Genomic DNA, 57,200 nt, shown 5'->3' on the forward strand with positions numbered 1-57,200 from the left:
TGCAATCAGCCCGTAACGCAGGTGCCAAATAAGCAAATGTTTTGCCTGTTCCCGTTCCTGCCTCTACCACTAATTGCTGTTTGGCATCAATAGATTCACTGATGGCCGCCGCCATCTGGCGCTGGGATTCGCGAGGATTAAAACCTGTAATGGCCTGTGCTAGTGCGCCGTCTGTTGCAAAATCGTCTGTCACGCTTTCTCTTCCGAGTGAAATCAGCGGTGATTATGCCAAGCCTGACGGCCCGCGACCACACATTCTCATCACAAGCTATGCTACTCTAGCAATGAAACTGACATTGACATTCACACAAGGGAGTGAAAATGAGTATTGAGCGAATTAATCCGGAAAAACGTTGGTCAGACGCAGTCGTATTTAACAACACAATCTACTACACCAGTGTGCCCGAAAATCTGGATGCCGGCGCCACAGCGCAAACAGCCAACGCACTTGCTGCTATCGATATGATGTTGAATCAACTCGGCTCCGATAAAAGTCGTATTCTGGATGCCACGATATTTCTAGCCGATAAGGCTGACTTCGCCGAAATGAATGCCGCTTGGGATGCTTGGGTTGTCGATGGTAGCGCCCCGGTGCGCTGCACAGTCGAGGCCAAATTGATGAATCCAGACTATAAAGTCGAAATCAAAATCATTGCCGCATTGTAATAGTTTGTGGCCATAAATGATAAGGGTAGCCATTGGGCTACCCTTAATTTGATGTGCTGAATACTGTTTATACCTACGTCACTGGTGTTGTACCAAAGACGAAGGGCATCAGGACAGTTTGATCATCACCATCCCCGCCAGTAACAAGATCAGACCAATCCAGCCTTTATAATTCAGCCGTTGGTTGAATAAAATCCAACCGGCTGCCACAGTAGCGGCAATACCAAACCCACCCCATAGGGCATAGGCTACGGATAACTCAATGCCTTTGACTGCTTGTGCTAAAGCGCTGAATGCCCCTAATACTGACAGCAACGACAAAATACCCAGCCATACGCGGCGAAAACCGTCTGACATCTTCAGCAAAATATTAGCGATAATTTCTAGAACGACGGCCAATATCAAAAAGGCAATATGATAGAACTCAAGCTGTTGCATGATGCTCACCTGACTTTCCGGTCATCTTGCCACTGCCCGGCTTCTTCGGCTTACGAGTACCTGATTTCACCAACATGATGCCGCCGACCAAAGTCACTAAACCGGCAATTTTCAGCGGTGATAGACTTTCATCAAACCACAGCACACTGAAAACAGTAATAATCAGGATCCCAATCCCTTCCCACAATGCATACGCAACCCCCAAAGCGACTTTTTTAACAGCTAGAGCAAGCAAAATGTATGAACCGGTTATCATAACGTACATCACGATATGCCCGGCCATTTCCCCGCTGACGCTCGCGTATTTCATTGATAAGGTGCCAATAATTTCAGCAATGATCGCTAAACCTAAAAATATCCAATAAATCATGATTCTACTCCTAACATCCCTATACCCGATGGCTTTTAAGGTGTAGGAAGGTGATGCCGATGAGCTTATACAAGTCAGTCATTCGGGTGAACCACCGTAGCTAACACACCTACAATTTAAAAGATGACGGGTAAAACGCACGCTAAGGTCTATTTGTTACGGTTTCTAATTCACTTGATATATACCGTTGCAGGTAAGCAGCAAGCGAACTTATCTCGATGAGCTGACTCTGGTAAGTGATTCGGATAAGTGAACGTAGCGAACACCCCTGTGATGTCGAAGACAAAGGGCACGCACAGACCGTAAGAAATAGAAACTCACTTGGCGTATAAACTCTTACCTTAAATATTTCGAGTAACAGCAAGGCGGCAAGGAAGACAATCCCGATGAACTTACATGAGTAAGTCGTCCGGTTATTGAACGCAGCCAACGCATATGCAGCTTGAAATATGACAGGTATGCTTAAAACGGGAGAAGAAAGGCGCTATAGCTCGCTGCACCAGTGATGCTCACTGGCCAGAATGGCTGACAGGAAGAGTAGGCATGTAGAGTGAGTGACAGTAATTCCATTAATTTTAATCATAATATCTCTCTTTTTTTTAGCCACACCTGTTTTAGCCACATACATGTTTGCTAAACCTAGTGTGATACGCCTAAAATCCTCATAAAGTTAGAATAATTAACTGCTGTATTTTTACCACAGTCAATTTTAGAAAGCAAATCATCTATTTGACAAATAGTTTAGAAAAAGAGATTAAAAAATAATAAGTTAGTCATTCTCTAAAAACAAAACCCCTGCATTGCAGAGGTTTTATATTACGAACAAATTTGCGAATCTCCCATCAGTTCAGGGAGTTGGCACTGCTTATGCTGTGGCACCCGCGACAGCTTGTTTCGCTAATTCAGTAATGCGAGCGTAGTCACCTTTTTCCAGCGCATCAGCAGGAACCAACCAAGAGCCGCCGATACATAAAACGCTTTTCAGCGCGAGGTAATCACGGTAGTTACTAGGCGTAATACCCCCTGTTGGGCAGAAGCGCACTTGTGAGAATGGACCACCAATAGCTTGTAACGCTTTCACACCGCCATTAGCCTCTGCAGGGAAGAATTTAAACTCACGCAGGCCATAGCTCATGCCAAGCATCAGTTCTGAAACGGTACTGATCCCTGGGATCAACGGGATAGAGCCTTCGGTTGCGGCTTTTAGCAACTCATCAGTCAATCCTGGGCTAATGGCAAATTGTGCACCAGCTTCAACAACCTCAGCCAATTGCTGTGGATTAAGCACGGTGCCAGCACCAATAATCGCCTCAGGCACTTCTTTAGCGATAGCGCGGATAGCCTCAACAGCACAAGGGGTGCGCAACGTCACTTCCAGCACCCGAACACCACCAGCCACTAAGGCCTTTGCCAGCGGTACCGCTTGCTCGAGCTTGTTAATCACAATCACCGGGACAACAGGGCCTGCGGTCATGATCTGTTCTGCGCTCGTTTTCCAGCTTTTCATCAGTTGTATCTCCACTTATGCCGATCGGCATGTACTCACCCGAAGGTGTCAGTTGAAATATGTCCAGTGGGGCTTTCCACCAGCCATAAAGAATTAGAATCGAGCCAGCCAACGGCTCTTTTTATTATTTGCGTAAAATAGATGGGGCCTCCTGCCCTTGGCTACGCGCCAATTTCCCTGGCGAAGATACGCCACCAGAATATTTCTGATGGCGTTGACAACATTATCTATTCGAACTCGTTCCAAGAACGGCCATCACGGGTGATCATGGCAACGGATGCCACCGGCCCCCATGTCCCTGCTTGATAAGGTTTTGGCGCTTCATTATCAGCAGCCCATGCATTCATAATGGAGTCAACCCACTTCCAGGCCTCTTCAACCTCATCACGACGTACAAACAGTGCCTGAATACCTCGCATGGTTTCCAGTAGCAGACGCTCATAGGCATCAGCAATATGCTGCTCGTTAAAGGTTTCGGAGAAACTCAAATCAAGCTTCGTGGTTTGTAAACGGTGCTTGTGCTCCAGACCAGGGACTTTATTCAGCACTTCAATTTCGATGCCTTCATCTGGTTGCAGACGGATGGTCAACTTGTTTTGCGGCAGTTGCTGATAGGATTCACGGAACAGATTCAGTGCTGGATTTTTAAAATACACCACCACTTCAGAGCATTTGCTTGGCAGACGTTTACCAGTTCTCAGATAGAACGGCACTCCAGCCCAACGCCAGTCATCAATATCTACGCGGATAGAAACGAAGGTCTCGGTGTTGCTGCTTTTGTTCGCTCCTTCCTCTTCCAGATAGCCAGGGACTTTGTTGCCTTGAACAAATCCGGCAGTGTACTGACCACGCACCGTGGTTTCGCGCACATTGGTGTGATCGATACGACGCAGCGAGCGCAACACTTTCACTTTCTCATCACGGATGCGGTCGGTGCTCAAATCGGCTGGCGGTGACATTGCAATCATGGTCAGGATTTGCAGCAAATGGTTTTGGATCATATCCCGCATTTGGCCGGCCTGATCAAAATACCCCCAGCGCCCTTCAATTCCCACTTCTTCAGCCACCGTGATCTGTACATGATCAATGGTGCGATTGTCCCAATTGGAAGCAAACAGTGAGTTAGCGAAACGCAGTGCCAACAGGTTCAATACCGTCTCTTTACCCAAATAGTGGTCGATACGATAAACCTGACACTCATTAAAATATTCAGCGACTTGATCGTTAATCACCCGTGAAGACGCCAAATCTTTCCCCAGCGGCTTTTCCATCACGACGCGGCTTGGTTCTTTATTCAAGCCGGCCTCACCCAACCCTTTGCAAATAGCCCCAAAGGTATCCGGCGGCATAGCGAAGTAGTTAATAGTGGTGCGATTTTTTTGATCCAACATCTTGCCCAACTTGGCAAAATGCTTGCTGTCATTGACATCTAAATTACAGAAGTCGAGACGAGAACTGAGCTTTTGCCACAGTTCGTCATCCAGCTTCTCTTTCATAAAGGTATCGAGGGCTTCCTTTACCACGGCTGTGTACGCGTCTTTATCCCAATCGGCACGGCCTACGCCGATAATCCGAGTATCAGGGTGGATGTGACCCGCTTTCTCTAATTGGTAAAGGGAAGGCAGCAGTTTACGGCGAGCCAAGTCTCCCTTAGCGCCGAAAATCACCAGATCACACGCCTGGGCTGCCTGGGCTGTATTAGTTACCGCCATGTTATTCTCCTCGTTGCAGGATATTTGTAATTTTCTTACATTACTAATGTACTCTCTTTGACTATAGCCAGTAAACCCGGATAAAAGTGGACCAAAAAAGGCGAAATAACACTCAATAGAACCGCAGGCCGCGTCAAATCAGGCCGCGCAACTTTGAAATGTAATTTTATGACGTTTTTGACAACTATTTACCATTATGAAAATTAGACACAGGTCATATTCTGGTGAAAAAATGTGACTTCCAACCAGATGCCACTGCCAACGGGTCCCAGCACGTAGTATATTTTCATTAAACCGGCATAGATTTCTCCTTTAAATGAAATCGGTAAAACCCATGGGTGACTCTCGTTATATGAATACGCTGGAAAATATCCAAAATAATCTGGACCTCCTGAGCAAATCGGAAAGGAAAGTCGCCGAGGTGATCCTCGCCTCCCCACAAACTGCCATTCACTCCAGTATCGCTACACTCGCTAAAATGGCGAATGTCAGCGAACCCACGGTAAACCGTTTTTGCCGTCGATTAGACACCAAAGGTTTCCCCGATTTTAAACTTCATTTGGCACAAAGTCTGGCTAATGGCACACCTTATGTGAACCGAAATGTTGAAGAGGATGATAGTGTAGGCGCTTACACGGGGAAAATTTTTGAATCGACCATGGCAAGTCTAGATATGGTGAAGAACAATTTAGATATTGCCGCAATTAATCGTGCTGTGGATTTGTTGACTCAAGCAAAGAAAATTTCATTCTTTGGTTTAGGTGCCTCAGCTGCCGTTGCTCATGATGCAATGAATAAATTCTTCCGTTTCAATATCCCGGTGATTTATTTCGATGACATCGTTATGCAACGAATGAGCTGTATGAATTCTAGTGAAGGTGATGTCGTGGTATTGATATCCCACACTGGTCGGACGAAAAGTTTGGTCGAGCTGGCCCATCTGGCCCGTGAAAACGATGCCACAGTGATTGCCATCACCTCACGCGATACGCCACTGGCCGATGAAGCAACATTATCTCTGTTGTTGGATGTGCCAGAAGACACCGATGTGTATATGCCGATGGTGTCGCGCATTGCGCAATTAACATTGGTTGATGTCTTGGCAACCGGCTTTACCCTTCGTCGAGGGGCAAAATTTAGGGACAACCTGAAGCGAGTCAAAGACGCACTGAAAGAATCTCGTTTCGATAAGAGCTCACCACAGGTCAACAGTGGCGAATAGTGCTAGACAACGAATTGTATCAAAAAGTAAATGCAATCAGTGCCAGAAGTCGCTTTGTTTTGTGTTAGCGCATCTTCTGTCATGAAAATTTGACGTACTATTGAAAAATAACGTTCTTAATGGCTCGAATACCCTTTGAGTCGATAAGTGGTAAATAGCTCGCTTTTGTAATGTTGTCATTAATGGATAAGCGGTCTTCGAACAGGGCCATTTGATTCATTAATCGTTTTACATCCGCAAGCGGATAACATGCTAGATACTGTTTTTGATGAGGATATCTTTTGATAATGCAGGATTTTATTAAAGGGATGTTTTTGACAAAACCCAGTGGCATGAGCATGTCGTCGTAAAATTTGTAGCTTAATTACATTTTACTATCGGATTTATTATCCGCTGTTTTAACAACACCATGCTTCATCAGTCAACGGAGTAAGAGATGTCCAGACGGCTCAGAAGGACCAAGATTGTTACTACACTGGGGCCGGCTACTGACCGCGACAATAATCTGGAAAAGATTATTGCTGCGGGCGCTAACGTAGTCCGCCTGAATTTTTCCCATGGTAGCGCTGAAGATCATAAGTTGCGGGCCGAAAAAGTCCGTGTCATTGCTGCCAAATTGGGGCGCCACGTAGCTATTCTTGGCGATTTGCAGGGTCCGAAGATCCGGGTATCTACTTTTAAGGAAGGCAAGGTTTTCCTTAACATACATGATAAATTCCTGCTTGATGCCAACATGGCAAAAGGTGAAGGCGATAAAGACAAAGTTGGCATCGATTACAAAGGCCTGCCAGCAGATGTGGTGCCCGGCGATATCTTGTTACTGGACGATGGTCGCGTACAACTAAAAGTGATCGAAGTTCAGGGTATGAAAGTGTTCACCGAAGTTACTGTCGGTGGCCCGCTCTCCAATAATAAAGGCATTAACAAATTGGGTGGTGGCCTGTCAGCCGAAGCTTTGACGGAAAAAGACAAAGCCGACATCATTACCGCCGCTGAAATCGGTGTGGATTTCTTGGCCGTCTCTTTCCCACGGACTGGTGAAGATTTGCATTACGCGCGTCGTTTGGCCCGTGATGCAGGCTGCAATGCTCAAATTGTGGCAAAAGTTGAACGCGCTGAAGCGGTCGCAACCGATGAAGCCATGGATGACATCATTCTGGCCTCGGATGTCGTGATGGTAGCGCGTGGTGATCTGGGTGTTGAGATTGGTGATCCTGAGTTAGTCGGTATTCAGAAAAAACTGATTCGCCGCGCTCGTCAGCTTAACCGTGCCGTTATCACTGCGACCCAGATGATGGAATCGATGATAACCAACCCGATGCCAACTCGTGCAGAAGTCATGGACGTAGCTAACGCCGTGCTAGATGGTACTGACGCCGTGATGTTGTCGGCAGAGACCGCTGCTGGGCAGTATCCGGCAGAAACGGTGGCAGCCATGGCCCGGGTTTGTCTGGGTGCTGAAAAAATCCCAAGCATCAATGTGTCAAAACACCGTCTTGATGTGCAATTCGATAATGTCGAAGAAGCCATTGCCATGTCGACGATGTATGCGGCCAACCACCTCAAAGGTATCACGGCAATTATCGCGATGACGGAATCAGGCCGCACTGCGCTGATGATGTCCCGTATCAGTTCTGGCTTGCCAATTTTTGCGATGTCACGCCACGACCATACGCTAAACCTGACGGCTATTTATCGCGGTGTGACCCCGGTTTATTGTGATACTCATACTGATGGCGTACTGGCTGCTAATGAAGCAGTCAATCGCCTGAAAGATAAAGGCTTCTTGGTGTCTGGTGACTTGGTTATCGTGACTCAAGGCGACGTAATGGGAACTATTGGTACAACAAATACCAGCCGTATCGTCCGTGTCGACTAATCTGTTTTAAGCCACTATTGGCTTTGATTAACCGTTAATCAACCAGAAGTAAAAAGCCCGCTAATTAACAGCGGGCTTTTTTATATTCAATTATAAATTAGAGGTCTTTACGAACATAAGGCTCTAATTCACCCTCTTTGCGCGTTTTTAGAAGTTTAAGAATCCATGTATATTGCTCTGGATTAGGTTTTACCAGTATCTCAACTTCTTCATTCATACGACGGGCAATATAAGCATCATCGGCATCAGCTAAATCATCCATTGGCGGACGAATATAAATATCGAGGCGATGCTCGCGATAATTATAAACCGGGAACATAGGTACGATAGCCGCGCGACAGACTTTCATTAACCGCCCCACGGCCGGCAATGTTGCCTTGTAGGTAGCAAAGAAATCAACAAACTCACTTTGCTCAGGGCCATAGTCCTCATCGGGTAAATAATAGCCCCAGAACCCCTGACGCACTGAACTGATAAAGGGCTTAATACCGCTGTCGCGTGCGTGGATACGCCCACCAAATCGCAACCGCGCACTGTTCCATAAATAATCGACCAATGGATTACGCTGATGATGGAACATCCCTGCCACAGGCTTACCTTGCTCGGCTAATAACATGGCCGGAATATCTATCGACCAGGCATGTGGCACTAACAAAATAACATTACGCTCTTGCTGTTGGAGCTGGTCCAGAATATCTAGCCCATGCCAATGAACGCGAGTTAACACTTTCTTCGGATCACGAAAACACAGTTCCGCCATCATCATTAAAGGTTGCGCCGCAGTGGCAAACATTTGATCGATAATATGCTCGCGCTCTGCCTCTGGTAGTTCTGGCATACAATAGAGAAGATTAATCCGGGCACGACGACGGGCACTTTTGGCAAATTTCCCAGCAAAACGACCAATTCCAGCTAATAACGGGTCACGGAATTTGGGGGGAACATAAGCCATGGCTGCCATTGCTCCGGTTCCTAGCCATACGCCCCAAAACCGTGGGTGTAGGAAAGATTTTTTGAATACCGGAATAAAGCCAGCAGCGTCGTTTTTCTCTTTTTGCATGGGGAAACTCTTAGAATTGGCAGTGGGCTAATAATAATTGCAGATGACATTTTTTGCAGACAATCTTAGAGAAAAATAATCAGTTAGAAAAACGATTATTTGAAATTCAAGCCCGCAAAGATATATAGCCTATCTGACTGAAACTGAACCGCCAGTGTTTAACGACTGGCGGTTCCGAGATACTTAATCCGGTAGAAATGGCGACCGGGTAATAGTTAATCCAACTGCAACTGAGGAATGACCTGCTTGGCGATAGCCAGATATTCGCTGCGATCTTTGCCGGTTAACCCTTCCGAACGCGGCAATTTGGCCGTCAGTGGATTGACTGCTTGTTGGTTCATCCAGAATTCATAGTGCAGATGCGGGCCAGTAGAACGCCCCGTGTTGCCAGACAATGCAATACGATCGCCACGTTTAACTTTTTGCCCTGGCTTGACCAGTAGCTTTTTCAAATGCATATAACGTGTGGTGTATTGACGACCATGACGGATAGCAACATAGTTACCAGCGGCCCCACTGCGCTTGGCGATAACAACTTCTCCATCACCGACAGCCAACACTGGCGTCCCTACAGGCATAGAGAAATCGACACCTTTGTGTGGGGCAATACGCCCTGTGACCGGGTTAAGACGACGGGGGTTGAAGTTAGACGAGACACGGAACTGTTTTATCGTTGGGAAACGTAAGAAGCCACGCGCCAAACCAGAACCTTGACGATCATAAAACTTACCGTCATCAGCACGGATAGCATAGTAATCTTTGCCGCCAGATCGCATACGAACACCAACCAGTTGGCTTTGTTCACTGCGCCCGTCCAATATCTCACGCGACATCAACACCGAGAACTGATCACCTTTGCGCAATTTGGAAAAATCTAACTGCCATTGTAATGCTTTGGTCACTGCGCGAATTTCAGAATTGGTTAAGCCCGCTTTTTTAGCGCTGCTTACAAAGCTGCCATCAAGCCGGCCGGTTAGAACCGAATTACTCCACTCACCTTTTTGCAGCTCTTTTGTTTCTTTGAAACTATTACCAACGCGATCATAAGTGCGGGTTTCGCGACGAGAAACTTCCCATGTTAAGCGCTGCAAATCGCCGGTGTCATTGACGGTCCATGAGATTTGTTGCCCAATTTTCAGATTACGCAAATCACGGTTTTGATTCGCTAATAAAGATACATCCGAGATGTCGATACCATATTGAGTCAGGATGCTGCTCAGGGTATCCCCAGTTGAGACAACATATTCATGGACACCAGGTTCACTGACATCTTTGGCATCTAATTCATCTTGCGGAATTTCATCATCAGGAGTTGGCTGATCAATTGGTTCACTGGCTTCAGGTAATAAAATACGGGATTGGCTGTTATCTAATACTACGCTTTTGGCGACAGGTTCATGCTCTGGATGATAAACAAAAGGCCGCCAAACAGCGACGGCCAGAGTCATTACAGTCAACGACCCCAACATGATGCGGTGGGGTCGAGGGAGATTGTTATACGCCAATGTGATAGTTCGGACTATCTGCTGCACTTATGAGTATCCTTTTAATCTTACTTCAGGCAGCTCACGTATTGGTTAGACAACTGAGACATAAAGTTCACATAGCTGTCCTTGCCTAATACTATGCCACTCCCCAAGGGATCCAAGGTGCCTGAACGCACGTCGGTTCCTTTGGCGACAGCACTAATGACGGCCGGCCTGAATTGTGGCTCAGCAAAAACGCATACCGCTTTGTGCTCAACCAACTGTGTTCGAATTTGATGTAAACGCTGCGCACCAGGCTGAATTTCGGGATTGACTGTAAAATGCCCCAGCGGACTTAAGCCAAAATGTTTCTCAAAGTAGCCATAGGCATCATGAAAAACGAAATATCCCTTACCTTGGGCAGGCCTTAGCATAGTAGCAATATTTTTTTCATTTTGCGCTAGTTGATCCTCGAATCGGCGCAGGTTTGCATCTAGTTTGTCCTTATTTTGTGGCATAAGTTCCAATAATCTATCGTGAATAGCGATTGCAGATTGTTTGGCTATGGTTGGGGACAACCAAATATGCATATTATATTCGCCATGATGGTGCTCATCACTGTGATTATCTTTAGCATGATCATGGTCATGCCCTGCTTCTTCCCCCTCATCTTCTTCATGTTCATCACCTTTCATCAATAAAGGCGTAACAGAAGGAAGCTGTGCTAATGCTATCTTTTTATTATCAGCAACTTGTGTTAATGGCTTTGATAAAAATGCTTCCATTTCAGGGCCGACCCAAATAACCAGTTCAGCACTGCGTAACCGCTGGACATCTGATGGACGTAGCGCATAATCGTGCGGAGATGCACCATCGGGCAGTAAAACTTCAGTTGGCAGCACCCCATCAGCGATAGCTGAAGCAATAAAACCCAACGGACGCACTGAAGTAACGACCGCCGCAGAGGCAATATTAAATGGGTTAGCGACCAAAATTGCGCTGACCAACATTGCCCGCTTTAGCCATTTATTTTTATGTAACATAATACGAATTCTCGACGTTTTGATGGGTAAAGCGTAATATTATAACATTCACTCGGTTCTGCAAACGTAATCATCATGTCCACATTGGTCTCTTTAAATAAGATATCCGTCACTTTTGGTAGTCGACGGGTACTAAATGATATTTCCCTTTCTCTGCGTCCGGGAAGAATTCTCACTCTGCTTGGGCCAAATGGTGCAGGTAAATCAACATTGGTTCGCGTGGTGCTCGGGCTTATCGCCCCCACCAGTGGCACGCTGATTCGAGAACCTGGCCTACGCATTGGCTATGTCCCGCAAAAACTTCATTTGGATGCTACTTTGCCACTGACCGTAAGCCGTTTTATGCGGTTGAAACCTGGCGTCAAAAAAGCGGATATTCTGCCAGCGCTAAAGCGGGTGCATGCTGCTCATTTATTGGACCAGCCCATGCAGAAATTGTCTGGTGGCGAAAACCAACGAGTATTGCTGGCCCGTGCCTTACTTAATCGCCCGCAATTATTAGTATTGGATGAACCAACGCAAGGTGTTGATGTTAATGGGCAATTAGCGCTATATGACTTAATTGAACAATTGCGTAAAGAGTTGGGATGCGCTGTTTTGATGGTCTCCCATGACTTGCATTTGGTGATGGCAAAAACGGATGAAGTATTGTGCCTTAACCAACATATTTGCTGTTCCGGCGCACCAGAAGTGGTTTCAACCCACCCTGAATTTATCGCCATGTTTGGCAATCGCGGAGCTGAACAGTTAGCTGTTTATCGTCATCACCATAATCATCGTCATGATTTACACGGGAAGATTATTTTGAAGAACAGCGGGAGTCGTGACGCATGATTGAATTATTACTGCCAGGCTGGCTAGCAGGAGTGTTGTTAGCAACGGCGGCTGGCCCATTGGGGTCTTTTGTCGTCTGGCGTCGGATGTCCTATTTTGGCGATACTTTGGCGCACGCTTCTTTACTAGGCGTTGCGTTTGGTTTACTGCTCAATATCAATCCATTCTATGCCGTGATTGTGATGACCATGGTATTGGCGCTGATTTTGGTGTGGTTGGAGCGTCGGCCACAACTGGCTGTCGATACGTTATTGGGAATTATGGCTCACAGTGCATTATCACTGGGTTTGGTGGTCGTTAGCCTGATGCACAATGTGCGGGTTGATTTAATGGCCTATCTGTTTGGCGACCTGCTTTCCGTAACACTGAGTGACATCTGGCTGATTGCCGCAGGCGTAGTTGTAGTTCTTGGGGTGTTGTGTTGGCAATGGCGAGCACTGCTATCAATGACGATTAGCCCGGAACTGGCCCACGTGGATGGGGTTAATCTGGAGCGAGTCAGAATGCTGTTGATGCTGGTAACCGCATTAACAATTGGATTATCGATGAAATTTGTTGGTGCACTCATTATTACTTCATTGTTGATAATCCCTGCCGCAGCCGCGCGCCGTTTTGCCCGGACACCTGAGCAAATGGCAGGTATCGCCATCGGTATTGGCATTATTGCCGTGACAGGAGGGCTAACCTTCTCCGCTTTGTATGATACTCCTGCTGGGCCTTCGGTGGTGCTTTGTGCTGCCGCCATGTTTGTACTTAGCCTGTCACAGAAAGCGCGCGGATAATTTATTCATCGATGGGGTTTATATTGATAAACCCCAGTTCTCCTCTCTCCCCATTAGTATTCTTCACACCATATTATTTACTCTCGCCAATAAGCATCAATTCTGATTTTTATATTTTAATTAGTGTGATCAAATACAATGCATATGCAGTGTAATACCCTGCATAACACTCAATACCATGAGCATTATAATGATTATGCAGATACATCTACGTCTCTGCATAGGCCTTGTACGCTCCTCATTTTCGTAGAATAACTATTGTGCAGAGGCGACCAATCATGGATAGAACCACCCCAACGGGTTTACTTCAGCAGCCCAAACCGTTCTTTATGATCTTTTTTGTCGAGTTGTGGGAGAGATTCGGTTATTACGGTGTTCAAGGTATTCTTGCTGTTTTCTTCGTCAAGCAATTAGGTTTCTCACAGGAACAGGCATTCGTTACTTTTGGCGCTTTTGCCGCGCTAGTTTACGGTTTGATCTCCATTGGTGGGTACGTGGGTGACCATCTCTTGGGGACCAAACGCACCATGGTGCTAGGTGCTGTGGTGTTGGCTATTGGGTATTTCGCCACCGGCCTATCATTGTATCAACCCAATCTGATTTTCTTCGCACTAGGCACTATCGCCGTGGGGAATGGTTTATTTAAAGCCAATCCTGCGAGCCTACTCTCAAAATGTTATCCGCCTAAAGACCCGCGACTAGATGGGGCCTTTACGCTGTTTTATATGTCGATCAATATTGGTTCTCTGTTGTCGTTGTCATTGGCACCGGTTATCGCTGAACGCTTCGGTTACACCATCACCTATTATTTATGTGGTGTTGGTTTGATTTTTGCTCTCTTGGTTTACTTCTGCTGCCGCCATATGGTGCGTGATATTGGTTCTGAGCCAGATGCAAAACCCTTAAATTGGCGGAATCTGTTATTAGTGTTAGCCGGGACAGTAGTGATGATATGCGTCTGCGCTTGGTTGATGAACCATGTCATCATTGCCAATCTGGTGCTGATCGTCTTATCACTGGTTGTGGTATGCATCTTCTTTAAAGAAGCATTAAAACAGGATCAACTTGGTCGTAATAAAATGTTCGTGGCTTTTATTTTGATGATTGAAGCTATCGTTTTTTATGTTTTGTATGCGCAGATGCCCACCTCACTGAACTTCTTCGCTATTAATAATGTTCATCATGAGATTCTTGGATTTAATATTAACCCCGTTAGCTTCCAAGCGCTGAACCCTTTCTGGGTGGTGGTCGCCAGCCCGATTTTAGCCTCAATTTATACTCGATTAGGCAGTAAAGATCGCGATCTGTCCATGCCGGCAAAATTTACGTTAGGGATGTTTTTATGTTCACTGGGATTCCTGACCGCCGCCGCTGCCGGAATGTGGTTTGCTGATGCGCAAGGTCTGACCTCACCTTGGTTTATTGTCCTGGTTTACTTATTCCAGAGTTTAGGAGAGTTGATGATCAGTGCATTGGGCCTCGCCATGGTTGCAGCTCTGGTTCCACAATATTTGATGGGCTTTATTCTGGGGATGTGGTTCCTGACACAAGCAGCATCATTTCTGATTGGCGGTTATGTTGCGACCTTTACAGCGACACCGGAGGGGATAACGGATCCACTGGAGACACTACCTATTTATACCGATGTATTTGGCAAAATAGGCATCGTTACACTGGTTATTGCGGTGGTTATGGCACTACTGATCCCATGGCTCAATCGAATGATTAATACTCCGATCGCCGAGAAAGTTACAGTCTGAAAATAGTCACCCTCAGGGCTGAGACTGTCTCAGCCCTACGTCGACAAGGCTTACTCTTCACGAGTGATACCAAAATGTTTATACGCATGGTTGGTGGCAATACGCCCACGAGGGGTTCGCTGAATAAAACCTTGCTGGATTAAATACGGTTCCAAGACATCCTCTATGGTTTCTCGCTCTTCGCCAATAGCGGCGGCCAGATTATCTAGCCCCACCGGACCACCCATAAATTTGTCAATAACAGCCAGCAAAAGCTTACGGTCCATAAAATCAAACCCTTCAGCGTCGACATTCAACATATCCAGCGCTTTCATCGCGACATCACCGTTAATCGCACCATCAGCCCTAACTTCAGCAAAATCACGCACACGCCGTAGCAACCGGTTGGTGATTCGAGGGGTTCCCCTTGAGCGACGTGCCAATTGGTGTGCTCCTTCCGGGGTTAAGTCCAACCCCAAACACTTAGCACTACGCGAAACGATATGTTCTAAATCGGCTACTTGATAAAACTCGAGCCGCTGCACAATGCCAAATCGATCGCGTAATGGAGAGGTCAGCGATCCTGCTCGCGTCGTCGCGCCAATCAGAGTGAATGGCGGTAAATCTAATTTAATTGAACGGGCAGCCGGGCCTTCACCAATCATGATATCCAGTTGATAGTCTTCCATCGCCGGGTAAAGTATTTCTTCTACCACAGGAGATAAACGGTGAATCTCATCAATAAATAAGACATCGTGAGGCTCCAAATTAGTGAGCATCGCCGCTAAATCACCCGCTTTTTCCAGCACTGGGCCAGAGGTTGTCCGCAGATTTACCCCCATCTCATTGGCAACAATATTCGCCAATGTGGTTTTACCCAGCCCCGGCGGACCAAAGATCAATACATGGTCAAGCGCATCACCACGCTGTTTAGCCGCCTGAATGAAGATTTCCATTTGCTCACGGACGTGAGGCTGCCCGACATATTCTGCCAACAGTTTAGGGCGGATAGCCCGGTCAATACTCTCTTCATCACTGATAACACCCGCAGAGATCAGGCGGTCTGCTTCAATCATCCTTAGCCCCTATAAGTTCTACAACGCGGCGCGCAGGGCATCACGAATTAGGGTTTCACAATCTGCACCCGGTTTTGCTATTTTGCTAACTAAACGGCTGGCTTCTTGTGGTTTATAACCTAAAGCCACTAGCGCAGAAACAGCTTCAGCTTCGATATCTGCATCAGAGTTTTGCGATGCACTGGCCGGCAACTGGATATCACCAGTATTATTGAACAAATCACCATTAAGACCTTTAAAGCGGTCTTTCATTTCGACCACCAACCGCTCCGCAGTTTTCTTGCCGACACCGGGTAATTTCACCAGCGTGGTAATGTCTTCTCGTTCAACCGCAGCCACAAATTGTTGTGCCGACATACCAGAGAGAATGGCTAATGCCAATTTCGGCCCCACACCATTCACTTTGATCAGCTCGCGAAATAACGCTCGCTCCTGCTTATCATTAAATCCATACAGCAGTTGAGCATCTTCGCGCACCACAAACTGGGTGAAAATAATGGCTTCTTGCCCCAGATCTGGCAGCTCATAAAAGCACGTCATTGGCAGTTGAACTTCATAGCCAACGCCGTTTGTTTCCAGCAGCACCAGCGGCGGCTGTTTTTCCAGAATAATACCTCTGAGGCGCCCTATCACGTTAACTCTCTCCTTGCTTATAAATGATGTTATCGCTTATCAAACATGGCTGTTTATAGCATAAAAAAAGCTGGATGGATATCCAGCCTCAGTGATTGGCCTACCTTTATACTGTCTTTGCGCACCGTTGCACAATATTAGCGCAAACGACCACGGGCCATCACCAATTGGCTATCACCCAGTCGCACCGTGTTTTGGCTAAGATGGCAGTGGGTAATCGCAATTGCCAAGGCATCAGCGGCATCCGCCTGTGGGTTTGCTGGCAGTTTCAGCAGCGAACGGACCATGTGCTGAACCTGACTTTTTTCAGCCGCGCCAGTACCAACGACCGTCTGTTTGACCTGACGGGCGGCATATTCGGAAACCGGCAGATTTAGATTTACCGCAGCCACAATCGCCGCGCCACGTGCCTGCCCCAGTTTTAATGCCGAGTCTGGATTTTTCGCCATAAACACTTGTTCAATGGCAAAAAAGTCGGGCTGAAATTGGGTGATGATTTCAGTCACGCCTGCATATATTAACTTCAGGCGAGTAGGCATATCGTCAACAACAGTGCGAATACAGCCGCTGCCCAGATAGGTGAGCTGACGACCTTGCTGGCGAATCACGCCATAACCGGTGACACGAGAACCGGGATCGATGCCTAATACGATCGCCATACCAGCTTATTTACCTTTTTACATAAAAAGCTCTGGCCACAAATGCGGCCAGAGAGGATGACTGATAGCGGTAAAGAGTCGGATGAGTGGATGATGATTTACAGGGTAGCTGCGACTTCATCAGAGATTTCACCATTGTGGTAAACCTCTTGCACATCATCAGAGTCTTCCAGCATATCAATCAAACGTAACAGTTTTGGTGCGGTTTCAGCATCCAAGTCTGCTTTGGTTGATGGAATCAATGAGACTTCAGCGCCCTCGGCCACCAGCCCTGCGGCATCCAATGCATCTTTTACGGCACCCAGCGATTCCCAAGCAGTGAACACGTCAATAGCACCGTCGTCATAGACCACAATATCATCTGCACCTGCTTCTAATGCTGCGTCCATCACTGCATCTTCTTCCAAACCCGGAGCATATGAAATGACACCTTTTTTGGTGAACAGATAAGAAACTGAGCCATCCGTTCCTAAATTGCCACCTGTTTTGGTGAATGCATGGCGGACTTCAGATACGGTACGGTTACGGTTATCACTTAAACATTCGACCATCACGGCAGTACCGCCTGGGCCATAGCCTTCGTAAATGATCGTTTCCATGTTGTTATCTTCGTCACCACCGACACCACGCGCAATTGCGCGGTTCAGGGTGTCACGCGTCATGTTATTCGACAATGCTTTATCGATAGCTGCACGTAAACGTGGATTCGCACCCGGATCACCACCACCTAGACGTGCGGCGGTAACCAATTCACGAATAATTTTAGTGAAAATCTTACCGCGTTTGGCATCCTGCGCTGCTTTGCGGTGTTTTGTGTTGGCCCATTTACTATGACCTGCCATAAATAAGTATCTCCAAAATAGCCTAATTATCCCCTTCGTACTAAAAGCCACAGCGGTGTTAACAACCCTCATTCGCCCAAATCACTTACTCATGTCAGATCATCGAAACCTGATGGGTTGCTACCGACTTGTCACTCCAATAACTCTGGGGATAGACGGGAATTAAATAACAAACTCTTCAATCGCTTGCTGATTACTCCAGGACTTGGTCGATGCTGCGGCCTCCACAGCATCTAACCACTGATAAGCAAGGTGTTCGGTAATCACCACATCCCGCTCTTCAGGTAACGCCAAACAGAACCAATGTTCTTTATTCCGCGTAATTCCCGGTGCATAGCGATGACGAAAATGCACAAATATTTCAAATTCCACGCAGCGTTGGCAGTCGATCAACTCAAGGTTTTCACCCAGTATATCAATGCCGACCTCTTCCTTTACTTCGCGCTGCACGGTTTGCAACGGGGTTTCCCCCTCTTCCAGACTGCCGGTCACCGACTGCCAAAAATCAGGATCATCACGCCGTTGCAACATCAGCACCCGACCACTCGATCTGGCATAAATAACCGCCAGTATCGATTCGGGGCATTTATAGTTCATTACTGATTCTCTTCTTCCACGCTATCTGTTGCCCCTTTCTTCGCCACGACGCTGATAGACAGCTCTTGCAGTGAGGCAGGATTAGCAAAGCTTGGCGCATCAGTCATCAGACAAGCCGCAGCAGTGGTTTTCGGGAAGGCAATGACATCACGAATGTTATCGGTGCCGGTCAGCAGCATCACTAGGCGGTCTAGGCCAAAAGCCAGGCCGGCGTGTGGTGGGGTGCCGTATTTCAATGCATCGAGCAAGAAGCCAAACTTCTCACGTTGTTCATGTTCATTGATACCCAGAATACCGAAGACTTGCTGCTGCATTTCAGTCCGGTGAATACGTACCGAACCCCCACCGACTTCATAGCCATTAATGACCATATCGTAAGCATTGGCGATAGCGGTAGTTGGTGCCGCAGCCAATTGTTCCGGGCTCATATCTTTAGGCGCAGTGAACGGATGGTGCATGGCGGTCAAGCCACCTTCACTGTCGTCTTCAAACATTGGGAAATCAACAACCCACAATGGTGCCCATGCCCCCAACTGAGTCAGTTGCAGGTCACGGCCCACTTTTAGACGCAGTGCGCCCATTGCGTCAGTCACGACTTTGTCGCTATCTGCGCCAAAGAATAGAATATCGCCGCTTTCAGCCTGAGTACGTACCAGAATAGCGTCCAGCACGTCTGCACTGAGGAATTTCGCCACCGGGCTTTGCACGCCTTCAACACCCGCAGCACGGTCGTTCACTTTCAGCCATGCCAAGCCTTTCGCGCCATAGATGCTGACAAACTGTGTGTATTCATCAATTTGCTTACGAGTTACCTGAGCGCCACCGGGTACACGCAGTGCCGCAACACGGCCTTTGGCATCATTCGCTGGGCCAGAGAAGACTTTAAATTCAACATCTTTAACCAGATCCGCGACATCCACTAATTCCAGTGGATTACGCAAGTCCGGCTTATCAGAACCATAGCGACGCATTGCTTCGGCAAACGTCATCACCGGGAAATCACCCAGGTCAATACCTTTGGTTTCCTGCCACAACTCACGGACCAGTTTCTCCATCACTTCACGCACTTGATCGGCGGTCATGAAAGAGGTTTCCACATCAATCTGAGTAAATTCAGGCTGGCGGTCAGCACGCAAGTCTTCATCACGGAAGCATTTTACAATTTGATAATAGCGGTCAAAACCTGACATCATCAGCAACTGTTTGAACAGCTGTGGTGACTGTGGCAAAGCATAGAATTTGCCTTTATGTACGCGGCTTGGCACCAGATAGTCACGGGCACCTTCAGGGGTTGCTTTGGTCAGCATTGGGGTTTCAATATCCAAGAAACCATGGCTGTCCATAAAGCGGCGTACGAAGCTGGTAATTTTAGCGCGGGTCTTCAGGCGGTCAGCCATTTCTGGACGGCGCAAGTCCAGATAGCGATATTTCAGGCGCTGCTCTTCGCTGTTGGTCTGATTAGAGTCCAACGGCAATGGCTCAGAACGGTTAATAATATTCAATGCGTTGGCAAAGATTTCCACTTCACCGGTAGACATATCTTTATTGATTTGGCTGTCAGGACGCGCACGCACAGTACCGGTAATCTGAATACAGAACTCATTACGCAGCTCAGAAGCTTGCTCATAGGCCGCTTTATGGTCCGGATCGAAGAATACTTGAACAATACCTTCGCGATCGCGCATATCAATAAAAATCAGGCCACCCAAGTCACGACGACGGTTAACCCAGCCACAAAGAGTCACTTCTTGGCCCACATGAGACAGATTCAACTGCCCACAATACTCAGTACGCATACAATATCCTTTTACTCAGCCGATGCCGCACGCGTTATGTACTGTCCGTGCGGCTGTTTTCTGATGAGCCCTGATTCGAGCCTCAGCTACTACTGTCTGGTTTACTCTTATTATCTGGTTTGCTCTTACTGCCCGGCTTGAAATCTGTCGCATACCAACCGGTGCCTTTCAATTGAAAACCGGCCGCAGAGATAAGTTTCGATAACGCGGGCTGATGACACGCGGGACATTGAGTCAGTGGCGCGTCGGAAAATTTTTGCAGTTTCTCTAATCGATGGTTGCAAGCGCTACACTCATATTCATAGATTGGCATAGGTATTTATAGATTAAAGAGTGTTGAAAAAAGGGGGCCATTATAAAGGAATTTCGTGGCATAGATAAGAGCGAACGCACAGCTCAGAGACGACAAAATCTCTTTCAACGGTGTTTTAACACATCATTTAACAAATTTATCTCCTCGTAAAGACTGCCCGATAACATCTGTTGGCATAAACTGGTCGACAGAAAAAATTGGCCATCTGGGTTTCTACCCGTCAAATTGAGGCACAACACCATGATAATTGATGCAAAAACCACCGCGCTGGTACTGATTGATTTGCAACAAGGGATCTTGCCCTTTGCCAAAGGCCCCTACAGTGCAGAGCAGGTTATTACGACCAATGCTCGTCTAGCGAATAAATTCCGGGAGTTAGGCGCACCGGTCGTTTTCGTTCGTGTGGGCTGGTCTGATTCATTTGCCGAGGCACTTAAACAGCCCGTTGATCAGCCAAGCCCGCCTCCCGCTGGGGGTTTACCCGAATCATGGTGGACGTTTCCTGAAGCATTAGCGGTCACTGAACACGATATTAAAGTCATAAAACATCAGTGGGGAGCATTCTACGGCACAGATTTAGATTTGCAGCTACGACGCCGAGGCATTAAAACCATCGTATTGGCGGGTATTGCCACTAATATTGGTGTTGAATCTACCGCTCGGGACGCTTGGGAGCGCGGTTATGAATTAGTGATTGCAGAAGACGGTTGCAGTACAGCGAGCACTGAAATGCAGCTATTTGCAGTCAATAATATCTTCCCTCGGATATCCCGCGTGCGTAGTAGCAGTGAAATTCTTGCAGCACTGAGTGAGTGACGATAAATTCTATCGGTCTAATACCGCTAACTCATTCTGTAACCACAAATAAAAAGTTTACCCAACATATTTGGTGTTACAGCTAGGCGGCAAATAAGTAAATCCCGATGAGCTGACACTGGTCAGTGATTCAGGTGAGCGAATGTAGCCAACAACGCTGTAGCAGCAAATAAAAAAAGTTTACCCAAAGTATTTGGTGTTACAGCTAGGCGGCAAATAAGCAAATCCCGATGAGCTGACACTGGTCAGTGATTCGGGTGAGCGAATGTAGCCAACAACGCTGTAGCAGCAAATAAAAAAGTTTACCCAAAGTATTTGGTGTTACAGCTAGGCGGCAAATAAGCAAATCCCGATGAGCTGACACTGGTCAGTGATTCGGGTGAGCGAATGTAGCCAACAACGCTGTAGCAGCAAATAAAAAAGTTTACCCAAAGTATTTGGTGTTACAGCTAGGCGGCAAATGAGCAAATCCCGATGAGCTGACACTGGTCAGTGATTCGGGTGAGCGAATGTAGCCAACAACGCTGTAGCAGCAAATAGGAAGGGTAAAAAATGTACATTGGACTGCCGCAATGGCAACACCCAACCTGGAATCGTCTGGGTATCAAGGATTTGGCAGACTATAGCCGCTACTTTAATTGTGTCGAAGGAAATACTACTTTCTATGCATTGCCACGGCTGGAAATAACCCAACGCTGGCGTGATATGACCCCGGATAGTTTCCGTTTTTGTTTTAAATTCCCTGCGGCTATTAGCCATCAGGCAGCCCTGCGTGACTGTGATAAAGAGCTACACGCGTTTTATCAATGCTTATCACCACTGCATGACCGTATTGGCCAATTATGGTTACAACTGCCCGCAGCGTTCGGCCCAAATGAACTAAACCGTCTATGGCAATTTATCGATAAATTACCCGCAGGCTTCCATTATGGTGTGGAAGTACGTCATCCGGAGTTTTTCGCTAAAGGGGCCGCAGAACGCGCACTCAATCAAGGTTTACATCAGCGAACAGTTAATCGCGTAATGTTAGACAGCCGCCCTATTCATGCAGCCAAACCCACCACCATTGCCGTACGGGATGCACAAAGCAAAAAACCTCGTTTGCCGGTACATGCTCTTGTCACTGGCGAGCAACCTTTAGTGCGTTTCATTGGGGGCGATCAATTGGAAGAGAATTTAGCTTTATTTTCTCCGTGGTTACAAAAACTGCCACTGTGGGAGCAGCAATATCAGCCTTTTGTTTTCATCCACACGCCTGATAACAGCGACTCGCCGCAGCAAGCACAAAAAATCTGGCAGCAATTAGCGGGAGTGATTGCTACTCTGCCCCCCGCACCAGATTGGCCAGAGCAAGATGCACTGTTTTAATCTTTTTTGTTTGTTTTTTGCTCCAAAGCGGAGTGACTCACCTGACAATGTCTGTAATACATTCGCAAGCTTATCTTTCCAAACACTAAACTGGGTATTAAGAAATGTGCTTCCATCCATTTTTTCTAGCGACAGTAACCGTGTAGACAGTTATCATTATTCAGCCAGTCTATGGTTGGGCAATGGAGTTAAAAATGGTTAGCTCGCTTTATGTCGTGTTGGGCGCACTGTTATTGATCAAGCTTTCATTTGATGTGGTTAAATTGAGAAATCAGTACCGAGTCGCTTATGGCGACGGCGGTTTTTATGAATTACAAACCGCCATTCGTGTACATGGCAACGCCGTAGAATATATTCCTATTGCTGTCATTTTGCTCATTATGATGGAAATGAACGGTGCTGAGACGTGGATGATCCATATTTGTGGATTGATGCTGATCGTGGGCCGACTGTTACATTATTATGGCTTACGCCATCGCGAAATTCGCTGGCGCCGCTCGGGGATGAGCGCCACCTATGTTTCTTTAATATTGATGGTTATTGCTAATATTTACTATTTACCTTGGGATCAGATTTTTAGTCTGACTTGATAGGTATCACCGCATTATCTGTTCCGAGCACCTGCAATCGGAACATTGTTAGTTTTGGCGGCTTAACGCCGCCTTCATGTCAGCCCTCAGTTATCTATTCCCTCCATTCGGTTTATTGCGCTTATCTGCTCGGTTTTCTGTTACAATATGCGCCTTTAATTTCTTGTTAATGCCAATGACAGTCATGCCAAATCACGACACCCAATCTCAAAACGATGCACCACGCCTTCAGTCTGGGGCAACAGAGCCGCAGCGTGATAGCCTGTTTGCCGCCCCTATTGCCAAGTTAGGTGACTGGACTTTCGACGAAAAAGTCGCTGAAGTCTTTCCTGATATGATCCAGCGATCGGTTCCCGGTTATTCCAACATCATCTCGATGATTGGCATGTTGGCGGAGCGTTTTGTGCAGCCCAATAGCCAGATTTATGATCTCGGCTGTTCACTGGGTGCGGCCACACTGTCAATGCGCCGTAATATTAAGGCTGAAGGTTGCAAAATCATTGCCGTGGATAACTCACCGGCCATGGTCGAGCGCTGCCGCCGTCATATTGATGCTTTCCGGGCAGAAACACCGGTAGATGTGGTGGAGTCGGATATTCTCGATATCAAGTTAGAAAACGCCTCCATGGTGGTACTTAACTTCACTCTACAATTTCTTGAACCAGCAGATCGCCAGCGGCTACTCAATCAGGTCTATCAAGGATTGCGCCCGGGTGGGGCTTTAGTGTTATCAGAGAAGTTTAATTTTGAAGATAATGATATTGGCGAGCTGCTATTTAATATGCACCTCGATTTCAAGCGCGCCAATGGTTACAGCGAACTGGAGATCAGCCAAAAGCGCAGCATGTTGGAGAATGTCATGTTGACCGATTCGGTTGAAACCCATAAAAACCGCCTACATCAGGCCGGTTTCGAACATGCCGAAGTTTGGTTTCAATGCTTTAATTTTGGCTCGTTGATTGCCTTAAAAGCGGGAGCGGCGCAATGATTGAATTTGGCGATTTTTACCGGCTGATAGCTAAAGGCCCATTAAGTCCATGGCTAGATACCCTGCCCGCCCAGCTCAGTGCCTGGCAGCGAGAATCCTTGCACGGTAAGTTTAAAACCTGGTTCAATGCAGTCGAGCATTTACCCACACTCACCCCCACTTCGCTTGATTTGCGCGATGGTGTGCGGGCAGAAATGTCCCCGCCGATCTCTGCCGGTCAACGTGAAGGGATGGAGAATATGTTGCGCGCCCTGATGCCATGGCGCAAAGGCCCTTTCTCACTCTATGGGCTAGATATTGATACCGAATGGCGTTCCGACTGGAAATGGCAGCGCGTATTACCGCATATCAGCCCACTGGCAGGGCGCACAATCCTGGATGTCGGCTGTGGTAGTGGTTATCACCTTTGGCGCATGGTGGGTGAAGGTGCCCATTTAGCAGTTGGCATTGACCCAATGCAACTGTTTTTATGCCAGTTTGAGGCTATTCGCAAGCTACTGGGAGGTGATCAGCGCGCCCACGTGTTGCCGCTGGGAATTGAACAGCTACCTGAACTGGCGGCGTTTGATACCGTCTTTTCTATGGGCGTACTGTATCACCGTCGTTCTCCCTTAGATCATCTCTACCAACTGAAAAATCAACTAGTTAGCGAAGGAGAGCTGGTCCTTGAGACGTTAGTGGTTGAAGGTGATAGCCAGCAGGTATTAGTCCCCGGTGATCGTTACGCTCAGATGCGCAATGTGTACTTTATTCCATCGGCGTCAGCCTTGAAAGCTTGGCTGGAGAAATGCGGGTTTGTCGATGTCAGAATCGTCGATATGGCAGTGACCACCACGGATGAGCAACGCCGTACCGACTGGATGACCAGCGAGTCATTAGCGGAATTTCTTGACCCAAATGATCCAAGCAAAACCGTAGAGGGCTATCCTGCCCCACTTAGAGCAGTATTGATCGCCCGCAAACCCTAAAGAAAACCCCGGCCTAATGGTCGGGGGTAGTTTGATGTGCCGCAACGCTGTAGCGCCAAGGCCGCAGGGCAAGCCCCAAAGTCATTGGTGTTACAGCTAGGCAGCCAGTGAGCAAATCCCGATGAACTGACTCTGGTCAGTGATTCGGGTGAGTGAACCCCGCTAACAACGCTGTAGCGCCAAGGCCGCAGGGCAAGCCCCAAAGTCATTGGTGTTACAGCTAGGCAGCCAGTGAGCAAATCCCGATGAACTGACTCTGGTCAGTGATTCGGGTGAGTGAACGCCGCTAACAACGCTGTAGCGCCAAGGCCGCAGGGGCTACGCGCTCTCAGGCAGCGGCGCGCCTAACACCAACAAATCCTTCATTGCTTCAACGACTCGTCCATCCACACAATAATGAGCAAACTCATCAACATCGCTATCCGCACACATGGTGACGCCGGCTTTACGATATTTCATTGTTGAAGGTACCGTATGCCCGGCAGAACTGTGCAGTTCTCGGATACCCGCATCAATAAATTTTTGCATATTGGTCAGGCGGACCCCGGCTCCGGCCATGATAATTGGCCCCTGTTTTTGAGTTGCTGCAACCAAATCTTTCAATAATGCCAATCCTAACTCGGCATTTTGTTGCTGGCCAGAGGTTAAAATTCGCGCCACCTTAAGCTCCGCCAATTGCTGCAGTGCAACCATGGGGTTCTGACACATGTCAAATGCGCGATGGAATGTCACCGCCAGATGGCCACTGATGGACATGATTTCCTTCATCCGAGGTATGTCAATATGTCCATCGTTATCCAACATTCCGACCACCACGCCGGCAAAACCCATATCACGAATTCGTGCGACATCATTTTTAATGATGTCAAAATCATTCTTGCTGTAACAGAAGTCGCCGCCACGAGGACGCACAATCGGATGAACCGGAATGTTAACTGTCTCTCTGGCTTGCATTAATGCACCGATGCTCGGCGTTAAGCCCCCTTCGGACTGGCCGCAGCATAATTCAATCCGGTCGGCTCCTGCCTTTTCTGCTACCTGCGCGCAATCAACGCTATAGCAACAAATTTCCAATGTAGTCATTCTCTCCCCCGTTTGATGGATGCCACTGCGACAGTGCATATACCAAAATTATTTATTGGCATATAAGTTAGCTTTAAATAATTACAATATTGAATAAATTAAATGCTAAATATATCTCTTAAGCTAAAACAGAATTTAATCAGACACACTCAGCATTCACTATGACACTCATTTCGATTCCATGAGTAGATGTCAGTCACAGTGATAACCATAAGTGATAGTCGGTATTGAAATAAATAACCCATATACGTTAGTCATTGCGTTCGCTATCGACGATTTGTCGCAAAGTGTAAGGATGAAACTTGATCGTTATTTCGCCATCACTCACCGCCAGTGTTGGGTTAGCCAAACGTTCATGTTCCCCTTGAGGGGAGCTAAATTTAGTCTTTATTCCCTCAGGTAATATCGTTGGCAATAAAGCCAGTGCGCGCGTGTAAAGGGTTTGCGGATCGCCGGGCAAGACCAGTTCAACATGCTCCCAGCCCTCATGAGGATAGTAAGTCTTTCCGGGATAGGGTAACTCGATACAGTCAATTTGCCATGGGCCTATCGCGAGCGACTGCGCTAAATCGAATAAAATAATTGGCCGCCCATTAATCTGTGTCTCGGACATCAAATTACCGCACTGTTGTAATCCGTTGCGCCAGCGTTGCGCCGTTTCCGTTTGATGACAGCGTAATGAAATATGGTCAGCGTTGAATTGCGCCAAATTCAGATTTAATTTGGCCGCAAAAATAGCCAATTTTTGTTCAAAGCGCGGCAAATCTGTTAATAAATCCTGTAATTCAGCGATATCATTCAGGCTGCTCATTTTATTCCCCTTATAAATGTGAAGCGGCCATAATCTACAGTTATTAGCACTGATCAGCCATATTTAATCTGACTGTTTTATGACTGTACCTCATTCATTGCTAATAAAATCACCAGTTGATTCATCCTCTAAATAGATTAACCGCAACCGCGGCCCTGATGCTGACGTCGAGGGGCAAATATGGTATAAATCCTGCCATCTTGTGACTAACGTGCTGCCAGCCCCGGACACCGCTATGATTATTCTATGGTGTCGGGTTCTGTCCCCGTTTGAATTAACTGGCACGAAGATGCCCTTGTGCATCATTCATGTGTCTTTTGTGCGTAATTAAGGTAACCCGGTGAATATTCAGGCTCTTCTCTCAGATAAAGTCAGCCAGGCGCTGATTGCAGCAGGTGCTCCAGCAGGTAGCGAAGCTCAAGTTCGCCAATCTGCCAAAGCGCAATTTGGCGATTATCAAGCTAACGGTGTCATGGCCGTTGCCAAAAAACTTGGCATGCAACCCCGACAACTGGCAGAAAAAGTCATTGAATTACTCGATCTTGACGGCATTGCCAGCAAGGTTGAAATTGCCGGTCCCGGTTTTATCAATATTTTCCTTGATCGCCAATGGATTGCCAGCAAGGTAGAACACGCGCTGACAGCCCCTAAATTGGGCGTTGCGCCAGTTGAACCACAAACGATTGTGGTCGATTACTCCGCACCCAATGTGGCAAAACAGATGCACGTGGGCCACTTACGTTCGACTATCATTGGTGATGCCGCAGTACGTACCTTAGAATTCTTAGGCCACAATGTTATTCGCGCCAACCATGTCGGCGACTGGGGTACCCAGTTCGGCATGCTGATTGCTTATCTGGAAAAGATGCAGAATGAAAACGCCAGTGACATGGGGTTATCTGATCTGGAACTGTTCTATCAGCAGGCCAAAAAAACCTACGACGAAGATGAAGAATTTGCCCAACGCGCCCGAGCTTATGTAGTGAAACTGCAAAGTGGTGACGAATATTGCCGTCAGATGTGGCGTAAATTGGTGGATATCACCATGGCGCAAAATCAGATTGCCTATGACCGCCTCAATGTCACTTTGACCAAAGACGATGTGATGGGTGAAAGCCTGTATAACTCGATGCTGCCTGGCATTGTTGCCGACCTGAAAGCTAAAGGTTTGGCAGTAGAAAGTGAAGGCGCAACGGTCGTCTATTTGGATGAGTATAAGAACAAAGACGGCGAGCCAATGGGAGTCATCATCCAGAAAAAAGATGGCGGCTACCTCTATACCACTACCGACATCGCCTGTGCGAAATATCGCTACGAAACTCTGGGCGCCGACCGTGTGCTCTACTATATCGACACTCGCCAGCACCAGCACCTTATGCAAGCTTGGACCATCGTTCGCAAAGCCGGCTATGTGCCAGAGTCAGTACCACTAGAGCACCATATGTTTGGCATGATGCTGGGCAAAGATGGCAAGCCATTTAAGACCCGCTCTGGCGGCACCGTTAAGCTCTCCGATTTGCTGGATGAAGCCATTGAACGTGCTGGCAAGTTGATTGCTGAGAAAAATCCTGACATGCCAGCGGATGAACTGAAACAGGTGGTTGAAGCTGTTGGTATCGGTGCAGTGAAATATGCCGATCTGTCAAAAAGTCGGACTACTGACTACATTTTTGATTGGGATAACATGCTGGCACTGGATGGCAATACAGCGCCTTATATGCAATATGCTTATACTCGTGTGGTTTCCGTATTTAAACGCGCGGGTATTGATGAAAATAGCCTGACGTTACCCCTTGTGATAACTGAAGATCGCGAAGCTGCATTGGCGACTCGCCTACTCCAGTTTGAAGAAGTCATCACCACCGTTGCCCGCGAAGGCACACCCCATGTGATGTGCTCTTATCTGTATGATCTGGCGGGCTTGTTCTCAAGCTTCTATGAGCATTGCCAGATTCTGAATGCAGAAAGTGAGGAAAGCCGCCAGAGCCGTTTGAAGTTGGCCATGCTGACAGCAAAAACCCTGAAGCAAGGGTTAGACACTTTAGGCATCCAAACGGTTGAGCGGATGTAGTTTCTCATCACTAAGTGACAAAAAAGGCCCCAAAGGGCCTTTTTTATTGCTGAAAAATCAATTCGTTCTGCGAGCAAAATCACGCAGTTTAAATCCAAGTAAAGCGAGTGCTCCAAAGTAAGCAATCACCCCCGCCACCACGATGCCAGACAACCGTAACAAACGGTACGCCATTCCCCCGATATCCCAAGCTGGCATCACCCACAGCAATGCCAGTAACACCGCAGACATCACTGCGACACCAATAACCAATTTCATCAAGAACAGCGCCCAACCTGGCTGCGGCTGGAAAATGTCCTGCTTGCGCAACTGCCAATATAGCAAGCTGGCATTCAGACATGCCCCCAAGCCAATCGACAGAGATAGGCCAGCATGTTTGAGTGGGCCGATGAAAATCAAGTTCATTATCTGGGTAATTATCAGTGTGATAATCGCAATCTTGACCGGCGTTTTAATGTTCTGGCGCGAGTAAAAACCCGGTGCCAGCACCTTCACTACTATCAGGCCCATCAGCCCCACAGAGTAAGCCACCAGCGCACGCTGCGTCATCGCGGCATCAAAAGCACTGAATTTGCCATATTGGAATAGCGAAACCACCAGCGGTTTCGCTAAAATGCCCAAGGCAACTGCACTTGGCAATGCCAACAAGAAACACAGACGCAAACCCCAATCCATCAGTTTTGAGTATTCATCATGGTTGCCACTGGAGAAGCTTTTTGCCAGTGAGGGCAGCAGAATCGTCCCCAAGGCCACCCCTAACACCCCCGATGGGAACTCCATTAAGCGGTCGGCATAATACATCCACGAGACTGAACCTGAGACCAAAAAGGATGCAAAAATAGTATTGATAATGAGGGATATTTGGCTAACGGACACCCCGAGTATGGCAGGCCCCATCTGGCGCATAACCCGCCAAACACCTGCATCATGCAAAGACAACCGCGGCAATACCAACATGCCTATCTTTTTTAAATGAGGAAGTTGATAACCCAGTTGCAGTACCCCACCGACAACGACAGCCCAAGCCAACGCCATCACCGGAGGATTAAAATAAGGGGCAGCGAATAGGGCAAATCCGATCATGCTGATGTTCAGGAATGTTGGCGCAAAAGCCGGGATGGAGAAACGGTTCCAAGTATTAAGAATCGCCCCCACTAATGATGCCAATGAGATAAGCAAAATATAGGGAAAAGTCACCCGCAATAGTGCGGAGGTTAACGCAAACTTATCTGGCGTGTCGGTAAAACCGGGGGCCGTTATAAAGATAACCCAAGGTGCTGCCAACATCCCTAATACCGTCACCACGGCCAGAATCAGTGTGAGCAATCCCGATACATAGGCGACAAAGGTTCGCGTGGCCTCTTCACCCTGCTGGCTTTTATATTCGGCTAAAATAGGGACAAAAGCCTGAGAGAATGCCCCTTCAGCAAATATACGCCGTAATAAATTAGGTAATTTAAAGGCCACAAAAAAGGCATCCGTTGCCATACCCGCACCAAAAACCCGCGCCACAATCGCATCGCGGGCAAAACCCAATACGCGGGAAAACATGGTCATGGAACTGACAGCTGCCAGTGATTTCAATAGGTTCATAGATTTTTCTAATAGACTTGAATGATAAAACTGGCGCTAGTCTACGTAATCAACACTGAATAGCCACAGATAGATGTAACAAATTAATGGCCCGTTATTATTTACGCGAGTATTTTTATTGCTGCAAAATACGCTCTATCATCCGTTGCGCATAAATGGCGTCTTCGCCAGAGACGAGTGGCGCAGTTTGGTGACTGACAGCCGCAATAAAGTGATGCACTGCACCACTAAAGCCCCGCTGCTCCAGCGTCGTTTGCCAACCCGGTGCAGGCAAGCTTATCACCTGCCCCTCAGACTCCTGCTGCCATTGGCGCATATCCGTAATCTGATAACACGCTTCAGGGCTGACAGCTTGCACGCTTTCCCGTTGAGTGCCGGCATGGCGATGCATGCTGGTGGTGATTAAGCAATTACCCGCCTGGAAGTGGTGCTCCGCGTATAACATTTGCCCATGCTCATTGCTCTGCACAGACCCTGTCAGCAACGTTGCCGCCTCACCGCCAAGCCATAACGCGGTATCGACCACATGCAAATAATCATCAAGCAGAGTAAAACGAACTGCATTCGGCCCGACACCATTCTGGCGGTGTTTCTCCATGCGCAAAGATGCGGGCTGTATCATTTTATTTTTAAGCTGTTGATACAAAGGAGAAAAGCGGCGATTAAAACCCACCATAAGGGCCAAGCGTTGTTTCGCCGCCAGCGCAATCAATTGCTCGGATTGCGCCAAGGTTTCAGCCAGTGGTTTATCAACATAAACATGAATTCCCGCCTGTAGTAACTCACTCACCACCTGAAAATGGCTGGCTGTGCTGCTGTGGACAAAAATAGCATCACAGTTCGCTGCTAAAGTATCCAGCCGTGAGAAATAAGGCATGCGGTAACTGTCGCATATAGGTTGAGCTTTGATCTGATTGGGGGAGAAAGCACCAACCAACTGCCAATCCTGCGCTTGAGTCAAAATAGGTAAATACGCCTTTTGCGCAATCCCCCCCAACCCCACGATACCGACTCGCAGTTTTTTACCCACTGAGCTTTTGTTCATAGCATCCTTATTAGTCATCCAGTTGTAGCAGCACTTCATCCAGACGACGTGTCAGTACCACAACCTGCTGTTCAAGTTGGGCCACTCGGGCTTCAAGACCATTCGTCGAGCCTCCCTCTACACTTTCCTCTGCGGGTGATATTGGCGCAATATCACCACTGAAAAGATGCATAAAGCGGCTCTCACGTTTACCCGGCTCACGCGCTAAACGCACCACAAAAGGCCCATCTTCGCGTAAGGATAATTGAGTGAGCACCGCTTCAGTTTCTGCCACATCCGCAAATTCATACATTCGGTTGGTCCGAGTACGTAATTCACCCGGTGTCTGCGCGCCACGCAGTAACAATGTGGTAATTACGGCCAATTCAGCAGGTGAGAATTTAAGATTACCAAACTCGGAATTACAAAAACGGTGTTCGTACTTCATTACCCGATTACCACTTTGGGTGCGGATAAGATGCTTTTTCAACAAAAAATCCAACGTTTGTTGCACGTCGGATTCTGATAACTCCATCACTGGCTCACGGTTGGTTTTCTGATTACAAGCAATCGTCACACCATTGAGCGACATTGGATATTGCTCCGGCGTCGTGACCTGTTTTTCCAGCAAGCAACCAATAACGCGAGCTTCGTGTGCATTTAAACTGTGTTTCATCCTGACCTCAGCGAGTTGGCGTCCATTCTTTGTTAGTCAATGCCGTCAACACATGATCGCGCCATTGACCATCAATCAATAAATAATCTTTCGCGTAACCCTCACGCTCAAACCCAAGGCGTTCAAGTAAATTGCCACTGCGATGATTATGCGGCATATAGTTAGCCATGATCCGGTGCATCCGTTCTTGGCGTTGCATATAGCGAATCAGAGGTTGCAGCGCTTCGAACATCAGCCCTTGCCCTTGCCAACGCTCACCAAGTGAGTAGCCCAGAAAACAGGCGTGAAACGAACCACGCAAAACATTGCTAAAATTCGCGACGCCACGTACTTCTTTTTCTTCCGGATCTAACAAAATAAAATAATAGGCGCTGCCCTGTTTTTGCAACTCCATGATCATTCCTAACCGTGCCTGCCACCCCGAAGGCATGCAGTGGCTTTGATCTCGCACTGGCTCCCACGGTTTTAAGAATGCCTGATTCTCAGCGTAATACTCCGCCATGCGGTAAGCATCACGTTCATTAACTAGCCGCAGTGACATGCGGTCAGTCGCTAAGCGTATTTTAGGTGTTGCTGAATGATAGCCGAACATCTGCTCCCCTTGAGCTATGCGCTGGACATAATTTAGCGGCAATCTTCAATATACCTGTTGTGTCGTTACCGCGTAAAACCACGCTGCGCTCTTTTTCACACATCAATACAACAAGATTACGCAACAACAGTGCTTAAAATGCATTTTATTATGAATTTGTTGATGAGGTAACGTATTGACGATAAAAAAATATTATCCATCTAACCTCTATCGTTTCAGACAATTTGGGTACAAACTATACGTGTATTTTCTTTTCCCTCCTTTTTTAATTTCTGACGGTGAAGCATGGCCTTGGTATCACAAGCTCGCAGCTTGGGTAAGTATTTCTTATTGCTCGATAACTTATTAGTTGTATTGGGTTTCTTCGTTGTCTTCCCCCTCATATCCATCCGATTTGTCGATCAATTGGGTTGGGCTGCGGTGCTGGTCGGGCTTGCCTTGGGATTAAGGCAATTGGTCCAACAGGGATTGGGGATCTTCGGCGGGGCAATTGCCGACCGCTTTGGGGCCAAGCCCATGATAGTCACCGGGATGCTCATGCGCGCAGCAGGCTTCGCGTTGATGGCAATGGCTGATCAACCGTGGATCCTTTGGCTGGCTTGTGCGCTGTCGGGCTTGGGTGGCACCTTATTCGATCCTCCGCGCACCGCACTGGTGATTAAACTCACTCGTCCACACGAACGTGGCCGTTTTTACTCCTTACTCATGATGCAAGACAGTGCTGGTGCGGTGATTGGTGCACTGATCGGGAGTTGGCTGCTGCAATACGATTTTCATTTTGTCTGCTGGGCCGGCGCCGTTATTTTTATCTTGGCTGCAGGCTGGAACCTCTGGTTGCTACCCGCCTATCGTATCTCGACCGTTCGTGCACCAATGAAAGAGGGCATGATGCGGGTGCTACGTGATCGCCGCTTTGTGACCTATGTGCTGACGCTGACCGGTTATTACATGCTATCAGTGCAAGTGATGTTGATGTTACCCATCATGGTCAATGAAATTGCTGGCTCGCCTGCCGCAGTGAAATGGATGTATGCCATTGAAGCTGCACTCTCACTGACATTGCTTTACCCAATCGCTCGTTGGAGTGAAAAACGTTTTCGTCTTGAACAGCGCTTGATGTTCGGGCTGCTCATCATGACATTAAGTTTGTTTCCTGTGGGTCTTATCAGCCATCTACAAACGCTGTTTATGTTTATTTGCTTCTTCTATATGGGTTCCATCATCGCCGAACCTGCTCGTGAAACGTTGAGCGCCTCCCTGGCAGATTCTCGCGCACGTGGCAGCTATATGGGCTTTAGCCGTCTTGGGCTGGCATTAGGGGGGGCGCTTGGCTATACCGGTGGAGGGTGGATGTATGATACCGGCCGCTCACTTGAAATGCCGGAACTACCTTGGTTCCTACTGGGTGTTATTGGTTTAATTACGCTGGTGGGGCTTTACTGGCAATTCAATCAACGCCGTATCGAGTCTGCTATGTTGAGTGGAAGTTAGTCGGTTGCTTGCTGGAGCAAATGGGTCTCCGGCACCTTTCCCTTCTTTGAATATTCTCTGATTCAGGGTTATCTGATTGGCAATGCGCTAATCCTGCCGCACTATCGCCGCCATTCCAAACCGTCGTTGAACAAACACGGTTAATAATACAAAACAGCTGATTAACCAGTTACTATTGGGCAATTCTTTTTGTTTGATGTAATGAGTGCAAATTGCAACGAGGCTTTAATGAATAAATTAATGTGGGGCGCAGCAACGCTGATTGTGACTGCAACACTGGTTGGCTGCAACCAACTAACCCAGTACACCCTGAGCGAGCAGGAAGTTAATGACTATCTGCAAAAACATAATAACTATGAGAAACAGATTGGTATTCCGGGTTTGGTTGATGCCCATATTACCCTGACCCAATTACAAAGCCAGATTGGCCGCGCCGAACCCGGTAAAGTGACATTGACCGGCAATGCTAAAGTGGATATCACCTCAATCCTCGGCCCGCAAACTGCCGATATGACACTGACGCTAAAAGCACAGCCAACATTTGATCGCGAAAAAGGCGCTATTTTCCTAAAAGACATGGAGTTGACTGATTATCAGGTTAAACCGGAAAAAATGGATTCAGTGATGAAAGCACTGACCCCCTATTTAAATCAGTCGCTGAAATCCTATTTTGATCAGCAGCCCGCTTATGTATTAGACGGTGAGAAGAGTAAAGCTGAAGCGATGGCGAAAAAACTGGCGAAAGGCTTAGAAGTGAAGCCGGGCCAATTAGTCATCCCACTGACTGACTAACTCTACGGCCGGCTTATTATAGATAGATTAAATCTGGAGGAGATCGATATTACTCCTCCGGGTTATCTTCCTCAGATAACTCATCCCACATCGCTTGCAATGCTTCTCGGCTCAACTGCGCTAGGGTGCGATAAAAACCGGTAGTTGCATGGGCTTCAACTTTCCCCAAAAAACGACCACACCAAGGCAACAAATAGTCGTTAAATAGCGCGATCTGTGCTGCGACTTCATCTTCAGCCGCTTGATCTTCCAACCAGGATGCCGCAAGCAATAACCCACCAAAATGGTCCGTTGGTCCGTCACCTAACGGCATGCCACGTTGCTGTAAAAAGGCTCTAACTTCAGCCTCTGGACAAGCCTCCTCATAATCAGAACCATAAGGTGAAACGCTGCGTTCTTCACCCACAAACAGGGCCTTATAATCCGCAATCAAAGCATCTGGCTGGTACTCTTGCTGCAAACGAGCGAGTAATTCACTCTGCTCCAATGGCCAATGCTGTTCCAATTTACCCTGACTTATCAGGACAAAAAGTGGCTCCAACAACGGATCTTGCGGCTGGCGATAAAATAGTGACCCCAAAATGCGGCACACCAGAGAAAAATCATTCATTTCTATATCCCTGTTTCTTTTATATTTTTTAAACCATAATAGTGACAACGTCACATAAATAGCTAAAGGTCCGCTAATTCAGGAATTGCAGGGCAACCACGCTGTTCAAGAAAATTGAGCAGACGACGCGGACTGACATTTAAAATTCGGTCTTGCGGGAAATCCACTTCAGCAATAATTCGTTCGCAGTGCTCAAAAATTCCCAATGAATAAGCGATATGAGAATCGGAACCAAGCGCCAACCACCCACCCGCATCACGAACAGCTTCGGCAATCGCACGGCAATTGTCTTCACTGCCTTTACGTGAATGTGTAAAAGATGAATTATTTAATTCCAGAGCAACATTACATTTTGCCGCTGCTTCAGCAATAGCTGTAATATCAACGGGATATTTAGGATTTCCGGGGTGGCTAATAATATGCACATTCCCCTGTTCCATGGTCGCAATCATGGCTTGGGTATTGGCAGCCCTATCTTGAGGTGGGAATACAGGTTCATGGAACCCAGCAATTAGCAGGTCGATAACATCGAGCATTGGCCCGGTACAATCGATGTCGCCCTCTAGATTTTTGATATTCGCTTCAATGCCACGCAAAATGCCGACACCATCAACCAAGCGTGGCCACACTCGCATATTCATGAAATGCCAATAATGCGGGGCGTCAGCCATATCCGGGCCGTGGTCGGTAATGGCAAACAGCTTGATATTCTTTAGTTTAGCTTCGGCGATATAATCGTGCAGGGTGCTGTAAGCATGAGTACTGGCAATGGTATGCATATGTAAATCAACAGGATACATGACTACTCCACAAAGTCTTTTCAGGCGGGACATCATTTTTGCAGGCAAAGCATAGTCCGCTAATGATAGCAGGAATTCTTCTCATCAACAGCGCTAAAAACCTCGCCTGCCCATCCCTATAGCCTTGGGAGGTCTTGAATCAGTAACCCCGTGCCACATCAACCAACCCGACAGGTTCCCTGCCCGCCTCAATGGCGCGAATGTTAGCAACCACCTGATCCATTGCCGCTTCCGGTAACGTTACCGCCGCAATGTGTGGCGTGATGGTAATCCGCGGGTGGCTCCAAAAAGGATGCATCGAAGGTAAAGGCTCCTCGGCAAACACATCTAATGTCGCGGCGGCAACTTTACCTGCACTCATTGCTGCCAATAAATCTCGCTCTAATAGATGGGCACCTCGAGCAATATTAATGATATAGGCATTAGCATTCAGTTGTGAAAAGAGCGACTGATTAAGGATACCGGCCGTTTCTGGCGTGTTCGGTAAGAGATTAATCAGTAATTGTGTCCCTTGAATGAACGCGGGTAGTTTCTCTTTACCCGCGAAACTGCTCACGCCATCAATTTGCTTTGGGGTGCGGCTCCAGCACCGGACGGTAAAACCAAACTCTGCCAGTTTGTGGGCAACACTTTTCCCTAAGACACCCGCGCCGAGAATACCCACCGTAAATTTATCATGCTGGTGTGGTTCTAGCGGCTGCCACAGTTTCTGTTGTTGTTGTAGCTGATACTCGTCCATTCGACGGAAATAGCGTAATACACTGGCAACAACATACTCCTGCATTTGCAAAGACATTCCCGTATCTTCTAGCCGAACCAATGGTACTCCGGCGGGTAATGTCCCCGGATAGCGACGCTCTTGGTCCAAAATGGCATCCACTCCGGCTCCCAGAGCAAAGACCCCTTTCAATTCAGTGCGTTTAGCCAACATTTCCTGTGGAGGCTGCCAAACAAGCGCATAATCAGCGGGTTGCGTATCACCACGTCGCCATTGCCTAATATTCGCGGTGGGTAGACGAGATTGCAGCCCTGATAACCACGGTTTTGCTTCAACAAACGGGTGATAAAAAATAATATTCATTATTTGCCAGCTCCTTGCGAAAGTCCCTTTAGATTTCCGCGATTAACGTTAGGATGCAAGTGCTACTCACAAGAAATGCCGATGAAATCAGCAAACTGCTGCAACTTTAGCTAAACAGTGACAAAGCGAACATAAGAGGGTTGACGCTGGCCGCACTTTTGCCTACATTACGCCGGTCGACAACGTATAACGCGGTTGATAGTTGTAACACGGTGAGGTGTCTGAGTGGCTGAAGGAGCACGCCTGGAAAGTGTGTATACGTGTAAGCGTATCGAGGGTTCGAACCCCTCCCTCACCGCCATATTTAAAGCAGTTAATAAGCGGCAATCTAAAGCAAGTTTGGTGTTTTATCCCATGTCTTGCTGTTCAGATTGCCGTTTTTTTTACCTTCTATTTCCTCTTAAATGTTGGCCACTTTTATAGACACAAGTGGACTACCAATTCTTCTCGGTATAAACAATAAATATCTCTCTCTAATTACAAATTCCTTTATTATTAATTGATTATGCTGTTCGTTATCATTGCATGTTACAACGTGGAGGCACTTTCTTTTTTGAAACATAAACCACGGAGAGATAAAACATGGAGAGGTATATTAGTGCATTATTATTATTTTCCTGCTTCAATTCTGTATTTGCTGCTCCATTTATCGTCGCGCATCGGGCAGGAACCGCAGAACATCCTGAAAACACCCACCATGCCATCAGCATGGCACTACAAAATGAAGCTGATGTTATTTGGCTAAGTGTTCAGTTGAGTAAAGATGATATCCCTGTGCTGTACCGCCCCAGTGATCTTAACAGCCTCACGGATGGTAGTGGCTTTGTTTCTCAATATTCTTGGGATGAGTTACAGCAATTAGATGCCGCATATAGCTTTCATATTAATAACTTATATATCTATCGAGGAAGAGGCATAAAAATACCTTCATTGCAGCAAATTCTCCGCACTTACCCTGAAACGAAATTCATTCTTGATATTAAATCACCCAATGCAGATCCAATTATCATGGCTAATATTCTTGATAAGACCATCAAGGAAACAAATTCTCACGATAGAGTGATATTTTATTCTACCGACAAAAAATATCTAAAAGCCCTGCCCCATGACATTCGTAAATTTGAATCACGAAATTTGACCCGGAACATCCTAGCGAATGCAGTAATGGCCAATAACTGCAAAATAAATAAACGCTCCGAGAGCATGTTAAGCCACGGACCTGATAAGTACCATGCCTTTGAATTAAGGCGTGATGTGAAAGTTGTCGAGAAATACACCCTTGGCAAAGGCTCATCACAAGCGCAATTGATTTGGAATCAGCAAGCAATGGCATGCTTTAAAACAAATAATGACACCAAAATTCTGCTGATAGGTATCAATTCTTATGATGACTACCAATTGGCAGAAAACTTAGGCGCAGATTATGTCATGGTGGACTCCCCTGCCGTAGCCAGAAATTGGCGTTAAATGGGGATAACTTGCCTGTGAATTCTTCTATATGAGCGCAGAATAACCAGATGACAAACAACGAATAAATACTGCTTGACCATCAGGCTGTCGGTCACTATAGTACCGCCCCGTTGCAGTGCATAGCGCGGTAACGAAACGGTGAGGTGTCTGAGTGGCTGAAGGAGCACGCCTGGAAAGTGTGTATACGCGTAAGTGTATCGAGGGTTCGAACCCCTCTCTCACCGCCATATTCGAGCAAAAGGCTCTGACGAAAGTCAGGGCCTTTTTCTTTGGAATGTAGTCTGCATTCTGCACAATCATTATGTGCGTCGATGTTTACCTTTCGTGACGCGATCCCCAAGAGGGGAAAACGACATTAACCGGCTATAAACCACTTGATTTCGCCCTTGATTCTTAGCCTCATACAGCGCTTCATCGGTGACTTTTAATGCTTTTAACATCGACATTCCCGGTAAATAGAGAGAAGCACCAATGGAGATAGTTGCTCTTACTTTTCGCCCGTCATGTAAATCTACCACTAAATCTTCAACCCGTTGTCTAATACGTTCCGCAACGGCTTTAATCGCTTGCGGCTCATGGCGGTGAGTAATAATAATGAACTCTTCCCCCCCATAACGGCCAACAAAATCCTCATCCCTAACTGCCGTCATCAATAACTTTCCTACCTCTGTCAGCAGGATGTCTCCGACGTTATGTCCATAGGTATCATTGACTGATTTAAAATGGTCAAGATCTAAAATCATCAAGCCACACGCCTGTCGCCTGTTATGAATCGTCGTTAGCCGATTGTCAACACAGGCTCTATTATTCAACTGTGTTAATTTATCGATATTCGCCCGGTTCTGCATCGCGAAATAGGCATAAATATGACGTTCTTTAAAATTCAGCGCATGGTAGCAAATGGCTAAACAGGAGACAGAAATCAGTTGATAAACCACCACCTGCGTCCAGACAAGTAAGTGAGGAACAAATAAGAAAGCGGCAAGAGTTCGATAAATAGCGATGAGAATAATGGTGGTATAAAAAATACGATTACTCTTTTTCTCCCATACTTTGGAGAACAATATAGGAATAAAAATTAGCATTATTAATAAGTTAACTATATTAAACCAACCGCTAAAAGCGAAGTTTATCATCAACGCAGTCAAGCTACTTAGCCAACCACCATAAAAAGTGACTAATATAATTGGGATCAATTCGAAGCTGAAGAAGAATGAGTCGGAAATAATCCACTGATCTTGATTAAGGTAGAGTGAAACCGCCCCCGCAACAAGACCAAACACGACACGTTTCCAAACATCACCATCAAAGGAAAAAGCGCTGTTTTTACTTAAGGCAAAATAACTGATCGAGAGTGTCGCGTAGGTTACACAAGCATCTCGGTATAACGTTGACAGAGATTCTAATTCACTCATGGCGTAGCGTCAGTCCTTTGAATTTTAAGTATTGATTTCGACCAACATAGATGTTGCCAACTTATTACTGCCATAAAATCGCATTCTAAATTGAAGTTATTCATTTGAATCCCTAAACATTAAATTTAGCTAATAGCCACCGTTGCTCATCTACATCTTAGCTGTGCGGTAACCTTTATTCCTGAATAATTTCATTATGTGTTAGCTTCCAGACTTCCGGTTACGCGTTATCGTCAGATCACTTAATTCCGACCAGATAATACTTATTACTCAATTTTGGACTCTTGGGCTTAAAATAAGGCAATATCTAAGATAATGTTCACTTTCTATTTAACCATAGCGAAAAAACACATACCCAATAGGGTTCTGTTCATTTAAACCACTTTATTAAACGGACAGTTATCTACATTTCTATCAGAGATTGATATACATCTAGATCTCTTCGCATCAATTGGCGTATCGTTGTTATCAGCTACTCGAGACGGACCCTTATTGGCCCGCCATTTATTTTGTCTTTTCTTTATTTGGTTTGCACCTTAGATGAAAACGCACGGAATTAACGGCATTAGGCCGTTCAGCGCGCTTATTGACGCTTGCTGGCGAGAAACCTATACACTTCAACGACTTATAAAAGATATTATTGCCGGTGTCACCGTCGGTATCATTGCCATCCCGCTGGCTATGGCACTGGCTATTGCCAGTGGTGTTCCGCCGCAGTACGGCTTATATACCTCGGCTATCGCCGGGATCGTTATCGCTGTCAGTGGCGGTTCGCGCTATAGCGTATCTGGCCCAACAGCCGCGTTTGTGGTTATTCTTTATCCCGTTTCACAGCAATTTGGTTTGGCTGGCTTATTATTAGCCACATTAATATCAGGTATATTTCTACTGTGCATGGGGCTGGGCCGCCTCGGGCGTTTAATCGAATATATTCCATTATCCGTCACATTAGGTTTCACCTCAGGCATCGGTATCACGATTGCCACCATGCAAGTAAAAGATTTCTTTGGCTTGCACATGGAAGAAGTACCCGAAAATTACGTTGGCAAAGTTGCCGCACTGGCACAATCGCTGCCCACGATTAATCTCAGTGACACGCTAATTGCGACCGTAACGCTGATGGTACTGATCCTATGGCCACGATTAAAACTAAAGTTACCGGGTCACTTACCGGCTTTAATCGCAGGTACTGCCGTGATGGGGTTGCTATCGTTATTTGATTTTCAGGTGGCGACCATTGGTTCACGATTTGGCTATTTACTGGCTGACGGTAGCCAAGGCCAAGGTATCCCCCCCATTCTGCCGCAGTTTGTCTTACCTTGGCATCTTCCCGCAGCAAATGGGCAAGAATTTGTTCTGAACTGGGCGACACTCTCCGCACTGCTCCCTGCTGCCTTTTCGATGGCGATGTTGGGAGCAATAGAGTCATTGTTATGTGCTGTGGTACTTGATGGTATGACCGGGCAAAAACATCATTCAAATAGTGAATTAGTGGGGCAAGGGTTAGGCAATATGGTCGCCCCATTCTTTGGTGGCATCACCGCTACTGCCGCTATTGCTCGGTCAGCAGCAAATGTCCGCGCAGGTGCGACATCGCCGGTGTCCGCCATTGTTCATTCCCTGTTGGTGCTGCTGGCCTTATTAGTTCTGGCTCCTATGTTGTCTTACTTACCACTGGCGGCCATGGCCTCTTTGCTCTTAATCGTGGCCTGGAACATGAGTGAGGCTCATAAAGTTATCGATCTGCTGCGACGTGGCCCCAAAGACGACATTATCGTCATGCTGCTATGTATGAGTTTGACGGTGCTATTCGACATGGTGATTGCTATTACTGTGGGGATTGTACTCGCTTCATTGTTATTTATGCGCCGTATTGCCCGTATGACACGGCTGAGCGAAATACCGTCAGATAGTGATGAGCAGACGCTGATATTGCGAGTCAATGGGCCACTGTTCTTCGCCGCGGCTGAACGCATATTTAATGAGTTATTAAGCCGCAGTGAGCATTATCAGACCATTATTCTGCAATGGGATGCTGTGCCGGTTCTGGATGCCGGTGGCTTAAATGCGTTTCTACGCTTCACAGAAGCGCTGAATGAACATCAGCAACTCGTCATCACGGATATTCCTTTCCAGCCACTGAAGACGCTGGCAAGAGCAAGAGTGAAGCCGATTGAGGGTAAGCTGAGTTTTTATGGATCATTGCCCGAAGCGCTAGAAGCGCTACACGCGAAAAGTTAACCCGTTTAGCATCAAAAAAGGCAGTATCGAAACCGACACTGCCTTTTTATTTATTCGTCTCAGCACCTAGGTTGAGAGATATTTACTTGCTGGTATCCAACTCCGGGAAGCTTTTGACCAAATCATCAATCGCTTTCATCTGCACCAAGAACGGCTCCAGTTTGTCTAATGGCAATGCTGACGGGCCGTCACATTTAGCACTGTTGGGTTCTGGATGTGCTTCAATGAATAACCCAGCCAAACCAACGGCCATACCTGCACGAGCCAGTTCAGCCACTTGAGCACGGCGCCCACCAGATGCTGCACCAAAGGGATCACGGCACTGCAATGCATGAGTCACGTCAAAAATAACAGGATGCCCCCCCGTCGCTTTCACCATGACATTGATGCCCAACATGTCTACCACCAGATTGTCATAGCCAAAGTTACTGCCGCGATCACACAGAATAACTTGATCATTACCGGCTTCTTTGAACTTCTCGACAATGTTACCCATCTGGCCTGGGCTGACAAACTGAGGTTTCTTAACGTTGATAACCGCACCCGTTTTAGCCATTGCCTCGACTAAATCGGTCTGGCGAGCCAAAAATGCGGGCAATTGGATAACATCAACAACTTCAGATACGGGTTGTGCCTGACTCGCTTCATGCACGTCAGTGATGACTTTTACGCCAAATGCACTTTTCAGGTCCTGGAAGATGCGCATCCCTTCTTCCAGACCGGGGCCACGGTAAGAATGAATCGAAGAACGGTTGGCTTTGTCAAACGAGGCTTTAAAAACGTAAGGAATGCCCAGTTTTTGGGTCACGGTGACGTAATGCTCGCAAATGCGCATCGCCAGATCACGGGACTCAAGCACATTCATACCGCCAAACAGCACGAAAGGCAGGTCGTTCGCTACGTTGATATCGCCAATGCTAACCACTTTCTGTTTCATACATATACCTTTATAAAGGGTAAATCGAGATTAATTACAGCGAGTTAGACGCAGCCAGCAAAGCCATATTCTTGTGGCTACTCAGTGCTGCATCTTCGCTAGAGAAAGAGAATCAGTGCAACGTCACCCGCTGTTGCTCAATGGAGTGGATCTGCATTTTTATCATTTCAGCAATGGGGTCTTCTGGGCACTGCTCAACAAAATAGCTTAAATCAGAGATAGCAATGTGGTTGCAATCCAACTGCGCATAAATCAGGCCACGGTCGCGAATTTCATAAGGGTCATCGGGGTCAAAAGCCAATACCGCTTCACTGGCACGCAAAGCCAGCTCCATCTGCTTCTCTTCCATCAGCGCCGCTTTCAGCGTATCAAGCATTTTGCGCACAATCAGTGTATTTTCCGCCTCTTCCAGATCTTCATCTTCCAATTCGGCACTCAATCCCAAGTTGCCTTTGATCCACACTTCCAGCATATGCTCGTTCAGTGTTTCACCGTTCAGCGGGTTAATCAGCCACATCTCTTCATCTAACCAATCGGCACGAAGGATTAATTGGGTTGGAAAAATCACCGGCATCAACGGTAAATCTAATTGATGAGCAATATGCAGGAAAATAACACCCAGTGACACCGGTGTCCCCTGCCGTTTATCCAGCACTTTATCCAGCCAAATGGCATCAGAGAGGCGATAGACGCCCCCTGCACCACCAAATTTCCATTGGCGGTAAAATAGATCGATAAGCACTTCTAATTGCTGATCCTGATTGAGACCCTCGGGCATTGCCGCCCGCGCATCATCGACAAGCTGTTGCAGTTGATTGCGCACATCAGCCAGTGGAAAATTCTGTCGAATCTCCTGGGTAACCAGTAACACTCCATCACACAGGGACGCGTTGTTAAATTCGAAATCAGCAATACTACTCATAAATATCCCATCAGCAGTGGTAACTTAGTTGTTGCCAGTTTGACAATTAAATACAGGCAACCCAATGCGAGTATAAAGGCAAGCCAGCGACTTTTCTGGCTGCGGGTTCGCTTACCTAATGCGACATAGCCAAGCAGGATATAGATAATAACGCCAAATAACTTTTCAGTCAGCCATGTTCCTTGCGGGCTGAAAGGGTAAAAACCAGTAATAAAGATCAAGACAATACCGCTGACAAACAGCAACGTATCATTGATATGCGGCGTTATTTTTACCCAGCGTTTCTCCATCATAGCCGAACCGCGACATTTCCAGAAGAAACGTAGTACGAACAGCGTAATACTGATGACCACTGTGAGTAAATGTAAATACTTCATGGCGATGTAATCAATCCACATAACAACTCCCATTGCGTTGGGTATCTATACTCGTCAAACTTAAAGCCGCCGGCCTGCAACTCAAATTATTTAAAGTATATTCAATACGAAAAATTTAATTAAAACGGGATTTTTCTTGATTAAACGCCCCATTGTCCCAGTGTAACACGATCATTATTACCATAATCTTTATACGTCATTACTGCGCTAAATCCTGAATTCTTAAGTAATCTCTGTACTGCCTCAGCTTGCTGCCAGCCATGTTCCAACAGCAACCATCCCCCAGTTTCTAAATATGCTGGAGATTGTCGAATAATTTCGGCCAAATCTGCTAAACCTTCAGCCGGGGCCACCAGCGCACTGTGCGGTTCATAGCGAACATCACCTTCATTAAGGTGAGGGTCATTGGCATCGATATAGGGGGGGTTACTGGCAATAAGAGTAAATTGACCACTCACCGATTCAAACCAGCGACTCTGCACAAAATGTACATTCTTTATCGCCAGTTTTTCTGCATTGTGTCGAGCCAGCGCAACAGCATCAGCGTTTATATCACCCCCCATGACAGTGCAATCGGGCCGTTCACTGGCGATAGCCAAAGCAATAGCCCCTGTGCCCGTTCCTAAATCCAGAATGTGACATGGAGTGGCGGGGAGATGCGCCAACGCCTGCTCAACCAAACACTCGGTGTCTGGACGCGGGATCAATGTGGCGGAGGAAACACTCAATGGCAGTGACCAAAACTCACGCTCCCCGACCAGATAAGCTATCGGCTCCCCCTGTTCACGCCGGGCTGCCAATGGCTCCAAGATGGCTAACTGCTCGCTTGTCAGCACTGTTTCACCGAAAGCCAGCAAATAGGTGCGTGCGCGCCCGGTGACAAAACTCAACAAGATCTCAGCGTCACGCTTTGGGCTGTCACTTTGATTAAAACGGGCTGCCGCTAGCGACAGCCACTGCTGATAATCCATTAGTCTTGCTCAGACAACGCAGAGAGCTGATCCGCTTGATATTCCTGCACAATCGGCTGGATCAACATATCCAGTTTACCTTCCATTACTTCATCCAGACGATAAAGTGTCAGGTTGATACGATGATCAGTGACACGCCCCTGCGGGAAGTTATAAGTGCGGTTGCGATCTGAGCGGTCACCAGAACCTAACAAATTACGGCGCTCAGAGGCTTCGGCCAATTGACGTTTTTGCATTTCTGCTGCACGGATACGAGCCCCCAACACTGACATCGCCTTGGCTTTGTTCTTATGTTGTGAGCGCTCGTCCTGACACTCCACCACAATCCCGGTCGGGATATGGGTAATACGGATGGCCGAATCCGTGGTGTTAACGTGCTGCCCCCCCGCGCCTGATGAGCGGAAGGTATCAATGCGCAAGTCGCCAGCATTGATTTCCGGCATCTCAGCTTCAGGAATCGCAGGCATCACTGCCACAGTACAAGCCGAGGTGTGAATACGCCCCTGCGACTCGGTTTCTGGCACACGCTGAACACGGTGACCACCTGACTCAAATTTCAGTTGCCCAAAGACCCCCTCACCGGAGACTTTAGCTATCACTTCTTTATAACCACCATGCTCACCTTCACTGGCGCTCATAATCTCAACTTTCCAGCGGCGCGCTTCAGCATATCGGCTATACATACGGAACATGTCTCCGGCAAAAATAGCCGCTTCGTCACCGCCAGTTCCAGCGCGAATTTCCAGGAAGCAATCACGTTCATCGTCAGGATCTTTTGGCAGCAATAATAGCTGCAATTGCTGTTCCAGCTCTTCACTCCGAGCTTTGGCTTCTTTTAGTTCTTCCTGTGCCATTTCACGCATTTCAGGATCTTCGAGCATCATTTCTGCTGCTTCAAGATCATCTTGTACACTGCGCCATTCTTTAAAACAGCGAGTGACATCGGACAATTGCGCATATTCACGTGATAACGCGCGGAAACGGTCTTGATCGGCAATAACGCTGGCATCGCCAAGGTGCGCCAGCACTTCTTCGTGGCGCTCTTGTAACGCTTCCAGTTTGGCAACAATAGAAGACTTCATCCGTGGTTTTAAACCCTGTAATTAGAGGAAACTAGTGCTGATCCAGCCCAAGGCTGTCGCGTAATAATTGCAACCGCTCCATATCGCCATCGCTAGCGGCTTGCTGGAGGGATTTGGTGGGCGCATGAATCAGACGGTTGGTTAGCTTATGGGCCAATTCATTCACCACCTGTTCTATATTAGCCCCTTGCTCAATGGCAGCTAAAGCTTTCGCTGTCATCTCACTGCGAACCTGCTCGGCCTGAGAGCGGTAGTCACGAATGGTTTCGACCGCCCCTTGTGCTCGGAGCCAAGTCATAAAATTCATGCTTTCTTGCTGTACTATCGATTCAGCTTGAACTGCAGCTGCCTGACGCTGCGCCATATTGTGCTGAATAATCGCTTGTAAATCATCAACACTGTATAAATAAGCATTGGACAGTTTACCAACTTCGGGTTCGATATCCCGCGGCACAGCAATATCAACAAACAGCATTGGCTGATTGCGGCGGCTTTTCAGTGCACGTTCTACCATACCTTTGCCAATAATTGGCAGTGGGCTGGCAGTGGAACTGATGATGATATCCGCATCGGCAAGGCGGGCATCTATCTCGGGTAATGTAATCACCTCAGCACCGACTTCTGTCGCCAGTGCTTGCGCACGTTCACGTGTCCGGTTGGCAATAATCATATGTTTGACTTGATGCTCGCGCAGATGGCGAGCTACCAGCTCAATAGTTTCACCGGCCCCTACTAGCAACACATTCAGCTCGGAGAGTGACTCAAAAATTTGACGCGCCAGTGTACAAGCTGCAAACGCAACCGATACTGCGCTGGCACCAATTTCAGTTTCCGTGCGAACCCGCTTAGCCACAGAGAACGATTTTTGGAACAAACGCTCCAACTCGCCTGACAGTGATTGCCCGCGCTGAGACTCCGCAAAGGCTTTTTTCACTTGCCCCAAAATTTGCGGCTCACCTAAGACCAGTGAGTCCAACCCGCTAGCAACCCGCATCAAATGGCTGACTGCATCATTACCATGATGCCAATACAGACTTTTTTTCACGTCTTCCGGACTGAGCTGATGGTAGTTACATAGCCAGCTGATAAGTTGGTCGTGCAGATTTTCTTGCTGTTCTACGCTGAGATATAACTCAGTTCGGTTACACGTAGACAACACGACACCGCCCTGCACCAACGGTTGTTGGAGCAAGCTAGCAAGAGCCTGATCGATCGATTCCGGCGAAAACGTCACGCGTTCACGTAGCGATACAGGTGCGGTTTTGTGGTTAATGCCTAATGCAAGCAGTGTCATGAGAACGGCTTCGAGTAATACTGATGTTAGTATGGATTCTCGTCTGAACCGCATTCTACTTGATGCGCGGGATCAATAAAAGTCGCAGTGCATCATCCTAAGTATTATCCCAAATTATGCTCAAGAATTGATTATATGATGTACAAAATAGAACAAGATATTGACGCTCTGCCCTCAGGTCGTTAGCGTGAACAGCAATGACGCCGAATTAAGCTGCATCAAATCAAGACACATCAAAACGATTTGCTTTATTATTAAGCCGCTTTATTTAAAACGTGCCGCAGTGAAAACCCAGCGACCGATAGGATTTATACCCATATGCCTCAGTGCAAAATCAGTTTTTATCGTCTGCTTCCATTGGCTACTCTGCTGTTGGCAGCCTGTAGCACAACACCGCCAACCGGCCCGGCGACCAGCCCAACATCACCGCAATGGCGTCAACATGAGCAACAATTGCAGCAATTGAGCCAATTCCAAACCCGTGGTGCATTTGCATACCTCTCTGAAAAACAAAAAGTTTATGCACGCTTCTTTTGGCAGCAAACGGCACCTGAACGTTATCGCCTCTTGTTAACCAACCCGCTGGGCAGCACTGAGCTTGAGTTAGTCGTCCAACCCGGTGTGACCCAATTGACTGATAATCAGGGTAAACGCTATGTCAGTGATGACCCGCAAGAGATGATTCAAAAATTAACAGGCATGTCGATTCCATTGGAAAGCTTACGCCAATGGATTCTGGGGCTACCGGGTGATACCACTGATTTCGTCCTTGATGATAAATACCGCCTGAAGCAACTAACGTATAAACAAGATGGGGTGACGTGGGTTGTTGATTATCAGGAATACAACACCAAGGTGACACCGCCATTACCTAGCCGTATGGAATTGAGCCAAGGCGAGCAACGTATCAAGCTAAAAATGGATAACTGGACGGTTAAATAACATGGTTACCCATAATCAATATGTCTGGCCGTCGCCAGCAAAATTGAATTTATTTCTTTATATCACTGGGCAACGTGCCGATGGTTATCACCAATTGCAGACGTTGTTCCAGTTTCTCGACTATGGTGACGAACTGACTATCGTGCCGCGAGATGATGACCAAATTCGCTTATTAACCCCTATTGCGGGTGTAGAAAACGAACAGAATCTGATAGTGCGAGCAGCACGGTTGCTGCAACACCACTCCACCCGGCAAAGCGGTCATGCGGCAAACTTGCCTCGGGGAGCCGATATCAGTATCGATAAACGTTTACCTATGGGGGGAGGACTGGGTGGCGGTTCGTCTAATGCCGCGACGGTGTTGGTCGCACTCAATACCTTGTGGCAATGCGGATTATCTGATGAAGAATTAGCCACATTGGGTTTAACCTTGGGTGCTGATGTCCCGGTATTTGTACGTGGGCATGCCGCTTTTGCCGAAGGTGTGGGTGAAAAATTGCAACCGGCGGAGCCTGAACAGAAGTGGTATTTGGTCGCACACCCCGGAGTCAGCATCCCAACCCCCATTATTTTTTCCGATCCCGAATTAAAAAGAAATACGCCAATTCGCCCGCTGGCGGCGCTTTTAAGCGCTCCGTACGCAAATGATTGCGAACCAATAGCAAGAAAACGTTTTCGCGAGGTTGAACAGGCTCTTTCATGGCTGTTAGAATACGCTCCGTCACGCCTTACCGGAACCGGCGCTTGTGTGTTTGCAGAATTCGACACTGAGTCATCGGCCCGGCAGGTGTTAAGTATTGCCCCTGAGTGGTTGCACGGTTTTGTCGCCCGTGGTGTGAATGTTTCGCCACTGCATCGTGTACGCTCTGGGAAAATTGAAAGCAGTGAGCACAGATAACGATTTACAGCGTTATGTCAGGTCGAAGTATTGGCCGCTGACCTTGGGTTCTGAAATACCTGTCTCACTTGATTGAAAGCCGGTTCATAATGCTGTTTTAGGTTTGATGTGTTTTGGCTTTAAATACCCGTATGTATATTGCAATCAGTATGTATTAATCGCCCCTGATTACTGATCTGACAATATCTTCTCTGGACGCATGCCTGAGGTTCTTCTCGTGCCTGATATGAAGCTTTTTGCTGGTAACGCCACCCCGGAACTAGCACAACGTATTGCCAACCGTTTGTACACCAGCCTTGGTGACGCCGCTGTAGGTCGTTTTAGCGACGGCGAAGTGAGCGTGCAAATCAACGAAAATGTACGCGGTGGTGATATTTTCATCATCCAGTCCACCTGCGCACCCACGAACGATAACCTGATGGAACTGGTTGTCATGGTTGATGCCCTGCGTCGCGCCTCCGCAGGACGTATTACTGCTGTTATTCCTTACTTCGGTTACGCCCGTCAGGATCGCCGTGTGCGTTCCGCTCGTGTACCTATCACTGCCAAAGTTGTTGCCGATTTCCTCTCGAGTGTTGGGGTTGACCGCGTATTGACAGTGGACCTTCATGCTGAACAGATCCAAGGCTTCTTCGATGTTCCGGTTGATAACGTATTTGGTAGCCCAATCCTGCTGGAAGATATGTTGCAGCAGAATCTGGAAAACCCAATTGTTGTCTCTCCAGATATCGGCGGCGTAGTTCGTGCCAGAGCTATCGCAAAATTGCTCAATGATACTGATATGGCGATTATCGACAAACGTCGTCCACGCGCCAACGTTTCTCAGGTGATGCATATCATCGGTGACGTTGCGGGCCGTGACTGCGTATTAGTTGACGATATGATCGATACCGGTGGCACTTTGTGTAAAGCGGCTGAAGCCTTGAAAGAACGTGGTGCCAAGCGTGTATTCGCTTATGCAACTCACCCGATCTTCTCTGGTAATGCGGTTGAAAACATCAAACATTCCGTTATTGACGAAGTGATTGTTTGTGACACTATTCCGCTGTCAGCTGAAATCAAAGCATTGAAAAATGTACGTACTCTGACACTGTCCGGCATGCTGGCTGAAGCCATCCGCCGTATCAGTAATGAAGAGTCGATCTCTGCGATGTTTGAGCATTAATCAGTATTACGTTATGAATATCCCTGCGGTGCTATGTGGCCGCAGTTAACCATCGGGTTATTTCGTGATAAGCCACTCCGTGGAGATCGCGTTAGGGTATTTGTGGCTTTTTGATACTGCGCGATGAACTGACTGAAGCAGATAAAGAAAAACCCGTTGAAGCAGATGCGACAACGGGTTTTCTACTCTTGATCGATAGGTTCGTGATCAATTGACTCTTGGCTAATAGATCGTTGAGCCGTCATTTACCCCTCCCTAACATCAGCTCACTTAAAAGCCGAGAAGATAGGTTCTCTATTGACTGTTTTAAACGTCTAAACGCTGCCATTCATCGATAGCGCTAACAAATGACTACGAGTGACGTTGATTACGGTTGCAACGTTTATCAAAGTGTTTAACCCACCAATAGCGGTCTGCCACTTCTTCACGCCCACCAATACGTGCACCGACTAACCATAACAGTGCCCCGACAAAAATACTCATCACTGCTCCGTGGGCAAAAAATTGCGGTAAACCAAGCTGGGTAACTTCTGTCAGAATAGAGTAACCTACCCCGCCGACCATTGTTACCAAACCCAGACCCATGAGCACATTACCGAGCATTGCTGCATTTTTACGTTTCATATGCCACCTCCACTTGGGCTGCCAATAAATAACCACTTAGCCATACATCTAAACTGCTTGCTTAATGCGATTATTCATGTCCACTTAATAACTAAGTATAGTCAGCCTCACCGCGAAGGTATTGCGCTTGTGATCACAACTGGCAAATATATTCCAACAAATCTTTACATTATCCAGTCATTTAGCACCAAGATTGAATTATACACTAAAGTAATTATTCACATTGTGAATCAGTTTCTGTGTAATCCATATTAAAAACCCTCAAAGGTGTTATCGACTAATGAGTCAATAACAAATAAGTTACCATCCTGGGTTTTGTTATTACGCCCATGACAGGTAAACTGTCCCACTTTAATTCCTTTAGTTATAGTGAATGACGACGTGAGCAGCATTAAATTAATCGTTGGGCTGGCAAATCCGGGCGCTGAATATGCCCAAACTCGCCATAATGCGGGAGCCTGGTATGTGGATTTATTGGCTGAACGCCATAATCAATCACTGAAAGAAGAGAGTAAATTCTTCGGTTATACCGCACGGTTAAATCTGGCAGGTCAGGATGTTCGCTTGCTGGTGCCGTCTACATTTATGAACTTAAGTGGCAAAGCGGTTTCGGCAATGGCCGGATTTTACCGCATACTGCCCGAAGAAATTCTAGTCGCCCATGATGAACTTGATATCCCACCAGGCGTAGCCAAGTTGAAATTGGGTGGGGGGAATGGTGGACATAACGGCCTGAAAGATATTCAGAGCAAACTTGGCAACAATCCCAATTTCTATCGTCTACGTATTGGTATTGGCCACCCGGGTGATAAGAGTAAAGTCACTGGTTTTGTTCTTGGTAAACCGCCAGCCAGTGAGCAAACATTAATTGACGATGCAATTGACGAATCTATTCGTTGTACTGAGGTGCTGTTGAAAGAGGGCATCACCAAAGCAATGAATCGTCTACATTCCTTTAAGGCGAGCGTATAGCCATTTTCCAATTCCCCGGCGGATAAACCTGCGCCGGGGCCTCAACTTCTGGCTTTACTCATTTTTATTACACAGTGCATTAATTCCCTGTTGCCCCTCACTGGTTAGCACAACCCCTGCAATAATGACCCTCACCCGCCCAAGAAAATGATTGCTCTTCGCATCATATTCGCCAGCAATATCCTGTAGTTCATCAGTACAAAAAAGAGATGTCCAATCCGCCGCTTTCTTCTTATTTTCGGCTAATTCATGGCTGCGTTCGAATTTATCGTTCAGGGCAGTGAATGTCAGTTGAACTCCATCAAAATCCTCATAAAGTGTATTTTTCTTGTAACCTACATATCTGACACTTTTGCCCGACTGATTCTCTATCTGTACACCATATTGATCGACTAATTGTGCAAAAGTGGGGTCACTAGACTCAATATCCGCAGTCAGAAACCGTATGCCTGCAATCCCCACCACGCCGCCAAATAGAATGACTATCAACCATTTGTAGATGCTCATTTCCATGGACATTATCCAAATTCATTATGTAAATCCTAATAACTCGTTATCGGATATTTACTGGAAAACTTCAGATGGCCAAAGCGTGATCTCGAACACAGAGTTAGAAAAATCAATTACCTATCAGCTATAGCAATAAATGCCAGCCCCACAACGTAAGAGCATGATCGAGATAAATCATCATTATGTGTATAATGGCGGCATAAATTTTGATTACATTGGCTTGTTAACCCTAACAAGTTGATTTTTAAGTTATTTAAGGTGATATAAAACATGGGATTCAAATGCGGTATTGTGGGCCTGCCTAACGTTGGTAAATCCACCCTATTCAACGCGTTGACACAAGCGGGCATCGAAGCAGCTAACTTCCCGTTCTGTACCATTGAACCCAATACGGGTGTTGTGCCAATGCCGGATCCGCGTCTGGACCAATTGGCCGAAATTGTTAAACCTCAGCGAATCTTGCCAACGACGATGGAATTTGTTGATATCGCGGGTCTGGTTAAAGGGGCATCCAAAGGTGAAGGCTTGGGTAACCAATTCCTGACCAATATTCGCGAAACAGAAGCCATCGGGCATGTGGTGCGGTGCTTTGAGAATGACAATATTATTCATGTTGCTGGCAAAGTTGATCCAGCAGATGACATTGACACCATCAATACTGAGTTGGCACTTTCTGACCTTGAAACCTGCGAACGTGCAATACACCGTGTACAGAAGAAAGCCAAAGGTGGCGATAAAGACGCAAAAGCTGAGCTGGAAGCACTGGAAAAATGTCTGCCACATTTAGAGAATGCGGGCATGCTGCGCGCGCTTGACCTGACAGCGGAAGATAAAGCGGCTATCCGTTATCTGAGCTTCCTGACGTTGAAACCCACCATGTACATTGCCAACGTCAATGAAGATGGCTTCGAGAATAACCCCTATCTGGACCAAGTCCGTGCTATTGCCGCAGCGGAAGGCTCGGTGGTCGTTGCTGTCTGTGCCGCGGTGGAATCTGATATTGCTGAGTTAGAAGATGAAGATCGCGCTGAGTTTATGGCCGAATTAGGTATTGAGGAGCCTGGCCTGAACCGTGTTATCCGTGCCGGTTATGAACTGCTGAATCTGCAAACCTATTTCACCGCCGGAGTGAAAGAAGTTCGTGCTTGGACTATTCCTGTCGGCGCAACCGCACCTCAAGCTGCGGGTAAAATTCATACTGACTTTGAGAAGGGTTTCATCCGCGCACAAACTATCGCGTTTGAAGACTTCATCACCTACAAAGGTGAACAAGGCGCGAAAGAAGCTGGGAAAATGCGTTCAGAAGGCAAAGATTACATCGTAAAAGATGGCGATGTGATGAACTTCTTATTTAACGTCTAAATAGAATTTGTTGTCTCATAAGTTCTCACTAGACCTCACAAAGAGCACAAACCCCACAAAATCCACGCGCATGCGTGGATTTTTTTTCTCTGTCTCCGATACTCTTATATTCAAGATGCCGAACTATTTGGCCACAACAATTTTATTAGCCACTTCCAATGCAACATCAATAAATACCTTTGTTGCCGCTGTCTGCCACGCCCCTCTTCGCCGCATTAATACCGCCGTTCTTCCTAATTCCCAACCTGTAACAGGGAGTGCCACCAAGTCATTATTTTGTATAGCAATCGTGGCGGGAAGCAAGGTTGAGAGTGATGTACGACGGATCACATCAAGAACAGTACTGATTTCATTCATCTCTATCTGTACCCTAGGGTGCAACCCTGCTTGAAGAAAATTGCGATCGATATGTACACGCGTGGCGAACTCCTGACTGAGAAGGATGAGTTTTTCATTGTTGAGATCTTCAAGAGTCACCTTTTTTTGCCATGCCAGAGGATGATGGTTGGCAACAATCAATGCCAGAGTTTCAGTCAGAAGGTGCTGTGATTCAATATCTTGAAAATCACCGTTATCAAAGGCAATTCCTACATCCAAGTCATTATTCAATAACAGACTTTCTATCTTCTCCTGCGACATTTCTTGGACTTGTAAATTAATATTTGGAAAGCGTGCATAAAACTCTGCCACCAGCGGCCCGATAAAATAGGCGCTAAAGGTAGGTGTGGCAGCAACACGTAACGATCCCCGACTGAGATCCTCAACATCATGAATAGCTCGTTTCCCTTCGTCCAAAGCCCGAAATGCACGGCGCACATATTGTAAATAGACTTCCCCGGAATCCGTCAGCCGAATATTACGCCCGCTGCGATCAAATAGTTGGGTATTAAGACTTTCTTCCAGCAGCTTGATCTGCTGTGACAACGCGGGCTGTGATACATGCAGCGCGGCGGCAGCCCTTGTAAACCCTTGGTGCTCTGCGACAGCAAGAAAATAGCGAACATAACGGACATTCATGGCAATGACTCATAAGATTTTTGAATTACACCAATTATAAATCAGTCTTTTATCTTATAGAACAAAAGGAATAATCTTCACCGCATCTTAGAGCAAGAAAGTGAACCTACCATGAAAGAGATTATTAACGGTTTCCTGAAATTCCAACGTGACGCATTTCCTGAACGTGCTGAATTATTCAAAAGTCTGGCCACGCAACAAAGTCCAAAAACACTGTTCATTTCCTGTTCAGACAGCCGCATGGTGCCAGAGCTGGTGACTCAGCGTGAACCCGGTGACCTGTTTGTGATCCGCAATGCTGGCAACATTGTCCCCTCTTACGGCCCGGAGCCCGGTGGTATATCGGCTTCGGTAGAATATGCCGTTGCAGCACTGAAAGTAACGGACATCGTGATTTGTGGTCATTCTGACTGCGGCGCGATGACCGCAATTGCCAAATGTCTCTGCTTGGACCATATGCCGGCCGTCAAACACTGGTTGCAGTATGCGGACTCAGCAAAAGTAGTGAATGAATCTCGTGAATACAAAAATATGCACGATAAAACGATTTCCATGGTTCATGAGAATGTAGCGGCCCAACTGGTCAATATCCAAACTCACCCATCGGTACGCCTTGCTCTTGAGGAAGGCCGTCTGACAATTCATGGTTGGGTGTATGACATTGAAAGTGGTCTGATTTCTGCTTTTGATCGCGCATCTCGCCAGTTTGTTTCTCTGGCTACGAACCCGAATGTTCGTGCCGTTTCTTCCTATAACTGATTAATTTATAAAAAGAGGTATTGCCGTGATTCAGTCACAAATTAACCGCAATGTTCGTCTGATATTGGCAGATCAAATTCTGAATATTAAAGCGAAAAAAGATCTATCGTTTGCCGAGATTGCTGACGAAACGGGCTTATCCGAGGCTTTCGTCACTGCTGCACTTTTAGGGCAGCATCCATTGCCAGCAGAAGTTGCACAAATTGTTGGTCGAAAACTAGAGCTCGACAGTGATGCCGTGAGACTGCTGCAAA

At 47.0% G+C, this 57,200-nt stretch carries 57 protein-coding genes and 2 tRNA genes (2 of these 59 only partly in view); 25 read left to right on the forward strand and 34 right to left on the reverse strand.

The window, feature by feature from the left end; genetic code table 11:
* Window positions 1-193, reverse strand: partial view of an ATP-dependent DNA helicase gene (locus tag ACIOG0_RS12070; RefSeq protein ID WP_128450974.1) — the 5' portion only. It extends 1,712 nt beyond the left edge of the window; 193 of the gene's 1,905 nt are visible here — the first part of the coding sequence; it begins with the start codon at window positions 191-193; its stop codon lies off the left edge, out of view.
* Window positions 194-321: 128 nt separating this feature from the next.
* Between ACIOG0_RS12070 and ACIOG0_RS12075 the strand changes: the two genes are divergently transcribed.
* Window positions 322-666: a RidA family protein gene (locus ACIOG0_RS12075; protein ID WP_050101162.1), complete on the forward strand. Its 345-nt coding sequence runs from the start codon at window positions 322-324 to the stop codon at window positions 664-666.
* 108 nt (window positions 667-774) lie between these two features.
* Here the strand turns inward: ACIOG0_RS12075 and mdtI are convergent, their stop codons facing one another.
* From mdtI to zwf, 4 genes are all read right to left on the reverse strand, one after another.
* Window positions 775-1,104: a multidrug/spermidine efflux SMR transporter subunit MdtI gene (gene mdtI / locus ACIOG0_RS12080; protein ID WP_050101161.1), complete on the reverse strand. Its 330-nt coding sequence runs from the start codon at window positions 1,102-1,104 to the stop codon at window positions 775-777.
* Window positions 1,091-1,474: a multidrug/spermidine efflux SMR transporter subunit MdtJ gene (mdtJ, locus tag ACIOG0_RS12085; protein ID WP_050101160.1), complete on the reverse strand. Its 384-nt coding sequence runs from the start codon at window positions 1,472-1,474 to the stop codon at window positions 1,091-1,093. The genes mdtI and mdtJ overlap by 14 nt, the downstream gene beginning before the upstream one ends.
* A gap of 865 nt (window positions 1,475-2,339) precedes the next feature.
* A complete protein-coding gene (locus ACIOG0_RS12090) occupies window positions 2,340-2,981 on the reverse strand; it encodes a bifunctional 4-hydroxy-2-oxoglutarate aldolase/2-dehydro-3-deoxy-phosphogluconate aldolase (RefSeq protein WP_050101159.1) in 642 nt (213 codons plus the stop codon).
* Between the two features lie 227 nt (window positions 2,982-3,208).
* Complete coding sequence (gene zwf / locus ACIOG0_RS12095) at window positions 3,209-4,693, reverse strand: glucose-6-phosphate dehydrogenase (protein WP_050101158.1); 1,485 nt, start codon at window positions 4,691-4,693, stop codon at window positions 3,209-3,211.
* 334 nt (window positions 4,694-5,027) lie between these two features.
* On the opposite strand from zwf, the gene ACIOG0_RS12100 reads away from it, so the two are divergent.
* Window positions 5,028-5,915, forward strand: coding sequence for a MurR/RpiR family transcriptional regulator (locus ACIOG0_RS12100; RefSeq protein ID WP_272897632.1), 888 nt, complete (start codon window positions 5,028-5,030; stop codon window positions 5,913-5,915).
* A 436-nt stretch (window positions 5,916-6,351) separates the two neighbouring features.
* On the forward strand, window positions 6,352-7,794 hold the full coding sequence (pyk, locus tag ACIOG0_RS12105) for a pyruvate kinase (RefSeq protein WP_050101157.1): 1,443 nt from the start codon (window positions 6,352-6,354) through the stop codon (window positions 7,792-7,794).
* A 97-nt stretch (window positions 7,795-7,891) separates the two neighbouring features.
* On the opposite strand, the gene lpxM is transcribed toward pyk, so the two are convergent.
* The 3 genes from lpxM to znuA form a co-directional block, all read right to left on the reverse strand.
* The gene (lpxM, locus tag ACIOG0_RS12110) at window positions 7,892-8,854 is read right to left on the reverse strand and encodes a lauroyl-Kdo(2)-lipid IV(A) myristoyltransferase (RefSeq protein WP_050101156.1); all 963 of its coding nucleotides are present in this window, start codon (window positions 8,852-8,854) and stop codon (window positions 7,892-7,894) included.
* A gap of 215 nt (window positions 8,855-9,069) precedes the next feature.
* Window positions 9,070-10,386 carry a murein DD-endopeptidase MepM gene (gene mepM, locus ACIOG0_RS12115; RefSeq protein ID WP_050101155.1) on the reverse strand — a complete coding sequence of 439 codons (1,317 nt, stop codon included), beginning with the start codon at window positions 10,384-10,386 and terminating at the stop codon, window positions 9,070-9,072.
* Window positions 10,387-10,406: 20 nt separating this feature from the next.
* Window positions 10,407-11,363 carry a zinc ABC transporter substrate-binding protein ZnuA gene (gene znuA / locus ACIOG0_RS12120; protein ID WP_050101154.1) on the reverse strand — a complete coding sequence of 319 codons (957 nt, stop codon included), beginning with the start codon at window positions 11,361-11,363 and terminating at the stop codon, window positions 10,407-10,409.
* Between the two features lie 75 nt (window positions 11,364-11,438).
* Here znuA and znuC point away from each other — a divergent pair, with 75 nt between their 5' ends.
* The 3 genes from znuC to dtpB all read left to right on the forward strand — a co-directional run bounded on the left by znuC (window position 11,439) and on the right by dtpB (window position 14,739).
* Entirely contained in the window at window positions 11,439-12,197 is a 759-nt protein-coding gene (gene znuC, locus ACIOG0_RS12125) for a zinc ABC transporter ATP-binding protein ZnuC (RefSeq protein WP_050101153.1), read from the forward strand.
* Window positions 12,194-12,979 (forward strand): zinc ABC transporter permease subunit ZnuB, encoded by a 786-nt coding sequence (znuB, locus tag ACIOG0_RS12130; protein ID WP_050101152.1) that lies wholly within the window; start codon window positions 12,194-12,196, stop codon window positions 12,977-12,979. Before znuC ends, znuB begins: the two co-directional genes overlap by 4 nt.
* Window positions 12,980-13,257: 278 nt before the next feature.
* Window positions 13,258-14,739 (forward strand): dipeptide/tripeptide permease DtpB, encoded by a 1,482-nt coding sequence (gene dtpB / locus ACIOG0_RS12135; protein ID WP_128450976.1) that lies wholly within the window; start codon window positions 13,258-13,260, stop codon window positions 14,737-14,739.
* A 50-nt stretch (window positions 14,740-14,789) separates the two neighbouring features.
* Here dtpB and ruvB read toward each other — a convergent pair whose 3' ends face one another.
* From ruvB to ACIOG0_RS12170, 7 genes are all read right to left on the reverse strand, one after another.
* Window positions 14,790-15,794 (reverse strand): Holliday junction branch migration DNA helicase RuvB, encoded by a 1,005-nt coding sequence (gene ruvB, locus ACIOG0_RS12140; RefSeq protein WP_050101150.1) that lies wholly within the window; start codon window positions 15,792-15,794, stop codon window positions 14,790-14,792.
* Window positions 15,795-15,812: 18 nt separating this feature from the next.
* Window positions 15,813-16,427, reverse strand: a complete 615-nt coding sequence (gene ruvA, locus ACIOG0_RS12145) for a Holliday junction branch migration protein RuvA (RefSeq protein ID WP_050101149.1) — start codon at window positions 16,425-16,427, stop codon at window positions 15,813-15,815.
* Window positions 16,428-16,564: 137 nt separating this feature from the next.
* Window positions 16,565-17,086 (reverse strand): crossover junction endodeoxyribonuclease RuvC, encoded by a 522-nt coding sequence (gene ruvC, locus ACIOG0_RS12150; RefSeq protein ID WP_050101148.1) that lies wholly within the window; start codon window positions 17,084-17,086, stop codon window positions 16,565-16,567.
* A 98-nt stretch (window positions 17,087-17,184) separates the two neighbouring features.
* Window positions 17,185-17,928: a YebC/PmpR family DNA-binding transcriptional regulator gene (locus tag ACIOG0_RS12155; protein ID WP_050101147.1), complete on the reverse strand. Its 744-nt coding sequence runs from the start codon at window positions 17,926-17,928 to the stop codon at window positions 17,185-17,187.
* A gap of 162 nt (window positions 17,929-18,090) precedes the next feature.
* A complete protein-coding gene (gene nudB, locus ACIOG0_RS12160; protein WP_050296474.1) occupies window positions 18,091-18,525 on the reverse strand; it encodes a dihydroneopterin triphosphate diphosphatase in 435 nt (144 codons plus the stop codon).
* Window positions 18,525-20,321 carry an aspartate--tRNA ligase gene (gene aspS / locus ACIOG0_RS12165; RefSeq protein WP_050101145.1) on the reverse strand — a complete coding sequence of 599 codons (1,797 nt, stop codon included), beginning with the start codon at window positions 20,319-20,321 and terminating at the stop codon, window positions 18,525-18,527. The genes nudB and aspS overlap by 1 nt, the downstream gene beginning before the upstream one ends.
* 82 nt (window positions 20,322-20,403) lie before the next feature.
* Window positions 20,404-20,634, reverse strand: coding sequence for an FmdB family zinc ribbon protein (locus tag ACIOG0_RS12170; protein ID WP_072086732.1), 231 nt, complete (start codon window positions 20,632-20,634; stop codon window positions 20,404-20,406).
* Between the two features lie 240 nt (window positions 20,635-20,874).
* Here ACIOG0_RS12170 and ACIOG0_RS12175 point away from each other — a divergent pair, with 240 nt between their 5' ends.
* The 5 genes from ACIOG0_RS12175 to cmoB all read left to right on the forward strand — a co-directional run bounded on the left by ACIOG0_RS12175 (window position 20,875) and on the right by cmoB (window position 25,364).
* A complete protein-coding gene (locus tag ACIOG0_RS12175; RefSeq protein ID WP_050101144.1) occupies window positions 20,875-21,450 on the forward strand; it encodes a hydrolase in 576 nt (191 codons plus the stop codon).
* Window positions 21,451-22,002: 552 nt separating this feature from the next.
* Window positions 22,003-22,818 carry a DUF72 domain-containing protein gene (locus ACIOG0_RS12180; protein ID WP_050098176.1) on the forward strand — a complete coding sequence of 272 codons (816 nt, stop codon included), beginning with the start codon at window positions 22,003-22,005 and terminating at the stop codon, window positions 22,816-22,818.
* A gap of 194 nt (window positions 22,819-23,012) precedes the next feature.
* A complete protein-coding gene (locus ACIOG0_RS12185; RefSeq protein ID WP_032817126.1) occupies window positions 23,013-23,408 on the forward strand; it encodes an MAPEG family protein in 396 nt (131 codons plus the stop codon).
* 184 nt (window positions 23,409-23,592) lie between these two features.
* On the forward strand, window positions 23,593-24,396 hold the full coding sequence (gene cmoA, locus ACIOG0_RS12190) for a carboxy-S-adenosyl-L-methionine synthase CmoA (RefSeq protein WP_050296375.1): 804 nt from the start codon (window positions 23,593-23,595) through the stop codon (window positions 24,394-24,396).
* Window positions 24,393-25,364 carry a tRNA 5-methoxyuridine(34)/uridine 5-oxyacetic acid(34) synthase CmoB gene (gene cmoB / locus ACIOG0_RS12195; RefSeq protein WP_050098177.1) on the forward strand — a complete coding sequence of 324 codons (972 nt, stop codon included), beginning with the start codon at window positions 24,393-24,395 and terminating at the stop codon, window positions 25,362-25,364. The genes cmoA and cmoB overlap by 4 nt, the downstream gene beginning before the upstream one ends.
* Before the next feature lie 318 nt (window positions 25,365-25,682).
* On the opposite strand, the gene cutC is transcribed toward cmoB, so the two are convergent.
* Window positions 25,683-26,447 carry a copper homeostasis protein CutC gene (gene cutC / locus ACIOG0_RS12200; RefSeq protein WP_050098178.1) on the reverse strand — a complete coding sequence of 255 codons (765 nt, stop codon included), beginning with the start codon at window positions 26,445-26,447 and terminating at the stop codon, window positions 25,683-25,685.
* Between the two features lie 250 nt (window positions 26,448-26,697).
* A complete protein-coding gene (locus ACIOG0_RS12205; protein ID WP_050098179.1) occupies window positions 26,698-27,258 on the reverse strand; it encodes a VOC family protein in 561 nt (186 codons plus the stop codon).
* A 340-nt stretch (window positions 27,259-27,598) separates the two neighbouring features.
* On the opposite strand from ACIOG0_RS12205, the gene argS reads away from it, so the two are divergent.
* Window positions 27,599-29,329 (forward strand): arginine--tRNA ligase, encoded by a 1,731-nt coding sequence (gene argS / locus ACIOG0_RS12210; RefSeq protein WP_050098180.1) that lies wholly within the window; start codon window positions 27,599-27,601, stop codon window positions 29,327-29,329.
* A gap of 57 nt (window positions 29,330-29,386) precedes the next feature.
* Here argS and murJ read toward each other — a convergent pair whose 3' ends face one another.
* The 4 genes from murJ to rimJ form a co-directional block, all read right to left on the reverse strand.
* Window positions 29,387-30,922 (reverse strand): murein biosynthesis integral membrane protein MurJ, encoded by a 1,536-nt coding sequence (murJ, locus tag ACIOG0_RS12215; RefSeq protein ID WP_050139539.1) that lies wholly within the window; start codon window positions 30,920-30,922, stop codon window positions 29,387-29,389.
* A gap of 115 nt (window positions 30,923-31,037) precedes the next feature.
* Window positions 31,038-31,985, reverse strand: coding sequence for a Gfo/Idh/MocA family protein (locus ACIOG0_RS12220; protein ID WP_145581824.1), 948 nt, complete (start codon window positions 31,983-31,985; stop codon window positions 31,038-31,040).
* Complete coding sequence (locus tag ACIOG0_RS12225; protein ID WP_050098183.1) at window positions 31,978-32,622, reverse strand: YceH family protein; 645 nt, start codon at window positions 32,620-32,622, stop codon at window positions 31,978-31,980. Before ACIOG0_RS12225 ends, ACIOG0_RS12220 begins: the two co-directional genes overlap by 8 nt.
* Before the next feature lie 7 nt (window positions 32,623-32,629).
* Complete coding sequence (rimJ, locus tag ACIOG0_RS12230; protein WP_050098184.1) at window positions 32,630-33,214, reverse strand: ribosomal protein S5-alanine N-acetyltransferase; 585 nt, start codon at window positions 33,212-33,214, stop codon at window positions 32,630-32,632.
* A gap of 285 nt (window positions 33,215-33,499) precedes the next feature.
* Here rimJ and mdtH point away from each other — a divergent pair, with 285 nt between their 5' ends.
* On the forward strand, window positions 33,500-34,705 hold the full coding sequence (gene mdtH, locus ACIOG0_RS12235) for a multidrug efflux MFS transporter MdtH (protein ID WP_050098185.1): 1,206 nt from the start codon (window positions 33,500-33,502) through the stop codon (window positions 34,703-34,705).
* A gap of 228 nt (window positions 34,706-34,933) precedes the next feature.
* Window positions 34,934-35,497 carry a lipoprotein gene (locus tag ACIOG0_RS12240; RefSeq protein WP_128450979.1) on the forward strand — a complete coding sequence of 188 codons (564 nt, stop codon included), beginning with the start codon at window positions 34,934-34,936 and terminating at the stop codon, window positions 35,495-35,497.
* A gap of 49 nt (window positions 35,498-35,546) precedes the next feature.
* Here ACIOG0_RS12240 and ACIOG0_RS12245 read toward each other — a convergent pair whose 3' ends face one another.
* From ACIOG0_RS12245 to ghrA, 3 genes are all read right to left on the reverse strand, one after another.
* Window positions 35,547-36,107, reverse strand: coding sequence for a molecular chaperone (locus ACIOG0_RS12245; RefSeq protein WP_050098187.1), 561 nt, complete (start codon window positions 36,105-36,107; stop codon window positions 35,547-35,549).
* 62 nt (window positions 36,108-36,169) lie between these two features.
* A complete protein-coding gene (locus tag ACIOG0_RS12250) occupies window positions 36,170-36,907 on the reverse strand; it encodes a phosphatase (protein WP_050098188.1) in 738 nt (245 codons plus the stop codon).
* 139 nt (window positions 36,908-37,046) lie between these two features.
* A complete protein-coding gene (gene ghrA, locus ACIOG0_RS12255) occupies window positions 37,047-37,988 on the reverse strand; it encodes a glyoxylate/hydroxypyruvate reductase GhrA (protein ID WP_050098189.1) in 942 nt (313 codons plus the stop codon).
* A 211-nt stretch (window positions 37,989-38,199) separates the two neighbouring features.
* Between ghrA and ACIOG0_RS12260 the strand changes: the two genes are divergently transcribed.
* From ACIOG0_RS12260 to ACIOG0_RS12270, 3 genes are all read left to right on the forward strand, one after another.
* Window positions 38,200-38,289: transfer RNA gene (locus ACIOG0_RS12260), tRNA-Ser, on the forward strand.
* A 281-nt stretch (window positions 38,290-38,570) separates the two neighbouring features.
* A complete protein-coding gene (locus ACIOG0_RS12265; RefSeq protein ID WP_128450980.1) occupies window positions 38,571-39,455 on the forward strand; it encodes a glycerophosphodiester phosphodiesterase family protein in 885 nt (294 codons plus the stop codon).
* 140 nt (window positions 39,456-39,595) lie between these two features.
* Window positions 39,596-39,685, forward strand: a tRNA-Ser gene (locus ACIOG0_RS12270).
* 72 nt (window positions 39,686-39,757) lie between these two features.
* Here the strand turns inward: ACIOG0_RS12270 and ACIOG0_RS12275 are convergent.
* Window positions 39,758-40,873, reverse strand: a complete 1,116-nt coding sequence (locus ACIOG0_RS12275) for a GGDEF domain-containing protein (protein WP_404704842.1) — start codon at window positions 40,871-40,873, stop codon at window positions 39,758-39,760.
* A gap of 540 nt (window positions 40,874-41,413) precedes the next feature.
* On the opposite strand from ACIOG0_RS12275, the gene dauA reads away from it, so the two are divergent.
* Window positions 41,414-43,114, forward strand: coding sequence for a C4-dicarboxylic acid transporter DauA (gene dauA / locus ACIOG0_RS12280; protein ID WP_145581826.1), 1,701 nt, complete (start codon window positions 41,414-41,416; stop codon window positions 43,112-43,114).
* An 82-nt stretch (window positions 43,115-43,196) separates the two neighbouring features.
* Here the strand turns inward: dauA and kdsA are convergent, their stop codons facing one another.
* From kdsA to hemA, 6 genes are all read right to left on the reverse strand, one after another.
* Window positions 43,197-44,051 carry a 3-deoxy-8-phosphooctulonate synthase gene (kdsA, locus tag ACIOG0_RS12285; RefSeq protein WP_050098193.1) on the reverse strand — a complete coding sequence of 285 codons (855 nt, stop codon included), beginning with the start codon at window positions 44,049-44,051 and terminating at the stop codon, window positions 43,197-43,199.
* A 112-nt stretch (window positions 44,052-44,163) separates the two neighbouring features.
* Window positions 44,164-44,973, reverse strand: coding sequence for an invasion regulator SirB1 (gene sirB1, locus ACIOG0_RS12290; RefSeq protein ID WP_050098194.1), 810 nt, complete (start codon window positions 44,971-44,973; stop codon window positions 44,164-44,166).
* Window positions 44,970-45,371 (reverse strand): SirB2 family protein, encoded by a 402-nt coding sequence (locus ACIOG0_RS12295; protein WP_050098195.1) that lies wholly within the window; start codon window positions 45,369-45,371, stop codon window positions 44,970-44,972. Before ACIOG0_RS12295 ends, sirB1 begins: the two co-directional genes overlap by 4 nt.
* Window positions 45,372-45,490: 119 nt before the next feature.
* Window positions 45,491-46,321, reverse strand: a complete 831-nt coding sequence (prmC, locus tag ACIOG0_RS12300) for a peptide chain release factor N(5)-glutamine methyltransferase (RefSeq protein WP_050098196.1) — start codon at window positions 46,319-46,321, stop codon at window positions 45,491-45,493.
* A complete protein-coding gene (gene prfA / locus ACIOG0_RS12305; protein WP_050098197.1) occupies window positions 46,321-47,403 on the reverse strand; it encodes a peptide chain release factor 1 in 1,083 nt (360 codons plus the stop codon). Before prfA ends, prmC begins: the two co-directional genes overlap by 1 nt.
* Window positions 47,404-47,434: 31 nt before the next feature.
* Window positions 47,435-48,697: a glutamyl-tRNA reductase gene (gene hemA, locus ACIOG0_RS12310; protein ID WP_128450982.1), complete on the reverse strand. Its 1,263-nt coding sequence runs from the start codon at window positions 48,695-48,697 to the stop codon at window positions 47,435-47,437.
* 318 nt (window positions 48,698-49,015) lie between these two features.
* Here hemA and lolB point away from each other — a divergent pair, with 318 nt between their 5' ends.
* From lolB to prs, 3 genes are all read left to right on the forward strand, one after another.
* Window positions 49,016-49,639: a lipoprotein insertase outer membrane protein LolB gene (gene lolB / locus ACIOG0_RS12315; RefSeq protein ID WP_050098199.1), complete on the forward strand. Its 624-nt coding sequence runs from the start codon at window positions 49,016-49,018 to the stop codon at window positions 49,637-49,639.
* Between the two features lies 1 nt (window position 49,640).
* Window positions 49,641-50,537 (forward strand): 4-(cytidine 5'-diphospho)-2-C-methyl-D-erythritol kinase, encoded by an 897-nt coding sequence (gene ispE / locus ACIOG0_RS12320; RefSeq protein ID WP_050098200.1) that lies wholly within the window; start codon window positions 49,641-49,643, stop codon window positions 50,535-50,537.
* Window positions 50,538-50,754: 217 nt separating this feature from the next.
* A complete protein-coding gene (prs, locus tag ACIOG0_RS12325; RefSeq protein ID WP_004390739.1) occupies window positions 50,755-51,702 on the forward strand; it encodes a ribose-phosphate diphosphokinase in 948 nt (315 codons plus the stop codon).
* Between the two features lie 351 nt (window positions 51,703-52,053).
* Here prs and ychH read toward each other — a convergent pair whose 3' ends face one another.
* Window positions 52,054-52,326, reverse strand: coding sequence for a stress-induced protein YchH (gene ychH / locus ACIOG0_RS12330; protein WP_050098201.1), 273 nt, complete (start codon window positions 52,324-52,326; stop codon window positions 52,054-52,056).
* Window positions 52,327-52,707: 381 nt separating this feature from the next.
* Between ychH and pth the strand changes: the two genes are divergently transcribed.
* On the forward strand, window positions 52,708-53,298 hold the full coding sequence (gene pth / locus ACIOG0_RS12335) for an aminoacyl-tRNA hydrolase (protein ID WP_050098615.1): 591 nt from the start codon (window positions 52,708-52,710) through the stop codon (window positions 53,296-53,298).
* Window positions 53,299-53,352: 54 nt separating this feature from the next.
* Here pth and ACIOG0_RS12340 read toward each other — a convergent pair whose 3' ends face one another.
* Window positions 53,353-53,811 (reverse strand): hypothetical protein, encoded by a 459-nt coding sequence (locus ACIOG0_RS12340; RefSeq protein WP_050139778.1) that lies wholly within the window; start codon window positions 53,809-53,811, stop codon window positions 53,353-53,355.
* Between the two features lie 267 nt (window positions 53,812-54,078).
* Between ACIOG0_RS12340 and ychF the strand changes: the two genes are divergently transcribed.
* The gene (gene ychF / locus ACIOG0_RS12345; RefSeq protein WP_050098202.1) at window positions 54,079-55,170 is read left to right on the forward strand and encodes a redox-regulated ATPase YchF; all 1,092 of its coding nucleotides are present in this window, start codon (window positions 54,079-54,081) and stop codon (window positions 55,168-55,170) included.
* Window positions 55,171-55,293: 123 nt separating this feature from the next.
* On the opposite strand, the gene cynR is transcribed toward ychF, so the two are convergent.
* Window positions 55,294-56,187, reverse strand: coding sequence for a transcriptional regulator CynR (gene cynR / locus ACIOG0_RS12350; RefSeq protein ID WP_128450984.1), 894 nt, complete (start codon window positions 56,185-56,187; stop codon window positions 55,294-55,296).
* A gap of 111 nt (window positions 56,188-56,298) precedes the next feature.
* Between cynR and ACIOG0_RS12355 the strand changes: the two genes are divergently transcribed.
* Window positions 56,299-56,946 (forward strand): carbonic anhydrase, encoded by a 648-nt coding sequence (locus tag ACIOG0_RS12355; RefSeq protein WP_050098204.1) that lies wholly within the window; start codon window positions 56,299-56,301, stop codon window positions 56,944-56,946.
* 25 nt (window positions 56,947-56,971) lie between these two features.
* A protein-coding gene (gene cynS / locus ACIOG0_RS12360; RefSeq protein WP_050098205.1) for a cyanase crosses the window boundary here: on the forward strand, window positions 56,972-57,200 show its beginning. It continues 242 nt past the right edge of the window; the window shows 229 of its 471 coding nt (coding positions 1-229); the start codon lies at window positions 56,972-56,974; its stop codon lies beyond the right edge, outside the window.

It is taken from the genome of Yersinia vastinensis, from assembly GCF_044905075.1.
Lineage (GTDB): Bacteria > Pseudomonadota > Gammaproteobacteria > Enterobacterales > Enterobacteriaceae > Yersinia > Yersinia vastinensis.

What these genes read in the sequence shown, in the direction of transcription:
- ACIOG0_RS12075 (WP_050101162.1), top strand. Translation starts at nt 322, where the DNA reads ATGAGTATTGAGCGAATTAATCCGGAAAAACGTTGGTCAGACGCAGTC.
- mdtI (WP_050101161.1), bottom strand. Translation starts at nt 1,104, where the DNA reads ATGCAACAGCTTGAGTTCTATCATATTGCCTTTTTGATATTGGCCGTC.
- mdtJ (WP_050101160.1), bottom strand. Translation starts at nt 1,474, where the DNA reads ATGATTTATTGGATATTTTTAGGTTTAGCGATCATTGCTGAAATTATT.
- ACIOG0_RS12090 (WP_050101159.1), bottom strand. Translation starts at nt 2,981, where the DNA reads ATGAAAAGCTGGAAAACGAGCGCAGAACAGATCATGACCGCAGGCCCT.
- zwf (WP_050101158.1), bottom strand. Translation starts at nt 4,693, where the DNA reads ATGGCGGTAACTAATACAGCCCAGGCAGCCCAGGCGTGTGATCTGGTG.
- ACIOG0_RS12100 (WP_272897632.1), top strand. Translation starts at nt 5,028, where the DNA reads ATGGGTGACTCTCGTTATATGAATACGCTGGAAAATATCCAAAATAAT.
- pyk (WP_050101157.1), top strand. Translation starts at nt 6,352, where the DNA reads ATGTCCAGACGGCTCAGAAGGACCAAGATTGTTACTACACTGGGGCCG.
- lpxM (WP_050101156.1), bottom strand. Translation starts at nt 8,854, where the DNA reads ATGCAAAAAGAGAAAAACGACGCTGCTGGCTTTATTCCGGTATTCAAA.
- znuA (WP_050101154.1), bottom strand. Translation starts at nt 11,363, where the DNA reads ATGTTACATAAAAATAAATGGCTAAAGCGGGCAATGTTGGTCAGCGCA.
- znuC (WP_050101153.1), top strand. Translation starts at nt 11,439, where the DNA reads ATGTCCACATTGGTCTCTTTAAATAAGATATCCGTCACTTTTGGTAGT.
- znuB (WP_050101152.1), top strand. Translation starts at nt 12,194, where the DNA reads ATGATTGAATTATTACTGCCAGGCTGGCTAGCAGGAGTGTTGTTAGCA.
- dtpB (WP_128450976.1), top strand. Translation starts at nt 13,258, where the DNA reads ATGGATAGAACCACCCCAACGGGTTTACTTCAGCAGCCCAAACCGTTC.
- ruvB (WP_050101150.1), bottom strand. Translation starts at nt 15,794, where the DNA reads ATGATTGAAGCAGACCGCCTGATCTCTGCGGGTGTTATCAGTGATGAA.
- ruvC (WP_050101148.1), bottom strand. Translation starts at nt 17,086, where the DNA reads ATGGCGATCGTATTAGGCATCGATCCCGGTTCTCGTGTCACCGGTTAT.
- ACIOG0_RS12155 (WP_050101147.1), bottom strand. Translation starts at nt 17,928, where the DNA reads ATGGCAGGTCATAGTAAATGGGCCAACACAAAACACCGCAAAGCAGCG.
- nudB (WP_050296474.1), bottom strand. Translation starts at nt 18,525, where the DNA reads ATGAACTATAAATGCCCCGAATCGATACTGGCGGTTATTTATGCCAGA.
- aspS (WP_050101145.1), bottom strand. Translation starts at nt 20,321, where the DNA reads ATGCGTACTGAGTATTGTGGGCAGTTGAATCTGTCTCATGTGGGCCAA.
- ACIOG0_RS12170 (WP_072086732.1), bottom strand. Translation starts at nt 20,634, where the DNA reads ATGCCAATCTATGAATATGAGTGTAGCGCTTGCAACCATCGATTAGAG.
- ACIOG0_RS12175 (WP_050101144.1), top strand. Translation starts at nt 20,875, where the DNA reads ATGATAATTGATGCAAAAACCACCGCGCTGGTACTGATTGATTTGCAA.
- ACIOG0_RS12180 (WP_050098176.1), top strand. Translation starts at nt 22,003, where the DNA reads ATGTACATTGGACTGCCGCAATGGCAACACCCAACCTGGAATCGTCTG.
- ACIOG0_RS12185 (WP_032817126.1), top strand. Translation starts at nt 23,013, where the DNA reads ATGGTTAGCTCGCTTTATGTCGTGTTGGGCGCACTGTTATTGATCAAG.
- cmoA (WP_050296375.1), top strand. Translation starts at nt 23,593, where the DNA reads ATGCCAAATCACGACACCCAATCTCAAAACGATGCACCACGCCTTCAG.
- cmoB (WP_050098177.1), top strand. Translation starts at nt 24,393, where the DNA reads ATGATTGAATTTGGCGATTTTTACCGGCTGATAGCTAAAGGCCCATTA.
- cutC (WP_050098178.1), bottom strand. Translation starts at nt 26,447, where the DNA reads ATGACTACATTGGAAATTTGTTGCTATAGCGTTGATTGCGCGCAGGTA.
- ACIOG0_RS12205 (WP_050098179.1), bottom strand. Translation starts at nt 27,258, where the DNA reads ATGAGCAGCCTGAATGATATCGCTGAATTACAGGATTTATTAACAGAT.
- murJ (WP_050139539.1), bottom strand. Translation starts at nt 30,922, where the DNA reads ATGAACCTATTGAAATCACTGGCAGCTGTCAGTTCCATGACCATGTTT.
- ACIOG0_RS12220 (WP_145581824.1), bottom strand. Translation starts at nt 31,985, where the DNA reads ATGACTAATAAGGATGCTATGAACAAAAGCTCAGTGGGTAAAAAACTG.
- ACIOG0_RS12225 (WP_050098183.1), bottom strand. Translation starts at nt 32,622, where the DNA reads ATGAAACACAGTTTAAATGCACACGAAGCTCGCGTTATTGGTTGCTTG.
- rimJ (WP_050098184.1), bottom strand. Translation starts at nt 33,214, where the DNA reads ATGTTCGGCTATCATTCAGCAACACCTAAAATACGCTTAGCGACTGAC.
- mdtH (WP_050098185.1), top strand. Translation starts at nt 33,500, where the DNA reads ATGGCCTTGGTATCACAAGCTCGCAGCTTGGGTAAGTATTTCTTATTG.
- ACIOG0_RS12240 (WP_128450979.1), top strand. Translation starts at nt 34,934, where the DNA reads ATGAATAAATTAATGTGGGGCGCAGCAACGCTGATTGTGACTGCAACA.
- ACIOG0_RS12245 (WP_050098187.1), bottom strand. Translation starts at nt 36,107, where the DNA reads ATGAATGATTTTTCTCTGGTGTGCCGCATTTTGGGGTCACTATTTTAT.
- ACIOG0_RS12250 (WP_050098188.1), bottom strand. Translation starts at nt 36,907, where the DNA reads ATGTATCCTGTTGATTTACATATGCATACCATTGCCAGTACTCATGCT.
- ghrA (WP_050098189.1), bottom strand. Translation starts at nt 37,988, where the DNA reads ATGAATATTATTTTTTATCACCCGTTTGTTGAAGCAAAACCGTGGTTA.
- ACIOG0_RS12265 (WP_128450980.1), top strand. Translation starts at nt 38,571, where the DNA reads ATGGAGAGGTATATTAGTGCATTATTATTATTTTCCTGCTTCAATTCT.
- ACIOG0_RS12275 (WP_404704842.1), bottom strand. Translation starts at nt 40,873, where the DNA reads ATGAGTGAATTAGAATCTCTGTCAACGTTATACCGAGATGCTTGTGTA.
- dauA (WP_145581826.1), top strand. Translation starts at nt 41,414, where the DNA reads ATGAAAACGCACGGAATTAACGGCATTAGGCCGTTCAGCGCGCTTATT.
- kdsA (WP_050098193.1), bottom strand. Translation starts at nt 44,051, where the DNA reads ATGAAACAGAAAGTGGTTAGCATTGGCGATATCAACGTAGCGAACGAC.
- sirB1 (WP_050098194.1), bottom strand. Translation starts at nt 44,973, where the DNA reads ATGAGTAGTATTGCTGATTTCGAATTTAACAACGCGTCCCTGTGTGAT.
- ACIOG0_RS12295 (WP_050098195.1), bottom strand. Translation starts at nt 45,371, where the DNA reads ATGTGGATTGATTACATCGCCATGAAGTATTTACATTTACTCACAGTG.
- prmC (WP_050098196.1), bottom strand. Translation starts at nt 46,321, where the DNA reads ATGGATTATCAGCAGTGGCTGTCGCTAGCGGCAGCCCGTTTTAATCAA.
- prfA (WP_050098197.1), bottom strand. Translation starts at nt 47,403, where the DNA reads ATGAAGTCTTCTATTGTTGCCAAACTGGAAGCGTTACAAGAGCGCCAC.
- hemA (WP_128450982.1), bottom strand. Translation starts at nt 48,697, where the DNA reads ATGACACTGCTTGCATTAGGCATTAACCACAAAACCGCACCTGTATCG.
- lolB (WP_050098199.1), top strand. Translation starts at nt 49,016, where the DNA reads ATGCCTCAGTGCAAAATCAGTTTTTATCGTCTGCTTCCATTGGCTACT.
- ispE (WP_050098200.1), top strand. Translation starts at nt 49,641, where the DNA reads ATGGTTACCCATAATCAATATGTCTGGCCGTCGCCAGCAAAATTGAAT.
- ychH (WP_050098201.1), bottom strand. Translation starts at nt 52,326, where the DNA reads ATGAAACGTAAAAATGCAGCAATGCTCGGTAATGTGCTCATGGGTCTG.
- ACIOG0_RS12340 (WP_050139778.1), bottom strand. Translation starts at nt 53,811, where the DNA reads ATGGAAATGAGCATCTACAAATGGTTGATAGTCATTCTATTTGGCGGC.
- ychF (WP_050098202.1), top strand. Translation starts at nt 54,079, where the DNA reads ATGGGATTCAAATGCGGTATTGTGGGCCTGCCTAACGTTGGTAAATCC.
- cynR (WP_128450984.1), bottom strand. Translation starts at nt 56,187, where the DNA reads ATGAATGTCCGTTATGTTCGCTATTTTCTTGCTGTCGCAGAGCACCAA.
- ACIOG0_RS12355 (WP_050098204.1), top strand. Translation starts at nt 56,299, where the DNA reads ATGAAAGAGATTATTAACGGTTTCCTGAAATTCCAACGTGACGCATTT.